Source organism: Nucisporomicrobium flavum (assembly GCF_016464385.1).
Classification (GTDB): domain Bacteria; phylum Actinomycetota; class Actinomycetes; order Mycobacteriales; family Micromonosporaceae; genus Actinoplanes; species Actinoplanes flavus_A.
Genome location: NZ_JADMLH010000020.1, coordinates 56824 through 113364, shown reverse-complemented (window position 1 = coordinate 113364; position 56541 = coordinate 56824). Strand labels below are relative to the sequence as shown.

The following is a 56541-nucleotide window of genomic DNA, read 5'->3' as shown; positions in this document are numbered from 1 at the left end:
GCTCGCGCAGCGGCTCGCCCGGCGGCTGTGCGACTGGTGCAAGGAGGCGTACGTGCCGACGGACGAGGAGCTGGAGGGCGCCCGGTGGCCGATACACGACCTCAAGATCCCGGAGGCGCTGTACCGGCCGGTGGGGTGCCGCGACTGCGCCAACACCGGCTACCGCGGCCGGATCGCCCTGCACGAGGTCATGCCGATCTCGGCCGAGATCGAGTCGCTGACGATCCGCCGCGCCTCCTCCAACGAGATCCGCGAGGTCGCCCTGGAGCAGGGCATGTACGACCTGCGCTCGGACGGCCTGGCCAAGGCGGCCGGCGGGCTGACGTCGCTGACCGAGGTCTCCCGCGTCGCCATCTGAGCACCGCAGGCCTGGGGCACAGGTCCTAAAGCCGCCCGCGGCCGTGCCGAATGGTGAGGCGTCAGAGGTTCACCAGCAGATTGCCGGGTGCAGCGGATGTACACGCTCGATCACGAAGTACCGCACCAGGCGGCGCCGCCGGAGGGCCCGGTCGCGGACGACCTGGCCGTGCTCGACCAGATGCTCATCACCCTCGTCGAGGCCCGCGGTTCCGACCTGCACCTGACGGTCGGGGCGCCGCCCATGATCCGGGTCGACGGAGGCCTGCGCCCGCTGCCCGGGTACGGCAAGCTGAACTCCGCCGACACCGCGCTGCTGGCCCGGGCCGCCGTCTCCGCCACGCAGTGGGAGCAGTTCCAGCGCGTGCAGGAGATGGACTTCGCGCACAGCATCGTGGGCGTCTCCCGGTTCCGCGGGAACCTCTACATCCAGCGCAACTCGTGCGGCGCGGTCTTCCGGGCCATCCCGCACAAGATCAAACCGCTGGACGAGCTGGGAATGCCCGAGTCGGTGTCCCGCTTCGCCCACCTGCCGCGCGGCCTGGTGCTGGTCACGGGCCCGACGGGCTCCGGCAAGACCACGACGCTCGCCTCAGTGCTGGACCTGGCCAACCGCAGCCGCGCCGCGCACATCATCACGATCGAGGACCCGATCGAGTTCCTGCACCCGCACAAGCGCAGCGTGGTGAACCAGCGCGAGGTCGGCTCGGACACCGAGAACTTCGCGCAGGCGCTCAAGCACGCGCTGCGGCAGGACCCCGACATCATCCTCGTCGGCGAGCTGCGCGACCTGGAGACCACCGCGACGGCGCTGACCGCCGCGGAGACGGGCCACCTGGTGCTGGCGACCCTGCACACGCAGAGCGCCACGCAGACCATCGACCGCGTCATCGACATCTTCCCGCCGCACCAGCAGCTGCAGATCCGCGCCCAGCTCGCGGCCAGCCTGCAGGGCGTCGTCACCCAGGCGCTCGCGCCGCGTGCCGACAACAAGGGCCGGGCGGTGGTCTGCGAGATCCTCACCGCCACGCCGGCCATCCGCAGCCTCATCCGCGAGGGCAAGTCCCACCAGATCCCGTCGTTCATGCAGGCCGGCGGCAGCGAGGGGATGCTCGCCTTCGATCAGCACCTGGCCGAGCGGGTCCGCGAGGGTGTCGTGACGATCCAGTCGGCGATGGAGATCTGCCATTCCTCGGACGAACTCAAGCGCCTGATCGGACGGGTGTGACATGCCGGCCACCAAGGTCTTCCACTACAACAGCATCGACGCCACGGGCCGCAAGACGAAGGGCACGGTCGAGGCACCGAACGAGGCCGCGGCCACGCACGTGCTGCGCCAGCGCGGCGAGGTGCCGCTCGAGCTCGTCGCCGCCGGCCAGGGCCTGAACATGGACATCAAGATCCCTGGGCTGGGCAACCGCACCAAGCTCAAGGATCTGGCGGTCTTCTCCCGGCAGTTCGCCACGATGACCGCCTCGGGCATGTCGCTGCTGCGTTCGCTGGCCATCCTCGAGGAGCAGACCACCGCGCTGTCGCTCAAGAAGGCTCTCGGCGAGGTCCGTACGGACGTCTCCGGCGGCGTGTCGCTGTCCGCGGCGATGGCCAAGCACGACCGGATCTTCCCCCGGCTCATGATCGCGATGGTCCGCGCCGGCGAGGCGGGCGGCATGATCGACCGTGCGCTCGAGCAGATCGCCGACAGCATGGAGAAGGACACCGCGCTCCGCGGCAAGATCAAGGGCGCGCTGACGTACCCGGCGATCGTGCTCGGCTTCACGTTCGTGCTGATCGCGGCGGTGCTGAAGTTCATCGTCCCGATCTTCGAGAACATGTTCAAGAACCTGGGCGGCGAGCTGCCGGGCATCACCCAGTTCCTCGTCGACACCAGCCACAACATGTACTGGATCGGCCCGCTGACGCTGGCGCTGCTGATCGGCGGGACGGTGGCGTACAAGCGCCAGATGCGGGCCAGCGAATCGTTCCGGCTCGCGGTCGACAAGGTGAAGCTGGGCATGCCGGTGTTCGGGCCGCTGTTCCGCAAGCTCGCGATGAGCCGCTTCTCCCGCAACCTGGGCCTGCTGCTGAACGTCGGCGTACCCGTCATGCAGGCCCTGGCGGTCGTCGGCGAGACCACCGGCAACGAGGTCATCAACATCGCCATGCGCGACGTGCAGTCCGCCGTCCGCGACGGCCAGCCGATGTCCTCGGCCATGCGCCACCACAAGATCTTCCCCGAGATGGTCACGCAGATGATCGAAGTCGGCGAAGAAAGCGGTCAGATCAGTCAGATGCTCGACAAAGTTGCCGATTTCTACGACAGGGAAGTCGACAGCGCCGCCGAGTCCCTGACCGCCTCGATCGAACCGATCATGGTCCTCGTCATGGGTGCCGTGGTCGGTGGAATGGTGATCTGTCTGTACCTACCGATGTTCACCATCTACCAGAACATCCAGAGCAACTGACGCCCTGGAGCAAGGCGACCGGTCTCCCGGTCGACGTCGGGCGCCCGAGCCCGGACAACACCATCCCCGCCCCACCCTGACGCCACCGAAGGAGACACCCCCAATGCAGGACATCATCAGCCGGCTGCGTGCGAAGAAGAACGACGAGGGCTTCACCCTCATCGAGCTCCTCGTCGTCGTGGTCATCATCGGCGTGCTGGTCGCCATCGCCGTGCCGGTCTACCTGAACTACCGGCAGGGCGCGGCGGACAAGTCGGCCCAGTCCGACGTCCGCGGCGCCATCAGCGCCGTCGAGCAGTTCTACACCGACAACGGCAACACGTACCCGGCCGGCTTCGTCAGCAAGCAGTCGACCGACTCGCCGGTCGCCATCGGCGGCCAGCAGATCACGCTGTCCGACAAGACCGTCATGACGCTGACGTCGACGGCCGCGGCGGCCACCTACAAGATCTGCGCCTACAACACCGGCGGCACCAGCAAGAAGTACTACGTCTACGACAGCGCCGCCGGCGGCTCGGTGTCCGGCAAGGTCTACACGACCTTCTCGATGGACACCTGCACCGGTTCCTGATCACCACCACCCCGGGTGGCGCCGCGGCGGCGGCGCCACCCGCCACGTCCGCGACGAGACCGAGGAGGGACGGCACATGCCACAGCCACTGCTGCTGGGCGTCGTCGCCCTGCTCGGTCTCGCCGTCGGCTCGTTCCTCAACGTCGTGATTCACCGGGTGCCGCGGGGCGAGTCGCTCGTACGGCCCGGCTCGCACTGCCCGTCCTGCGGGAACGAGGTCCGCAATCGGCACAACGTCCCCGTCGCCGGCTGGCTGCTGCTGCGCGGCCGGTGCGCCGACTGCAGGGCCCCGATCAGCGCCCGGTACCCGCTCGTCGAGGCCGGCACCGCCGCGCTGTTCGTGGCCGTCGCCGCCCGGTTCGGCTGGTCGTGGGAGCTGCCCGCGTACCTGTACCTGGCCGCGGTGGCCATCGCCCTCGCCGCGATCGACCTGGACGTGCTGCGCCTGCCCGACCAGATCGTCCTGCCGTCGTACGGTGTCGCAGCACTGCTGTTCCTGCCGGCCGTCATCGCCGGGCACAGCTGGGACGCCGCGCTCCGCGCGCTCCTGGCCGCCGCCTGCCTCTACGTCTTCTACCGCGGGCTCGCGCTCGTACCCCGGGGCATGGGCGGCGGCGACGTCAAGCTCGCCCCGCTGCTCGGCCTGTACCTGGGCTGGCTCGGCTGGAGCTCGGTCGCCGTCGGTGCGTTCGCGGGCTTCTTCCTCGGCGGCCTCGTCGCCGCCGTGCTGATGCTGGTCAAGGCGGCCGGGCGGGGCAGCCGCATCCCGTTCGGGCCCTACATGCTGGCGGGCTCGTTCCTGGCGGTCTTCGCCGCGGCGCCCATCAGCGACTGGTACGTCTCCCTGCTCTTCCCGACCGTCTGACCGCACCGACCGCTACCACCGAGAGAGGAAGGAACCGATGGCTGGCGTCAATCCGATCGGGCTGGACATCGGCTCGTCGTCCGTCCGTGCCGTGGAGGTACGCCGGGCCAAGGACGACTTCACCCTCACCAACTTCGGCCAGGTGCCGCTCCCGCAGGGAACGGTGCAGGCCGGGATCCTCGCCGAGCCGGTCGCGCTCACCTCGGCGCTCAAGCAGCTCTGGGCGGCCTGCAAGTTCACCACCAAGAAGGTCATGCTCGGCGTGACGAACCCGCAGCTGGTCGTCCGCGAGATGTCGGTGTCGAACCTGCCGGCCAAGGAGATGCGCAGGTCGCTGCCCTTCCAGGTCCGCGACATGCTGCCGCTGGCCGTGGAGCGTTCGCTGCTGGACTTCCGCCCGCTCGAGGAGCCGGGCACCGACCCGACCGTCCGGGGCCTGCTCATCGCGATCCCCAAGGACGCGGTGATGGAGCTGGTCCAGGCGGTCGAGAAGGCCGGCCTGCACGTCGTCAACGTCGACCTGGCCTCGTTCGCCCTGCTGCGCGCCGCCTCCCGGCTGGACGCCCAGGTCGAGGCCATCGTCGACATCGGCGCGGAGGTCACCAGCGTGGTCGTGCACGCCGACGGCGAACCGTTGATCGTGCGTACCGTGCCGCGGGGCGGGGTGGAGATCACCGAGAGCATCGCCACCCGGCTGGGCATCCCGCCGGCCGAGGCGGAGGCGCTCAAGTGCCGCTTCGGGCTGCACGGCGACGGCCGCCCGGACACCGCGACCGCGGCGGCCGACGCGGTCCGCCCGCTCATCAGCGAGCTGCGCAGCTCGTTCACCTACCTCGCCTCCGGCGAGCGGCAGAAGCAGGTGACCCGGGTGTCGCTCTGCGGCGGCAGCGCGCTCATGCCCGGCCTCGCCGAGCACGTGCAGCGGCAGCTCGGCGTCTCGGTCATGTACGCCGACAACGCCGGCCGCCTCCGCGACACCCGCAAGGCCCGGCAGCGCGGCTTCGACAGTTTCCTGCCGTCGGCGGCGGTGTCGATCGGCCTCACCCTGGGAGCGGCAGCCTGATGGCCACCACCCTCCTGCCGGTCGACCCGGCGGCGTCCCCCCAGCGGGCCACCCGGCTGCTGACGATCTCGGCGAACCTGCTGCCCGAGGAGGTCGTCCGGGCCCGCCAGATCGGCCGGATCCGGATCTGGGTGATCGTCTTCGTGCTGCTCGTGGCCGCCGCCTGCGGTGGCTGGGTCGCGTACGCCAACAACCGTAAGCAGCAGGCCGACCGGGAGCTGACCGAGGCCACCACCCAGGTGCTCGCCCTGCAACGCGACCAGCGCAAGTACGCCGACGTGGTCAAGGTGCGCTCCGACACCGAGCTGCTCAGGAAGCAACTCAAGTCCGTCATGGCCAAGGACCTCGACTGGGGCACGCTGCTCACGCTGCTGCGTACCACCGGGGAGCCGGAGAAGATCACGGTCACCGGCGTCAACGGCAAGCTGACCACCGCCAGTGACGCCGCGGAGGCCACCGGCGCCCTGCCCAGCACCAGCAAGTCGGGCTCGATCGGGCAGATCGTCGTCACCGGCACCGGCCCCGACAAGAAGGCCGTCGCGGCGTACGTGGACCTGCTCGCCCAGAAGCCGACGCTCGCCAACCCGTACGTGACCAACGTCGCGGCGACGGAGGAGGGCAACGTCACGTTCAGCCTCACCGTCGACATCACCCAGAAGGCCCTCTGCGGCCGCTTCGGGGAGCCCTGCAAGCCCAGCGGAGGCAAATGATGGCTAGCCGATACGGCAACCGGCTGTGGCTGGCCGCCGGCTTCCTGGTCGTCGTCCTGCTCGTCGCCGGGACGTACTTCGGGGTGGTCAGCACGATGTCCACCGACACCGACGCCCTGCACGACCAGACCGGCACCGCGCAGCTGCAGATGGTGGGCCTGCGCAAGCAGATCGCCAAGCTCGAGGCGGACCGGAAGAACGAGAAGCAGCTCACCGCCGCGCGGGACGCCTACCGCGACGCGCTGCCGACCGATTCCGGGGTTCCCGCGTTCCTGCGGCAACTGCAGGCGTCGGGCTCCGATGTCGGCGTCGACGTCAGCGGCCTGACCGTCGGCACCCCGTCGAAGGACGAGGCCGTGCCCGGCGTGTGGTCCATCGAGATCCAGCTGACAGCGGACGGCGAGCCGGGCGAGCTGGACGACTTCCTCGGCCAGCTGCAGGGCAGCGCCCAGAAGCGCGCGGTGCTGATCGAGTCCGCCGCCCTCGCCAACAGCGAGAGCGAGAACTCCAAGGACCTGCGCCTGAACCTCACGGTCAAGGCGTTCGTGGCGCCGCCGGTCGGCGCCGGAGCACCCACGGTCACCACGAACTGATGGGTGACGTCGAGGGCGCGATGCAGACCCCGGACGGTGCCTGGCGGGTCGAGGTGGTCCGCCGCGGCCGCACCCGCTGGTACCGCATCGTGCACGGCGAGGACGTGCTCGACTGGCTGTCCATCGCCGCCGTCGAGCGCATCCTCGACGAGGCCGGTGTGCCCCGGCACCTGCTGGTGGAGGCGGACCCGGCGGCGTAAGGCCCCGGCAATCCTCAAGTCGCGGGCCCGCCGACCGAAGAGACGGGCATGCCGACGGACCGAGCCGCTGTCGCCGTACCCCGCGCGCCCCACCGGCGCGCCGCGGGTGACGGCGGCTTCTCGCTGGTCGAGATCCTGGTCGCCATGGCGATCATCGGTACCGTGATGGGCGCCTCGGTGCCGTTCATGGTCCGTACGCTCGCCGCCAGCGACCAGCAGGCGGACCAGCAGGTCGCGATCCAGCTCGCCACCGACGGGCTGGAGCGGGTCCGGGCACTGAACCCGAAGTCGCTGCTGACCGGGCGCGGCGATCAGGCCGTCAAGGAGCAGTGGAACCTCGCTCCGGCGGTGGTGAAGTCGCGGCTCGCCACGATGCGGGCGGCGTCGGACCCGATGCTGCCGGCCGGCTCCACCGAGGGCCGGTTGGCGCCGCTGCCCACCAAGCCCGTCGGCACCGCCGTCAACGGCACCACCTACCAGACCCAGTGGTACGTCGGCCGGTGCTGGCAGGCCGTCGCCACCGGCAGCCCGTCCGTCGTCGGGGCGTGCACCGCACCCGCCGACGCCACCGTGACCCCGGCCGGCCCGGCGTTCTACCGCGTCGTGGTAGCCACCACGTGGACCAGCCGCGCCTGCACGACCGTGGACCACGTCTGCGCGTACCTGACCTCGACGATGACCAGCATCGGCATCGACCCGGTCTTCGACACCAAGCGCCCGGCGCCCACGGTCAACGACCCGGCCGCCCAGGTCAGCTACGTGGGCGACACCGTCAGCCTGCCGGTCGCCTCCGCCGGCGGCACCCTGCCGCTGACCTGGTCGGCGACCGGCCTGCCCGCGGGCCTCACGATGACCGCCGCGACCGGCCTGATCAGCGGTACGCCGACCACGGCCGGCACCTCCTCGGTCACGGTGACCGTGATCGACCGGGACAAGCGCACCGACGTCTCCAGCTTCACCTGGAAGGTCTTCGCGGTTCCGGCGCTCACCAACCCGGGCAACCAGACGAGCCGGACCGGCACCGCGGTGAGCTTCCAGCCGGTGCTGGCCGGCGGGCAGGCGCCCGTGACGTGGAACATCACCGGGCTGCCCACCGGGCTGAGCTACAACACGACGACCGGGCTCATCACCGGCACGCCGAACACCGTGCAGACGCTCACCACGACGATCACGGTGACCGACGCCGGGAAGCGCACCGCCACGGCCACGTTCTCGTGGCGCGTGCTGACCCCGGTGCAGCTGTACAACCCCGGGCCGCAGAGCATGACGAACAACTCCAACGTCGGCACGTTCACCCCGTACGCGTACGGCGGGACCGGGTCGTACACGTGGCAGGCGCAGAATCTGCCGGACGGCCTGACGATGGACCCGTCGACCGGCGAGGTCAGCGGCGTGGTCGTGCACGGCACCCGGTACGTCGTCACCGTCACGGCGACCGACACCGCCGGTGGCACCGCGACGATGACGGTGGTCTGCACCGTGACCCCGAGCTCCGGCGGCGACCTGACGATCACGTCACCCACCGGCAACCCCGACCGCAGCACGGTCCTGAACACCGCGGTCAGCTTCACCGCCGCCTCGAACGGCAACAACCCGAACACGCACACCTGGACCGCGACCGGCCTGCCGCCGGGCGTGACGATCGCCCGCAGCGCCGTCGGCCCCGGCAACACGACGACCGCCACGATCAGCGGCAAGCCGACGGCCAAGGGCACCTACAACGTGACGCTGATCGTGACCAGCAGCGCGAGCGTGGCCAAGCTGATGTTCACCTGGACCGTCACGTGACGCGGCGGAGGACCGACGACGCCGGCGCGTCCCTGGCGGAGCTGCTCGTGACCCTCGCGGTCATGTCCGTGGTGATGGTGCTCTTCACCGGCGCCATCGTGCAGATCTACCGCACGGTCAACGCCACCGAGACGCTGAGCGACTCGCAGAACGAGCTGAGCCGCGCGTTCCAGCGCTTCGACCGGGAGCTGCGCTACGCCTCGTGGATCGCCGACCCGAGCAACCAGGACGCCGCGTCCACCGGCCCCTGGTACGTCGAGTTCGCCGGGCCCGACCCGACGGCGTGCTTCCAGCTGCAGCTCATCCCCGGCGCGCAGAACAAGGGTGTGCTGCGGCTGCTGACCTGGACCCGCGGTACGCCCCCGCCACCCGGTACGCCGGGGCAGACCATCGCGTCGCAGGTCGACACGACGGCGGGCAAGCGGCCGTTCTTCGAGAAGCAGGCGTACGGCGCCACCCCGTACGCGAGCCCGAGCGCCACGCCCAGCGGCGGCGCCGTCGGCACCGGCTTCCAGAGCGTCTTCCAGCGGCTCCGGATCAAGCTGACCACCCGGTCCGGGGCCGGCACCGCGCAGATCGACACCACGTTCACCGCGCTCAACACCACCAAGGACACGCCCGCCGGCAACGGCTGCAGCGAAGGGAGGCCGACGCCGTGAGGAACCCGTTCCGCCGCCGGCGGCCGCGCGACGAGGGCTCGATGCCCATGGCGCTGCTGGTCACCATGGTCGCCATGTCGCTGACCGCGACCCTGGTGCCGGTCGTCGTCCGGCAGTTCACCACGACCCGTACCGCCGACTCGCGCACGGTCGCGCTCGACGCCGCGCAGATCGGCATCGACGTGGCGCTCGGCCAGCTGCGCGCCGCCGGCACCGCGGGTACGGCCACCGACGGCACCCCGATCATGAAGGGCGTCCTGGAGAGCCTGCCGCCCTGCACGTTCACGGGCAGCCAGGACAGCGGCGGCATGCTGAACGCGAAGAACTCGCTGCTGTACTACGGCGTGCGGGTCGCGTACTACGGCGTGCCCGACGACGCCACCGACCCCACGCCGGCGCTGCTGCCCTGTCCCCCGGTCAGCGTCCCCACGACCGCCGTCATCACCGCGACCGGCTCCGGCTCGGGCACCGCGACGCTCACCAAGGGCGCCGCCGGTACGCGCACCCTCGAGGCCACCTACACCTTCAAGACCAACAACGAGAACATCACCGGCGGCGCGGTCAAGCTCGCCGCACCGACCAGCCCGCAGCAGCTGTGCATGGACGGCGGCGCCGACGCCACGCCCGCCGCCGGCACCGCCGTGATGATGCAGTGGTGCAAGGGCGGCACCAGCGACCAGCGGTTCGCGTACACCGCGGACCTCAACCTCAAGCTGGTCGGCTCGGAGACGGGCGTGGCGCCGAACGGCATGTGCCTGGACGCCCCGCTGCCGCACAAGAGCAAGGACCCCGTCACGTTCCAGCCCTGTCTCGGCCGCAGCGCCCGGCAGCAGTGGAGCCTCAACAACAGCGGCAACTTCCAGGGCACCTCGGACGGCGTGAACCTGGACTCGTTCTGCCTCAACCTCAAGACCGCCGGCGCACCGGACGTCCTGATCATCGACGGTTGCGGCGGCACCGCGAACAAGCAGGTGTTCCGGCCGGAGGCGAAGGTCGGCGCCGGCATGGCCTCCGGGCTGACCCACCAGCTGGTGAACTACAAGCAGTTCAGCCGCTGCCTCGACGTCACCAACCACGTGGCCACGTCCGGCTACATGATCGTGTGGTTCTGCAAGCAGGACCCGAGCGGCAACGTCTCCTGGAATCAGCAGTGGTCGCTGCCGGCGATCTCGCTCGATCTGAAGAACGCGACGAAGGAACGCATCCGGACCGCCGGCTCGGGCAACCCCGGCTACTGCCTGCGGACCCCGGACGCGATCAGCGGCTACGTCACCATGAAGCCGTGCCCGGTGGCCGGCTCGGGGCCCATCCCCGAGAAGAACATGGAATGGGTCGTGTACGGCGACACCGGCAACCCGGTCACCAGCTACCGCATCGTCGACACCAACGGCTACTGCCTCACGCCCACCGACCTGACCGTCGCCACCCCGGACACCCACAGCGACGGCACCGCCAAGGTGAAGGTCGCGCCCTGCACCGGCGACGAGCTGCAGAAGTGGAACGCCCCGCCGTACTTCAACGCGCCGCTGGTGCTGACCAACACCAAGGAGAAGTAGGCGGGGCGGTCCCTCAGTGCGGCAGCGGCGGCCGGCTCCGCTGCATCTCGGCCTGTTGGTCCGGGGTCATGCTGTCCCAGGCCGCCCGGCGGCGCTCGGCCATCGCGGCGAGCTCCTCCGGGCTGAGCCGCTCGGCCATCTCCCTGCGCTGTGCGGCCATCCGTTCCAGTTCCTCCGGCGTGTACGCGTGTTCCACCGCGGTCATCCCCTCGATCAGTCGGACCAGCACCGCCGCGGACGCCCCGCCCGCGGCCTCGAACCGACCCAGCACCGCCTCGATCCGCCTGCGCAGATCCTGCGCCCGCGCGATCCGGTCGACGACCTGGTCGAGCTGGCGACGCAGGAGCTCGCGGGCGTCCGGCCCGTCCGTCCCCTCGTCGAGCAGCGCGCCGATCTCGCCCAGCGCGAACCCGAAGCCGCGCAGCGCCAGGACCCGGTGCAGCCGCCGTACGTCGCCCGCGGTGTAGCGCCGGTGCCCCGCGGAGCTGCGGCGCGACGGGCGTACCAGGCCGATCTCGTCGTAGTGGTGCAGGGTGCGCACGGTCAGGCCGGTGGCGGCGGCCAGCTCGCCGACGCCCCATGTGGTCCCGTCCGTGCTCATGGCTCGACGCTAGGTCCTCCCGTTACGTCAGGGGCAAGCGCCAGACGCCGGTCGGACCGGCGATGGTCGGGCAGGCGAGGTACGGCCCGTCCGCCTCACACCCGTACGGTGCGGTCGTGTCCAGCCAGCCGACCGTGTGCGGAGCGCCGTCGCCACCGGTGATGCTCACCCACGTACGCCCGGTGAGCTTCGTGTCGCCTCGCAACTCGACGTCGCCGACGAAGAAGGTGTGCGCCAGCGGCCGCAGCACCGCGCCGGACGCCGGATCGATCTCGGCGGTCTCCGGGTCCTCGGCCCACGTGGCGGCGACGAGCCGGCCGTCCGGGGTCAGGCCGGCCGAGCTCCATGCCGGAGCGGTCCACAGCAGGGAGCCGTCGTCCGGGTCGATGCCGTTCAGCCGGTGGCCGTCCGACATGCAGAGGATCCGGCCGCAGGCGTACACCGTGCCGAGCGCTCCACCGCGGACCTGCCATTTCGGGCTCAACGCCGGCAACCGGTACGCGGCCAGCGACACCCGCCCACCTTCCCGGCGCGACAGGTACAGCTCGTCCCCCGACACGTCCACGCTCGTGTAGTCCAGGTCGGTGTCGCTGTTGTACTCCGCGCGCAGCCGTACGCCCAGGTCACCGCTCCCGAGCACCCGCCCGTCCGCGAGGTTCAGCGTGGTGACGTGACCGTCGTAGCCGATGACGTAGAGGCGCCGCGGCGGGCCGGCGCCGACGGTGTCGTCGCGCAGTTCGGAGTAGCCGGCCAGCATACGGGTCCACAGTGGTGTGCCGGTACGCGCGTCCGCGAGCTTCAGCTCCATCCGGTCGGGTGGCACGTCCTTGCGCAACAGCACCCTGCCCCCGGTCAGCCGTACCGCGGAGGTCCCAGCCTCGGCGAGGCGCCACAGCACCGTCCCGTCGGCGGCGTCGAGGAACACCATCCGCGGGTCCGAGCCGGAGCGCGCCAGCAGCACGCCGGACTGCGGCTCCAGGCTGAGCGACTGCACGTTCTGCGGCACGGCGGTCGCCCACGCCTGGGTGCCGCCCGGCAGGTCGTACCTCCGGATCCCGGCCTCGCTGTCGGGATTCTGACCGAAGGTCGCCGTGAACAACGCGTCGGGCCCGAGCGTGAACGCCGCCGCGGCCGTACCCCCGGCGGACAGGACCCGGTCCAGGGCCGGCGCCGGCGGCACCGCGGCGGTCATCGTCAGCAGGACGGCGGCCAGCACGCCCAGGATCCGCGGGATCCGGCCCGGGACCGGCAGCCGGCGCAGCGGTGCCGGCTCGGCCGGCGCGTGCGGCGGCGCGAGGTCGAGATCGATGAGCGGTACGGCGTCCGGCACCCGTTCAGCATGCCCCGTCCAAACCCGTCACGGGTACGGTCACCACCGCGTCGTCACGGTGGGTAGGCTGCCGGTATGTCCTACACGGTTCCGCCGACCCGTACGGCCGCCGTGGTGCGTCAGCTCCGCAACGAGATAGTCACCGGTGAATTGCCGCCCGGCACCCTGATCAAGGACGCGGAGCTCGCAGCGCGCCTCGGGGTCAGCATCACGCCGGTGCGCGAGGCGATCGCCCAGCTGTCCGTGGAGGGGCTGATCGACATCGCCCCGAACCGCACGCGCCACGTCACCAAGGTGACCCACAAGAACGCCCTCGAGCTCATCGACGTCATGAGCGTGCTCGCCTGCGCCGGTTTCGAGTGGGGGGTGGAGAACCTCACCGAGACGCACATCGACCTCCTGCGCCAGCGGCAGAAGGAGTTCGTGGAAGCGCTGCGCACCGGCAACCTGCTCACGGCGGGCGCGGTCGGCGCGGACTTCAGCACGATCGTGATCCTGGCCAGCGGCAACCGGGAGCTGCAGTCCATGGTCGACCTGGTGGTCGCCCGCACGCTGCGCATCCTGGCGATGGGCGCGGACAGCGACCTCTGGGAACCCTGGACGAGGGGGTACGACGAGGTGCTGGCGCTGCTCGAACACGGCGACACCAAGGGCGCGACGGCCCGCTACCGGCAGATCTACGTGGACTACCGCGCCAAGGTGGAGCAGGAGCTCTTCCAGGAGTGACGGCCGGGCCGCCGCACGAGCGGGCGGCCCGGGCCCCCGGCCGGTCAGGACGTGGTCTGCTTCTCGTTCCAGGTGTAGTAGATGTACGTGCTGCCCGGCCCGGTCATCGTGCCGTAGACCTGCCAGAAGCTGTTGGGCGCCAGCGAGTAGCGGACGATCTTGTCGCCGGGGCGGTCGTCCACGATCACCCTGGTGGACCCGTCCGAGGCCCAGACCCGCACCTCGATGGTGAAGGTCGAGGTGTCCGGGATGTCGAGGCAGACCTCGTAGTCGTACGTCAGCCCGCCGCCGATGTTGTAGCTGTGGCCGTCCACCGCCGGCCGCTGCACGTTGGTGGGGATGTAGCTGCGCAGAACGCGGGTGTATTCACCCTTGGCGCAGTCGACCGCGGGGCTGGCCGCGGAGGCCGGGGCGGCGCCGGCGAGCGTGGCGCCGGCGGCGACAGCCGCGGCGGCGAGAACGGGAACCATGCGCTTCATGTCTCTCCTCGTCTACGGGGGGTGCCGTAAAGTGGTTGAAGCTTGAACCAGTTCTCCCATAGAAGCCGGCCTATGACAAGACCGGCGAAACTTTCCAGGGCGTCACACCTCGGACAGGCGGGGCAACAGCGGCCCGAGCAGCTCGAGGGCGGGCCGGCGTACGGCATACCGCGTGATGCCCCACCGCTCCCGGTTCCGGCGCACCGCCGCGACGATCTCGTCGGCCGAGCCGACCAGCAGGAACGGCACCTCCCGCAGCTCGGCGACGCTCATGCCGAGGTCGCGCGCGGTGCCGGCCAGCGCCGTGTCCACGTCGTCGGTGAGCTCCACCTGCTGCACGAGCGCCTCCAGCACCGGCTCGCCCCCGGCGCGGGCCAGGGCCACCTGGTCGTCGATGTCGGCGAGCCGCCACCGCACCTGGTGCTGGTGGCCGTCGGACTTCGTCGGCCCGAAGCCGGTCAGCCCGACGATGTCGGCGTGCTCGCTCGCCCAGCGCAGCAGCCGCGAGTTCGCCGTACCCACCAGTAGCGGCATCCGGTCCTGCACGGGCCGCGGCTTGTCGAGCACCGCGTTGTGCATGGTCAGCTCGGGGATGTCGACCGTCACCTTCTCGCCCGCGAGCAGCCTTCGGGTGGCCTCCATGACGGCGATGCACCGGTCGACCCGGGCCCGTACGCCGGGCCGCACCCGCCCGACCGCCTCCCACTCGACGGGCGTGTGACCGGCGCCGATGCCCAGCACCGCGCGCCCGCCGGACACCACGTCGAGGGTGGCGGCGTCGGTGGCGAGCAGCATCGGCTCCCGCACGCCGGCGTTCACCACGTACGACCCCAGCTTGATCCGGGAGGTGACCGCGGCGGCGGCCGCCAGCGCCACGAACGGAGCGGCGCACGAGCCGGGATGGTCGGCGGCGGTCAGCGTGTCGAAGCCGGCCGCCTCGGCGCGGCGGGCGGTGTCGATCCACTCGGCGGCGTCGGTGGGTTGAACCTGCAGCGAGAACTGGGCCATGCCCCCGATGATGGCTGCCTGCCCGCCCGGCCGCCGCCCTGCCCGGCCCGTTTCTGCCACCGGCAGAACCGCCACGTGGCGGGTAACGTCCGCCGCCTGGCGCTGGATCGGCCGCCGCCGGCCGGACCATCCTGATCACAGCGATCACCCGGCCGGGACCGGCCGAACCCCCGAGGAGGCCCGCATGACGCTGTCCGTGGCGGCCACACCGCCGCCGTTCGACCCCGAGCTGGGCGCCGCGCTCGCCGCCGTTGCGGAGACGAACCCACCCCCGCTGACCGCGGACCTGATCCCCGCCCTGCGCGCGGACAGCCCGATGGTCCGCGCCACCGAGGAGGAGCTGCGCCGCGACGGCAGGTTCACGGTCGAGGAACGACTCGTGCCCGGCCTCGACGGCGACCCGGACATCAGCCTGCTCATCTGCCGCCCGACCGCCCCGAAGGGGGTGCTCGGCTGCGTCTACCACACGCACGGCGGCGGCATGATCATCGGCGACAACCGGACCGGCGTCCCCGACATGCTCGACTGGGCCGAGGAGTTCGACCTGGTCGTGGTCTCGGTCGAATACCGGCTGGCCCCCGAGACGCCGCACCCCGGGCCGGTCCACGACTGCTATGCGGGCCTGCTGTGGACCGCCGGGCACGCCGACGAGCTCGGCTTCGACCCGGACCGGCTGCTGGTGGCGGGCGGGAGCGCCGGCGGCGGGCTGGCGGCCGCGCTCGCCCTGATGGCCCGGGACCGGGGCGGTCCGGCGCTCCGGGGTCAGGTGCTCATCTGCCCGATGCTCGACGACCGCAACGACACCCCGTCGGCGATCCAGATGGCGGGGCTCGGCGTCTGGGACCGTACGGCCAACGACACCGGCTGGACGGCCCTGCTCGGCGACGCGCGCGGCGGGCCGGACGTGTCGCCGTACGCGGCCCCCGCCCGCGCCACGGACCTCAGCGGCCTGCCCCCGGCGTTCATCGACGTGGGCTCGGCGGAGACGTTCCGGGACGAGGACGTGGCGTACGCGACCCGCATCTGGCAGGCCGGCGGCGTGGCGGAGCTGCACGTGTGGCCCGGTGCGTTCCACGGCTTCGACGGCATGGTGCCGCAGGCCGCGCTGTCACAGGAGGCGAAGGCCGCCCGCGTACGGTGGCTCCGCCGCCTCCTGGACGCCTAACCTCTTCCACCATGAAGGACCTGGCAGTCCGCCTCGCCGCCCTGGACGCCGACGCCGGAGCCGCGCTGCGGGTGATCGCGTACTTCGACAACCTGGTCGAGGCCCGGGCGGGCCTCACCTCGATCGTGCGCGGCGCGGCCATGCTGGCGGACTGCCCGGCCCGGCTCGTCGACGAGCAGCGCCGGGTCCGCGTCCGCGTCACCCAGCGGGGCGAGAGCGCCTGGGCGGACGGGCCGCCCGATCCGGCCTGGCTGTCGATCGCGGCCGGCCCGGCGATTCTCACCCTGGAGAAGCCGGGACCGCCGGGCCCGGTCGGCGCGATGATCCTGGAGCGTGCGGCGGGCGCGGCGAAGGCGGTCCTCGACCGCACCCGCGGCCACGCTCCGGCCCCCGACCCGGCGTCGGTCGAGCTGGTCGTGGACGCGGCGGCATCTCCGGACGTACGCCGGCAGGCAGCGCGCCGCCTCGGGCTCGACCCGGCGGGCACCGCCACGGCGGTCGCGCTGGAGACCGGCCCGCAGGTCTTCGCCGGCCCGCCACCGCCCTTCCCGGGCCGGGCGGGGATCGGTCCGGCCGTCCCGGTCCCCGAGCTCCCGTCGTCCTGGGCGGCGGCCAGAACCGCCCTGCGTTTCGCCGCGGACGGCACCGACGAGGATCCGGGGCCGACGGTCGTCCACCACGCCGACCTGGGCGCGCTGGCGCTGCTCGCGGACCTCGGCGACCAGTCGTCGCTGCCGGACGTCCGTGCCCTCGACCGCACGGCCGCGGCGGCGCCCTGGATGCCGGCGACCCTGCAGGCGGTGGCGGACGCGATCAGCCTCCGCGCGGCGGCGTCGGCCCTGCACGTCCACCACTCGACGCTGCAGGACCGCATCGCGCACGCGGAACACCTGCTGGGCTGGACCGTACGCGACCCGCACGGCCGGCTCCGGCTCCAGCTGGCTCTCGCGCTGCGCCGCCTCCACCGCCACCCCTGACCGCCGGCTCAGTCCCAGTCGTCGACCCGGACGTCCCGCGGCGAGGGAGCGCCCATACCGGTCTCCACCAGCGACTTCAGGCTCATCAGGTACGTGCCCCACTTCGTGCTGCAGTGGTGCATGAACTCCACCGGCTCCCGCCAGCCCTCATGCTTGAACAGCACGATCGTGTAGTCGCCGTCCTGGCGCAGCCGCCAGTCGATCGTGGTACCGACCCACTCCTCGGGCCCGTCGACCACCCGCCACGTCACCTGCTCGTCCGGCTTCGTCTCGACGACCTCCATGTCGAAGCCGCCGGGCGGGAAGCGGAACTGCAGGACACCCTCGCTCTCCTTCGTGTCGTCCGTCCACCACCCCCGGAGGCCGTCGACCGTCGTCAGGGCGGCGTACACCTTCTCCGGCGTCGGGGTGGAGACCCCGACGCGATGCAGAATGTCGACCATCTCGGTCCCTCGCTCTCGTCAGTCCTGCTGTTGACGCTGGATCGCCTCGGCGATCCGCTTGATCCGCTGCAACCGCGCGTCCCACGCCGACCCGACGGAGGCAAGCTGGGCCACCGCCCGCGCCAGCTGCACGTCATCGACCCGGTACCGCCGCTCCCGCCCGTCCGGCGTCCCCCGGACCAGCCCGGCCCGGTCCAGAACGCCGAGATGCTTGGCGACCGCCTGCCGCGTGACGGGCATCTGCCGGCTCAGCGAGGTCGCGGTCCCGACCCCGTCGACCAGCAACAGGTCGAGCATCCGCCGGCGCGTCGGATCCCCGATCGCCGACCACAGGTCGTCGTCCACCTCGGCGACGGCGGTCACGGCCGCACCCGCAGGCTCGACACGTACACCACGAGCCGCGGCAGGAAGTGCCCCCACCCGCTGACGTGGTCCCGGTACGTCTCCTCGAGGACGGCGGCCTCCCAGCCCATCTCCCGGAAGCCGGTCTCGGTCATCTTCAGCACCGTGCCGTCACCCGACGGCGTGAGATCGAAGGTGACCAGCAACGAGTTGCCGGAGGCGGCGACCTCGCCGGCGGGCTGCGTCCACCGGAACGAGAACAGCGTCGGGGGCCGTACGTCCACCACGGTGAACGCGACAACCTTGCCGCCGGCGTTGCAGTCCCCGAAGACGATCTCCCCGGTCGAGCCCGGGACGGCGTCGTACCGGGCGTCGTCCGGCCACCACTGCTTGAGATGGTCGGGGCTGCTGACCACCTCGAAAACGATCTCCGGCGCGGCCTCGACGTAGATCTCGCGCTCGATGGACCTGAACTCCATGACACCCTCCTGCAACCATCGGTTGCGTGTCACCGTACGACGCCATCCCGCGATGCGCAACCAGCAGTTGCGCGTTCCGGCCTCAGGAAGAGTGATCTGCCCCACTGGCCTCCGCAGACCCGGCCCGCAGCGCACGTGCTAAGTTGGTCCCGTTGCAGTTTTGATTTCCGTAGACGTTTTATGGCGCCTGGTGGGTTATTCGAAACCCGCCCAGGCGCTTTTCGTTTTTCGTGTCGTTTCGACGCGGGTTATCAACGCGGCGGCGCAAGGGTTCGCACAGTGCGTTCCCGACCAGCCTGCGAAGGAGCAGACATGACTACAGGCACCGTGAAGTGGTTCAACGCCGACAAGGGCTTCGGCTTCATCAGCCCGGACGACGGCGGCGCCGACGTCTTCGCCCACTTCTCCGCGATCGCGACGAGCGGCTACCGCAGCCTCGACGAGAACCAGAAGGTGGAGTTCGACATCACCCAGGGCCAGAAGGGCCCGCAGGCGGAGAACATCCGCCCGCTCTGATCCACGCACTGCGAACGGCGGCCCGACTGGTTCAGCGGGCCGCCGTTCGGCGTTTACCGCGCGCCTCGCTCGGAGCTGATCGGCGAGAATGAGCGCCGTCCCCCCACAGGGCTCCGTCTCACCATCACGCCGGCGTCTTCGGCCCTGGGCCGCTCGGGCACGCCGCGCGACATCCTGAAGGAAGCAACGATGACGACAACCTATTCAGGCCCCGCGAAGCTGACCCTGGTCGACGGCGCATGCATCTCCGGTATGGCCTCGCTCAGCACCAACCAGCGCGGAGGGATCAACGGCTGGGGCGGCACGTTCCGTCCCGACGAGATCACGACGGAGCTTCGCGACGCCGGCGAAGGGCTTCAGTTGGAACTGCCCTACGACCGGGTGGGGACAGTTGACGTCACGGGCATGCGCAAGCTCCTCGCCACGCAGCTGCTGGTGTCCTTGGCAGGTCGCGGCCCCGCACCATTCTGAGGGCCCGCGCAGAACCTCGCGCTCCGGTGCCGGCGTGAGCCGGCCGCACCGCCACGAGCCGTAGTCGGCGAGCGCGCGGGCTTCTCCACCTGAACGTCGCCGCCTCCCGGAACCTCCGAACTCTGCCCCGAAAAATCTATGCCTCCGCGCCTAGACTTTCTCGCCGGGCGCGGGTAACGTTCCTTCCGTTGACAGCAGAGATCGTTGGAAGACGCAGACGAATCAGACCGAGCGTCAAGCAGGGCCCGGAACGTTTCGTGGCTCGCTCGGCAGGTGCGGTGAAGACATCGCCGCACGTGGCAAGGCAAGGCAAGTGCACGACAAGACCTTGACGTAGTTCCAGGTCAGGGCAACCGCAGGCAGGGCCGATGCGTTTTCGGGGCTCAGCCTGATGCAGGAAAGATCCGCCGCACGTGTGCGGGGCCATGAAGTTTGCGTGGGGCTCCTCCACCGGCGGGGTAGCACGACCGCACCATCAGTAATGCAGCAGAGGAAAGGGAGGGAAGAACACCGTTGGATCGCCCGCCGTCGGAACGTAGTTCTCAGTTCTGAGGCGGACACCGCAGGGCCATCGATCGTGAGGTGCTCTCCGGTCACGCTGATGCGATCCTCGCACCGCAAGCCGCTGAATGCGGCGAGGTGTGGAAACGACAAACCGACGAACCTGTCGGTAGATGGTGTATCACCCGTAACCCTGGGCCCCGGCGCTTCCGCGCCGGGGCCCTCGTCATGGAGAGGTATGCATGGCCCAACCCGACGACATGCTCGACGACGACTACCCGGCCTACACAATGGGTCGCGCCGCAGAAATCGTAGGTGCCTCGCCGGACTTCCTGCGCCGCCTGGCCGCATCCGACCAGCGCCGCCTCATCGCATCCTGAGCTCCCGGCCACGTGCCGGCGACGGAGTCATGTGCCCCGGAGGGAGGCCGGTCCGGGTCAGGCGGTGACGGCGCGCAGGGCGAAGGAGATGCCGACGCAGTGAGCGGTAGATGCGGCGATGGTCAGGCTGTGGAGAACCTCATGCGAGCGGGAAGGTACCGGCATGCGGCGGCAGCACTAATGGACGGCGCCGGCCTGGCGGGCGGTCAGCCGGCCGGTGTCGTACAGCCACCGCACCGTGTCGCGGTACGTATCCACCAGCGGGCGCGGATGGACGCCCAGTTCCTCGCGGGCCGGCGAGTCGTCGAACCGGGTGTCGTAGGCATGAAGGAGAACGCCCTCGTACTCGGCGGGCAGATGCACCGGCAGCACACGTTGGGCGGCAGTCGCCATCGCGGTGAACGGAAGCATCATTCTCGCCGGCGAGATGACATGCGGCAGCCGGCGTCCGGTCACTGCCCGCAGCGTGGTGAACATGGTTTCGCCGGTGACGTGATGGCCGGGCACAACGTATCGCCGCGGTCCGGCACCCGGCGTCATCACCGCAGCGTGAAGCTTCGCCACATCCCGTACGTCCACCTGGTGGTAGCCGCCGCTGGGCCATGACGGGTAGCGCCCCCGCACAACGTTCCGCAGGCGCTGCACTTGATCACCCAGATGCGGATCGTACGGGCCGAGCACGCCACCCGGATACACGATCACTATGGGCGCGCCATCGTCCTGCAACCGGCGGGCCACCGCCTCGGATTCCGCCTTCGACCGTACATAGACTCCCCGCGCGGTCGACAACGGCGAGCCGGCGGTGACCGTTGCCCCCCGTTGGATCAGCGCAACGAAACTGGAGACATGAACCACCGGGTCACAGCCATGCTGGACGGCGGCGGTCAACACGGTCTCGGCACCGCGGACGTTGGTCTCCTTGATCTTCGCGTACGCCCGGGAGTCCAGGCTGTACACGGCCGCCGCGTGCAGGACCGCGTCGCAGCCGTCCAGCGCCCGCTCGACACAGCCCCGGTCGGTGACGTCCCCGACCACGTGATCGACCGGCTCGGCGATCCCCACCGGCCGCAACGCCGGCGCGATCCGATCCGGCGACCGGACCAGCAACCGGACCTCATGCCCCCCGCCAACCAGCGCGGCGACCGTATGGGACCCCACGAAGCCAGTGCCGCCCGTCACGAGCACACGCACCCGGACCACCTCCACGCGAGGCCGAACCGGTGGGCCCCACCCGATCAGACCCGGGCGCCTCGCAGTCGGATTGTTCACCCTTCCCTGCTGGTGTGGGGAGGTCCGCCTTCAAGATAATTTCGCCATCGCCGGCGGTGAAAGGCGCCAGGGCGCAAACAAAAACGCCCGGACGTCGGTCCGGGCGTTGCTCAAGGGTGGAGCTGAGGGGACTCGAACCCCTGACCCCCACACTGCCAGGACGGTATTCGACCATGATCGCCGAGCTGCGATCCGTCTACCAGGGCAAACGTGCGTCGATCCCTCGTGGTTCCCCGCTACTCCCCGGTGATGACCGATCTGTCTGGCACGGAACTGGCACGCCAGCGGTAGTGCTGTAGTGAACCAGCCTCCAACCGATCCAGGAGTCGCCTTGGAGTCGTACCCTGTGGACGTGAAGCGGTCTGGCGCTCGAGCGTGGTCAGAACTTGTAGTGAGCTGCTTATTGCTCACAGGAGCCCCAACCAAGGTGGCTGACGACCTCGACCTTCCCGAATCTGAGATGCCGATCGACCCCGCACACCAGATTTCGACAGGCTCCCCGAACACAGGCCCAGTCGTCGAGCCGAACTATAGGGCCGTCAACGGTTTCCTTCGCGTCCGACGCTTCGGTGGCGCCGTGACGGAGCACTATGTTGCACATCAACCTGACTTCATCGCCGAGCGGCTGATGGAGGCCAAGGAAGCAGGACAAGCGATCTTTCGGTACTGGGACATGCCCGGCCGTCGCGACGCTAAGTTGATCGAGTTTGCTACCGCAACGGTTGAGTCGGTGAGCGTTGTGCATCTAGAAGCCGACCTTGAAGCTCTATGGGATGACTCTACCTGGGCCCTCTGACTGCTTCCGTGTCAAGGAACGATCATGGTCGCCCATGCAGCAACGACATAGCCGCTGAGCTGCTGGGACAGTCCATCAGCTTCCATGGACGTCCCCCTTTAGACGTTCCGGTCGTCACTCAGTTAGTCACTCACATGCTGGCCGCGCGTTCAACCCGGCTTGCCGCTGCCGGCCCCCCGTTCACGCCGGGCACCGATCTCGCAGGAAGCCCCAGGCTGCGCTGCCCGTCGGCAACGATAGTCACTCAGCCGAGCGTTAGGCTTCCAGAATGGAAGACCTTCAGATCTCGATGAACAGCGGACGGCTCCACGTCGAGGGCTTCCCGGACGCCGTGAAGTTGGCTGTTTTATCTGACAGGGAGGCCCGCCGCTTAGCGCACCTTGCGCTTCATCGCCAAGATCTAGAATTTGCTCACCAGTGTGCCATCACACTTCGGAACAGCCCAGACCAACCTGAGGTAATTAAGCAATCTTTGCTTCGATCCTCGGTCACCACCTGGGCTAAATGCTTCGGCAACTCCCGATCGCGCTTTTCATTGTCTCTCCAAAGGATTTACTCAGCGGGAGTACAGCGAGACGTAGCGAATCACTATCTTGCCATGCGAAATAAGCATTTCATTCACGACGAGAACCCTTTTTCACAAGCTCAAGCAGGAGTCGTTGTGGCTCCTCCGGCCACAAAGCCGCAAGTTCAGAAAGTCGTATGCCTAAGTATGGTTGGGCTTATCGGAGGCGACTCGGATGTAACCAATATTGGTCTACTGATTGAGACGGCGCTGACTTGGGTTTCAGACCAGTTCGATGCCCTCGCCGACCGTATTGCGGAGCAGCTCGAGAAGGTTCCGTATTCGGAGTTGATGTCGATGCCTGATATGAGTTTCGCAGTTCCTACGGGCGATGATGCACATACCACTCGTCCCAGGTAGCGGCGAGCGGGAGGGGCGACCCCTTGACCCCCAGGCAACCGACCATGGCGGTTCACCCTGCGCGATACTCGCGTTGAGCCGCGGTTTCACTCCGCAGACATCCACGGTCGTCCGTCGGGATTTCTGGCGATTGTCACTCAGTTAGTCACTCAGCTCGGGTCCGCGTCGGCCTCGCGCTACCGCCTTGCGATTAGCCCGTCCTTCGCCCATTGCACGATCGCGACAGCCAGATTGACCAAGGCCCGTTCCTCCTCAGGGGTTGCCGGCGCCTCGGGTCTGGGAGAACCGTGTCGGTTTGGGTCCGGCCATAGCAAGGTGAGCGCAGCAACAAGGGGCTCAACGCTGTGGTCTCGATTTTGCCCGCGAATGCCTAGTTTCCATAGGTGGGGTTGGCCACGCAATTGACCGATCACGTCACCGAGGTTGGGCTTGCTTTTCCTCGGCACGACGATCGGGATGAGGACGCATTCAACAGCCTTGATGGCGTGGTCCCATGCGTCACCCGCGCTGCCGTTGCGAGTGTGAGCTGTCCGCCATGCCTCATTCAGCTCCGTGCTTGACGAGCCTGGCGTAGTCGCAGCTGACTCGAAGGCGGCTTGAGCCGTTGGGCTGGAGCGGTGCATGACGCCGTCCTCAGTCGCGGTCCATGCCGATCTACCGACGGCGAGGAAACGGTCGACGTCTTCATGCGGAGGATTCCGCCGCGTTGTACGCGTGTCCGACTTCAGCACGCCGAGGGTGACGTGGACGGCATCAAGGAGTTCTTCATCGCCCTGATTGCTGTACTGGAGGAGGTCTCTAAAAGCCCAGTCAGGACGGCCGATGTCAAGGTCTAGTCCGGCCGCGACTAGTACCGCACGCTGGAGATCGTCGCCGAATTCGCCGGCTAGCCAGGACGCCAGCCAGCCCTGAAGTCCCTGCCGGACAGGAGGCGACAAGGAGGTTCGCATGTCTTCTGGGACGGGACGTCCAACGCGCGGTGTGATCGGCTGCGCTGGCACAAGCTCTCCCTAGCTGGTAGGTCGCAGTTCGTGAGCGAGAATACGGCACGGGACCGACAACAACCTTGACCCTCGCTTGCAAATCCCCGGGCGGGTAGAGGGAGCTAGCGATGCTCTACACGTCTACCGACCCCACTGACTCCCACACTGCCAGAGGGTCCTCGGTCATGATCACCGAGCTGCGGAACGCTCACCAGCCTCAAGACCTAATCCTCGCCACGTCCCCACCGCGCCCGGCTCATCGGGCACGGTTTTGGCACGCGGACTGCCCGGCTAGCGTCAAGACGTGGGCACCCAGACCTGCCAACTGACTACAACGTCTACTAGCGATTGTTCATCCTTGATGACCTCCCATGCCGGCTGCCCGCAACCGTGTGACGACATCCAGCCGCTCGACCCATAGGCGGCCGCTTCAACCGTGATCAGATCCGGCACAGAGACCAGCGACGCAGCGACGGAGTGACCGCCAAGTGTTCGCCAGCGGACGAAGAAGCGCTGGTGAGCGCAACCGTTCATCGTCGCCGGAAAATCGGACATTATGGCCAGCCCCTGTCCGCCGAAGACCCGAACGCCGCCGCTCTCCTCGCGCAAGAATCTGTAGCCCTCAAAGTGCCTAGGCCAGGCAGGCAAGTCGGAGGGGGCGCAGACCTCGTTGACGAGACCGCCTTCCTCCTTGTCCCAAACTGAGTAGCTAGCCCCTGCCGGACGTTGCCGCCGCAGCAACCAACTGAGCCCTCCAACCACGAGCCCAGCTACAGCAATGAACATCGCCATGATGCTGCTGTACTTGTCAGCGCGGTCAAGTCCCTGCCCAGCGAGGAACCAGCCGAGGCTGCCCACGAACACGACTGCGCCGCCAGTCCCCACCCAAAACCACCGACGTGGGTGCCCAGCTCCTTGCACGTCGCTACGGTGGCTCTCGGTGCGACCCCGATCAGATTGCGATGTCACGCACTGAGCCTAGGCTTTGGTCAAGATCTGCTTATATCCGTGCCAGGCTGCAACCTCCGCATGCGGATTGGATCTTGACCCTTCTTAATTGCCTTGGCAACCTTCGGGTTGCCGACCATAGCTACTCCGACTGCCGCCCGGCTGACTACCCGCCGGTAGGTCTTCTGCTGTCAGTCCGCCGGTGCCTGCACCCCTGGTTGGTAGCTTCAGCACATCGTCCTCACAGCATGGTGGTTGCGCAGTGATCATCCAGCTGGCTGCTGTCAACCGTCACGCCGGGCCTGTGGCGACTTTCGCATCGAGAATGATCAGGGCGCTGGACCGGCCGCTGACGCCTGCGGGCTTCGCCTTGAAAGCACTCGACGGGCTGTCTAGCGGCGTGTTCGACACCGGCTACCAGCCATAGAGGAATCTCAACGAACTCGGACAGGACGGCTAGCTGCCCGTGTTTGTCGTACCCTCGTACTAGTGTTCTAAGGAGGAGTCGGAGGTTCGAAGTTGCTTGGCTCGCGCCGAGCAGGAGGGGAGATCTCACATGATCGCAAGTGATCCGCGTGTCGGATTTTGGTCATGAGACAACACGGTCCCCTAAGGCGTTTGAACACGTGCGCGCATACCGTGTCTTTATGCTGCCTCGATCGCTGGTCTTCTATCAATGGCACGCCGAGCCGATGCGTGCCCCCTTCCGTCCGTCGGAGGTCGCTACCCGTCTTGCTGCCGAGGCCGTCGGTGACCCCAAGTTCCTCGTTCTTAAGGGCAAGGAAGTGACCACCGCGGTGAGCGTTGTTGATGTGGGTGATGACAGTCGGCCCACAAGACTACAACTGCTAGCACTGCGCACCGAGGACCAACATCCGACGCAGTGGCAGCCGGGTGGCAAGATCGATATTTTGCCGGTTCTCGCTGGCCACTATCCCGCCGACGTGTCTCATGTGACGTTGTGGCCCGACGGCATCGCGGGGCAAGATCTTCACAAGAATGCCCCTCGGCCAGGACGACTTTCTTTTTTTCTCCGTAGCAAGTTGGCGCAATACGTTTCATTTGAGCCGTTATACAATCCGGACATGTTCGAGAAACTGCTGCGCATGCGGGGAAGTTTGCGTAGCGTCGAGATTGGCATTACGCGCCCCGACTATTCGAGCCGAGACGCCGGCATCCTGGAAACCTTCATGCCCGGCGCCTTTGGACCGAAGGCCCCATCGCTTCGGGTCAAGGTTGGCATAGGGCGATTTAGGCCGAAGAACGAGTATCTCGAACAGCCCCTCGAAGATGCTGCATTCGAGGCAGCAGAGAGAGCTCACGACATTGTTGACACCCTGATTATTAGCGGGTATGACCCACAGGTAGGAAAGATCGATACCATAAATCTGACGAAACAGCGCCTGAAGGTTGAAGTCGATCTTCCGCGCGACAAAGCCGTTCCTGCGCTGCCTAATGCTGATGCGACGTTCACTGAGCTGGACAAGGCTCACCGCTCTTACGTCGATCAAGGCACCTTCGCACGGGCGCTTCGGACGCAGGTTTTTCACGATTATGAATAGGGGGTGTTGTGCGTTTCCTGAGGTGGATAGATCGTAACCATTGGTTCGTTCCTGTGCTTTTCTTTGTTGGCTCGGGCTTGCTGCTAATAATTTGGTGCGCACGCTCCAGGGGCCCAATACTAATTTCCGATCTTGCTGTACCCGTTCGCCAACAGATGTATTCCTCATTGACTGGCACTTCTAGTTCGCTGCTCGGCTTCATCATGGCCGCAGTCGCGATCCTTGCAGCCTTCGGTCCACGATCGACGGGTAGCCCGAACATGCAGGAGTCCGAGAAAAAATTCGCGCGAGCACGGGGGCGAATCATCATCTCTCTTCTGGTCACTGGGGTCTTCCTGCTGGTCGTTCTGGTTACAGCATCTCTTGCCTTAGCTACGGATACCCGGGCGAATGGAAATTCCGCAATTCTTGTAATATTGGCTAGTTCGTCAATCGCCGGAGTTCTTGGCTTGCTTCTAAGCGGTTTAGGGCTTTCTCTAGCCGTGATTGAGCGAAGCCGAAAGTAAGTTCCGCTAACCGACGTACGCCGTCCCGTCGCCCTCGACCCGCCCATTGGGGAGCGGGCCGCCGCCGGCGCCCGCCGCGTCAAGACCGCCTTGACATTGGCCACCCAGGCTGGCGGGCGCCGGCGGGGGTCTGCTCGGCTTGCCCGGGTCGTGGGTGACGGGGTACGCGGCCATCCCGGAGCCGGAGCGCCCCCGCCGGAGGCGCAGTAACCGCAACCGTCCACCGGCCCGCCGCACGCGCTGCGGCCTGGCGTGGGCAGCTGCACCGGGTCGCTGAGGCCGCACCGGTCGGCCGCCGGATAGCACCGTCCACTCCAGCAACTCTGCGGTCTTCGGCAGGCCCGACCCTCCCGTTTCCACGAGTGTCGCCGAGGAGCGGTTAGCGTGCCGCCGCCCGCATCCCTGCGGGCGGCGGTGCGCTGCCCTCGGCGACGGAGTGAGCGGCCCGTTTCGGGCCGCCTTGAAGACGTACAGAAAGTTTGAACAGGATCTGCGGCCAACCTGGGGCCCTAGAAGCTATTTCCACTCTCCCGACGGGGATTTAGGCCTAGGACCATCGCGTAGTAGAGCGGCGCATCGGCCCAAGGCCGGATGCTTCCTACCTTGACGTATCCCCATCTCCTGTAAGCGGGTGAGTGCTGGCGTTGCTTCCGGCCGGACCAGCAGCGTGGCGCGTTCTTCTTGAACGTCGGTCAGCAGCGCATCGTGCATGGCCGCCGAGATGGAAGACGGCACCCAGATCGACGGCGATCCCAAGTCAGCCGCGGGCAAACGGCCCATCAGCCTTCCGGACGGCCTACGCCTCGACATCGAGACTCACCTTGAGCGGTACGCCCAGCCCGGCCCCACCGGCCGCCTCTTCGTCGGCCCGCAAGGCGGCATCCCCCTGCGCCGCAATTTCAACCGGGTCTGGCATGCCGCCCTGAACACGGCCAAGATCCCGAAGGAGACCAGTCTGCACCTCCACGACCTACGGCACACCGGGAGCACCTGGTCCGCGCAGAGCGGCGCGACACTCAAAGAGTTGATGGCACGCATCGGTCACTCCAGCACCCGGGCGGCGATGATCTACCAGCACGCGAGTCGTGACCGAGATGACGCCATCGCCACTGCGCTCAACCAGCTGATCATGGAAGCGCGCGCCAAGGTCGACGAGTGATCTGGCACGGATCTGGCACATACGAAAACACCCGGACGCTTGTCCGGGTGTTTCTCCTGGTGGAGCTGAGGGGACTCGAACCCCTGACCCCCACACTGCCAGTTCGAACTTATACGCCCTGTGACCTGCTTGTTTGCAAGTAGGCCCTGGTCAGAAGGTTTTCAGGGTGCCGGTTCTTACGCTCAGTAGGAGCCGACATGCCTCGTTGGTGTTCGCATGCGTACACCTGTTCGGCTTACCTTCCTCGGCATGGCATCTATGAAACCGCGGGGGCGGTCTTACGAGGTTCGGTGGCGCTCGGGTCGCATGGGCGCTTGGCAGACGTGCACCTTCGCGGCCGAGAAGATGGCGCGGGCGGCCAAGGATCTGGCTGAGGCGCGTCACCACAAGATCAGTGACACGGACGTATACGCCGCGCTGCTGGGCATCGACAAGGTGGACGACGAGCCGGACGACGAGCAGAGCGGGGAGGCGGAGCGCAGCCCGACGCTCGCCGCGTGGGTCGAGGAGTGGCTGACGTTGAAGGTTGACGTAGCGGACAGCACTCACAAGGAGTACGCCCGCATGATGCGGAGCCGGGTTGTGCCCGTCCTCGGCAATCTACGGGTGGAGGAGATCACCCGCGACGAGAACATCAATCCGTGGAAGGTGAGTCTGTCGGCGGATCTGATGCCAGCCGGCGTCCAGAAGCATTGGGCTGTGCTGAGCATGGTGATGAGAGATGCGGTCCCCCGGTTCCGGCCTGACAATCCGCTCGACCGGCTGCCCGGGCACCGGAGCAACGGCTTGCCGAAGGTCTACCGGTACAACGCGTCTTTCCTGGCGACCGAGGAGGCGAGTCTGCTTGTCGCTGCTTGCCCGGATGCAATCCGCGATCTCGTTCAGGTGGCGTTGGGAACGGGTATGCGGATGGGTGAGATATTTGGCTTGAGGGTGGGCTCGTTGGAGCTGCGCGGTGATCGGCCGGTGGTTTATGTCGAACAGACGTTGCGGCGTGGTGGCACTTTCGCGGAGCCGAAGTCGGAGCGATCGAGGCGGTCGATTTTGCTGCCGAAGACGGTCGCTGCGTTGCTGGCTGAGCGGATCAAGGGCAAGCGCCGCGGCGACTTGGTCTTTACGGCGCCGGGGGGTAAGCCGTGGGACGCGAACAATTTCCGGTCGCGGTATTGGAACAAGGCAGTTGCAGCGGCACAGCGGTGCGCCGCTCATCCGCCGATCCCGGCCAAGGTTGGTAACGGCACGAAGGTGCGGCGCGTCAATGATTTGGCCGTGTCGTCGTGCGAATGCAAGACGCGGCTGCACCAGCGGCCTCGGTTCCATGACCTGCGGCACTCGCACGTGGCGTACTTGATCGATGCCGGGTGGGATTTCTTCGTCATCCAGCACCACATCGGGCATGCTTCGATCAAGACGACGTTTGATGTCTACGGTCATCGACTCACGCGCGGCGATAAGGCGCGGCTCAAGGCGCTTGATGAGCGTCTCCCCGATGGAAAAGTTGCGGACATGCGTGAGGCGAAGAAGGGTCGCAAGAAGGGCAAGAAGTTGAAGGGCGATGTCTCGCCGTTCATTGAGGGTTTGGGCGAGGCTGCTTGACGGCCCTCGGGCGAGGTGATGTCGGCGTTGTTGCGTGCGAGTTGGTCGGGGATCAGTGAGAACCGGCTCGCGCGCGGCTCACTCGACGCTTCGTTGATATTGACGTGCCTGACCGCACCCGCGGTTCCATAATGGAGGTATGTCCATGAGCGATAAGCCGCTCCCGCAGCAGCGATCTCACGAATCGGTGTGCTTGCGGTGCCGCCGTCTTGATCAGTTGGTGAGTGTGCCGGCTGCGGTGCGTGCCGGTCACTCCACAGGCGTGGTCCGTGGCAGTGTAGTTGGCCGGTTCGGCTACGACGTGCCCGTCAGCGGTCGAGTGGTCCAGGTCAGCGCGTTGGCTCGTGCCTTGGCCGCGCCGAGGCGACCGCGTGCGGGCACCGGGCCGGCCATCACGATTGCCGGCTCTGTCCTGCTGGCCCTGTGGAATCTTCAGCTGGCGGTGCTGGATTCGGGTGACGGTACGGCTTGGTTCGGGCTGGTGTTCTTCGTCGCCGTGGCGGTAGGCAGCGGATGGGTTCTGCGGTCGCGGCAGCGTCGCCTTCGGGTGATGGGTCCGCTGATAGACGACGCGATCGGGCTCTGGCGTCGGTCGTGGTACTGCCGGCGATGCGGCGTCGTCAGCCTGTACGGGCCTGGTGCGCCGAGGGCCGTGGCGGCGAGCGGTCTTGCCTCTGCGCTGCTCCTGGCGGCTCAACAGCACCGTCAGCATGGAATGCAGTCCGTGCGGCCGCGGTCCGCGGATGTATTGCGGTAGCGCGCACTTTCGGCAGCGCGTTCCGCGGATTCGGCTGCTGTTGGGTAGAGAGGTCTCGCCTTGCCGGCCGTCCGCTTCCGTACTGGCGACCTGGTCGGTGCTTATGGCGGCTCGCAGAATGTCCGCCCGTTACTACTATGGTGGAGCTGATACGACAACGACCGAACACGTCTTACAAACGGGAGTGTTGATTATATGGCGAAGCAAGTTATTACCGTCTTGACGGATGATCTCGACGGCGGTGACGCTGATCGCACCGTCGAGTTCGGCCTGGACGGGGTGAACTACACCATCGATCTGTCGGAGAAGAACGTCGGCAAGCTGCGTAAGGTTCTCGACCCCTACCTTGAGAAGGCCACCCGGGTTGGCCGGGGGTCGGCAGCTGGCCGTATCACGTCCCGCGGTGCCGCGGCCCCGTCCGGCAGGTCCAGCCGTGATCAGAACCAGGCGATTCGGGAGTGGGCGAAGAAGAACGGTCACGAGGTCTCTGAGCGTGGCCGGATTCCGAGCTCAGTGGTCGAGGCGTTTCACGCCCACCGCTGAGCCTTCGGGCGGGACTGCCTCGTCCGAGCGGATAGAGCTGGGCGCCGTTGCGAATTCCCCGGAGGGCGGAACTCGCAACGGCGTCTGCGCGACAGTCGTTACCGTTGGCTTCAGCTCGGTCGCGGCGGAGAGCCGGCGGCGTGGGGCGGTTTCGCCAGCACGTCGCGTTGGGCGACACGCAGCTCATCAGCGGCTCGGTCTGATCCTCGGGGTGCAACCCGGTCGATGACGCCCCAGGCGTCGGTCACCGCTTGTTCTAGTTCATTTATTCGCGCCGCATGTTGACGGCGTACCGCGTCTCGAACCTGTTCGATACGGCGCATCCAGCCGGCTGCCGCATGTTCCGTATCGACCCTTGGCGCCGCAGCTGGCTCGTCGCTGGGCACAGCAGTTGCCGGGACGATCGCGGCTACGGGACGCCCTTGATCGGTGATCACTGCAACTTGGCCGGTCAAGGAGGCCAAGCGTACGAGCTGGGTGAATCGGTTCCGCGCCTCGAGCAGCGACAGTTCGATGCGGCGGCGCGGCATCGGAGCGGCGGGTTCAGCCATGCCTCCATAGTGACGGGAGGCTATGACATTTTTGCTGCTCCGCACACATGGCCTGGCTACTGGCGTCTCGGTCATGTCCGTCTGGACCCAGCGTGCTGGCTGGCAACCGCATCGGCTATCTGAGCCACACTCCCAGAGAGTCCGCTGGGGTTTGACCGCTGATCCGGCCCAGCAGGTCGACCGCCTGCTGCTCGGTCAGGGTGCATATGTAGTCGGCCGCCGCCCGCCGCAACGCTTCGAGCTCGTCTTGCTCTTTGGCGGCCGCTCTGAACATTTCGTCAAGCAGGTCGGGGCAGCCGCTCCGCTGTTTAGCGAGTCGGTCGGTTAGTGATTCGACGAGCTCTTCGTGCAGGCGCATGACAGTCTTTTTCTGGCCAGCCTCTGCCGCGCGGATGCTGGGATTGCTGACTACGTAGTAGTTGGTGATGTGCTTGAGGACTTCAGCGACATACTGTCTATGGGGATTGACCTCGACGTAGGGCGGACCATCTACTTCGCTGCAGGCGTGGTCGAGGTCCGTGATCAAGTCGCTGATCAAGCTATGCAGCTTCGCGCGATGCTGGCGTGTCCCGTCGTACGGTTTAAACCCTTCGAACAAGCTTCGGACTCTCTGGCATGCCCTGTCGTACTCATCGGGATTGAAGCCGTTCTTGCCAGCAAGACGACCCTTTCCATCGATGCAAAACTCATCCCACTGGCTGGCCAGGGTCTCGAGCTGCACGATCCCCGCGTGGATGAAGTCCTCGAGATCGTGTGTGGCGAAGGAGATGTCGTCCGCCCAGTCCATGACGATCGCATTGGGTGTCCGAACCCCGGCTACACCCTTGGCCGGCACCGAGCCGAGCGCGAACTGGAAGTCCTCCAGCTCGGTTTCGTAGGCGCCCCACTTCTTGCCCTTGCTGCGGTCGGTCAGGTCGGGCGGCGTGTTCGGCGGGGTCAGCTGCGGGTATTTCAGCACCGCGCCGAGGGTCGCCTTGGTGAGGTCCAGGCCGGGAGAGTTAAAGTCACGGGTCGAGAGCTTTGTGACGATCCGGAAGGATTGTGCGTTGCCCTCGAACCCGCCGCAGTCCTCCAGCGCGCTTGCGAGTGCTTCCTCGGCGGCGTGGCCGAAGGGCGGATGGCCCATGTCGTGAATGAGGCCGGCGGTTTCCACGACGTCGGGCATGAGACCGGCCTCGTCGAGATTGGAGTCCTCTTGGTCCAGTAGCCGCTCGGCGATACGCCGGCCCATCTGGGCAACTTTCAGACTATGGGTCAGTCGATTATGTATGAGGTGCCGCTCGTGTGCGGCCCCGACCTGCGTGACACCGGCAAGCCGTCGGAACTCGGCCGAATATAGAACACGGTCGCGGTCTTTTTCCCCCGGGCTCCGATAGTCGCTCGGTTCATTGTCCCGGCCACCGACCCTGCGACGGGAACGATCCTTTGCGCGTTCTGCCCCGATATCACGCTTCATGTGAGCATCAATCCCCGTGGAGGCCGGTCGATACACGGATCGAGCGGCGTGGTCTATTGCTTGCTACCTATCAGCCTGCCGTCGTTGTCGCCATATACGAGTTCGCCCTGTCGCACCATCGCGGACACTGCTTGCCACAAAGCCTCTCGACGTATCGTGGTGGTGGGGCGTAGTCGTTCCACCAGTTCGTGGCGGTGCAGCGGCGCCTCCTGACTGGTCACGAAGTTCCGCATGTCGGCCAAGGCGAGGAAGTGCGCTGTCTCGTCACTCATTCGGACAGTGAGGGCTATCTCGTCGTCCACTGTGAAGTGGAGCCGTCCGCTGACGAGAAGATAATGCCATCCGAGGAGCACCGAGTCCGGTGGAATCGAGAACCTCTCGGCGACGGCGGCGACCAGGGCGGAGGGCATCATCGGCCCGGTTTCGGCGAGAACGTCGGTAATAGCCCTCATCGCGTGTTGCTGTTGGCATTCGGTGATTCTCATGGAGCTTCCTGTGTCGTTCTTCCGGGGGCGGACGAGCGACGGTAACAGCCGTTCACCGGAGGCCGAATCCGCGTAACGGCCGAGTTCAGGGTGACCTTGCACCCATCGACCGGTGGAATCAGTCAATGGTGACTAAAGCGATACGGCGCCCATCCGGTCACGAATCCGGAAGACTGTGCCCACGGAAACGGTCGGCGAGCCGGACTGACACGACGGGTCTCTCGTTACGGCCACACCTGCCCAGGCGGTGATATATCGGGTTCGCGCGGTGCCGAGCCCTTACTTTGCCGACGGGCTCGCCGGACGGGTAACGCAGCTGCAATCGACTACGCAGGTACATGCACCGAGAGACTCATGATCGGCGGAGGGCAGATCGCGCTCACTCACCTGCGGCGCTGCTTCCTACAAGCTCCTAACAGGTTCTCTGAATAGTCCAGTTAGTCAAGCCGCGTCAGCAGATTAGGACGTAGGCGAAAGTGACGAAGCAGTCATGGAATGTGGAGGCGTCTTTCCCAGCGCACGGACAGGCGGCGGAGCTGGTGGAGTAGGGCGAGGGCTTGCTCGACAACATAGCGGAGCTTGCTCGGGCCCTTGATCCCGGTGATCTTGGCCTTGAGATAGAGGGTTCGGCGCCGCGTTCGCGGCAGGCATGCCGGAACGCTTCTCGGCTGTTTGCATTGTCGGCCAGGAGGCTGGTTAATCGGCGGCGTGGTCGTCCGGTCCGGCCAGCGATCGGTGGGTAGCCATCGAGCAGGTCCAGTGCCCGGCTGATGGCAGGCGCGTTCGCGCCGGAGGTGTGTACGTAGACCGGAGTGCCGTTGCCGTCACGGATCAGATGGTGCTTGGAACCCGGCTTGCCGCGCTGGGCTACTGCCGGTGTTGTTTTGTCCGGCCGGCCGGGTCCGTGGTGGTCGTCAGCACGGTGGGACGGCCGGGTCGAACCAGGGCGTGCGGAGCAGTGACCCGCTGGTTGCGCCGTTGTTGTAGAAGGCGTCCGCCGACGCGTAGAACTGGTGGTTCCACGGTGGGGAGGCGATCCGGTACCAGTTCGTGTTGCCGTTGCTGACGGCGAATCCGGTCAGGCGGCAGGCGACCTGGACGGTGGTGAACGACGCGATGGTCGCTCCCTCGATGCCGCCCGCGTTGGCTGGGTTGGTCCAGGTGTGCGTCGCGCCGCCCACGGTCTCGGACCACGTCGCGGGCGCCGGCTCGGGTGCGGGGTCCGGCTTTTGCTCCTTTTGGTGCGGTGCCGGCTCCTGCCGCGGCGGCGCGGCCTTGGGCGGATCGGTCGTCGTGGGCGGGTTCGGTTCGGCGGTTGGTTTCACCGGGGCCGCTTCCAGCTCGAACGTGAACTGTCCTGGCCGGTCGGTACCTGAGGCGGAGAATAGGTCCGGTAGCTGCGGAAACGTCGAGGTGATCACTCCGACCGGGCCGATGATTTTACCCAGGAAGCGCAGTCGGTGCGCGGCTTTCGCCAGGCCATTCTCGGAGGACTCGGCGTAGGCGGCCTCGCCGTAGAGGTCCATGGCTTGGGCGAAGGCGACGTCCGGGTTCTTGAGGTTTTCCAGGGCCTCCTCCACGAAGCAGCGAAAGAACTCGACGGCGTTTTCTTCGGAAACGGACGGTTTCAGGGCGAGGATGGGTGCGGTGCACTCGAGCACGATCGGCAACACGGTGGCTAAGTCGTTCTTCGGATCCAGGCCGAGGATGCTGAATCCGACGCTGATCGCGGAGCTGTAGGGGTCGAGGTAGGCCTGGAAGACCTTGGTCTCGGACCGGGCCGGCCGGCGGAAGCCCGCGGTGAACCAGCTGCCGCCGGTCAGCAGCACCTGATTTCGGTCGTGGCCGGTCGCGTTAGCGATGAAGGTACGCGCTACGTCGGGGACCTGGTCTACCCAAACGTAGTCAGCGCCGTCGGGCACCGACACCCACTGGGCGAAGCGGCGGTTGGACTGCACCTGGAGTTCGGCCCGATCGCGGTTCGTGATCGAGCAGAGGTGGACCTGGGTGGTGCCCCTATCCACCCGGCTCCAGTCTGGTGCACCGCCCGCGCAGAGGCGGGCATCCGTGCGCTGGGTGGCCATGTCGGCCAGCGAGTCACCGAGCTCGCGCACCCAGTCCGGGATAGGGATCCAGCCCAATAGATTTGGCGAGAACTCGTCGGTCGACAGGTAGGGGACACCGTCGGCGGCGCGGCTCAGTCGCTTGACCTCCCAGTCGCCGCCCGCCGGTTTGTGCATCACGATCGGGACGGCGTCGCGGGGCACCCGGTTGCGGGTGGCGGGGTCGTCGAACCGTACGGTGATCGGCGCGCGCAGCGCGGTCTGGTCGAACGACACGTCCACGCCGACGCCGCCCAGCAGGACCGCCGAGTCCGGAGCCTGTTCTGCGGCCAGTGTTCGCACCACGATCCGCCCGGCCGCGGTGAAAGATCCGCTCTTCGCATTGAGATGCCCCACCCCGGGGACGGCGACCAAGAGAGGGCGATCCGGTGCGACGGCGACCGTGATTGCCTCCCCGTCGGTGCGGACCGACGGCTCCCGGGCGGGCGGCGCTTTCGGGGTCGTTCCACCGGGATTTTCGGTCACTAACCACGCCGCGACGCTGCCACCGGCCAGCAGAACACTAGCCGCGACCAAGGCGGCCATCAGCGGCTTACCGCGCCATTGGACCATTTCGCAATTATGCCGCATCAACGCTGAATGACGACCCAAGCGCACTCTTGATGACGGCGGCGGTGCAGGCCCTGCCCGGCGTTCGCGCCCGGACCCGGGCACGCCGCCGCCCGAAACGTTTTTGAGGCCGATTCCTACGCGGCGGTCAGCGCCATGCGGAGCCGGGTGAAGTCGTCACCGGTGAAAAGCAGTCGCGGCCGGTTCTACGCTGTACGTATGAGCTACCTGTTCGATCTCGCGTTCACGCGGCTGGATCGGGCCCTGAGCCGGCGGCGGGAGTTCGCGGACGCGTGGGCGGCTTACATCGCCCCGCACCCGTGGAACGCAGAGCTCTCCGCCATGTCCGCCGACACCTTCGAGATCCGGGTGCGAACTGACACTCCCGCCCCTGCGTCGTTGGGCCTAGCCTTCAGCGACTGGCTTGCCGCGCTCAGGGCGGCGTTGGACAATGGTCTCTACGCCTGGGTGGCCGCGGAGACGGGACAGGACCCGCCGCCGGACGCTGGCAAGCTTCAGTTCCCGATCGCCACAACGCCCGCCGATTTCCGCAATCAGAGTCGGCGACTCGCGAACGCGCCCACATACATCGTCGCCGCACTGGAGAAGGCTCAGCCCTACCAGTCTCCTTATGGTCCAGAAAGCAACCTGCTGTACTGGCTGCACGAGCTGGCGAGAGTGGACCGGCATCGACGGCTGCACCTCGGCCTCGGGCGGGTCTCGGGACATCGCGTTCAAGTCGGCGTTCCGCTGGGCACCACCGTTACGTTCGACACGAGCATTCAGCCATACGCACCGGTCAACGAGACTTTGACCATTGCGCGATTTACTACCAGCCAGCCGCTGTCCGCGTCGGACATCATGTTTAACCCCGGTGTGTCCATCGATCCGGAGATCCAAGAGTGGGCAAGCTTTGAGCTGGACGGCCAGAGAGTGTCGCTGCACGAACGCATGTTCAGGACGGAGATCCACATGCGTAATCACCTTGAGAATATGGCATTCTTCGTGAACGTCACACCGCCCGGCGGGTTCAGGACCTTCGACCCCGAAGACCCATCTGATGACTCTGTAGCCGCGGCGGTGATATCGGCAGACCAGTAGGCGTCAGCTTCGACCATTAGCGCCTCCAATCGCGAAGCGAAATCTGCGTCGTGTTCCTCGCGGTTCGGATGGCTTCCCCACCGCATGTTTCCAGCTGCGCTACGGATTACTCGTCGCGAGCAACCGATGTCCGTTGCCGGAACCCTCTGCGGTGCAATGCCCCGCAGCCCCCCGTCCAGACCTTGCCGATTTGGCGTACCTGGCTCTGTACCGGCTCCCGACGCCGTAGGGCCGGGCGCCGACCACCTGGTCAGGGTATGTAGGCGGTCACCGGGAGTTCGGCCGTGTCGATCTCGCAAGGTAGATACCACGTGCCGTGCTCTTTGTGCTCGGCGGTAAAAGCAAGACGAACAGTGCTTCCGCATTGCCGTAGCCAGTCGGCTTGGCTCGTGCTTCCCATCCACCTGCCGGGGGCCGTGTGCTCGAGTTGGAACAGCAACTCTTCGGCGATTGGCAACTCCGCGCCATACACCGTTGTCCGCCCAGCTCTATCGGCCGGCGTATCTCCATACGGCCCGGTGCCAGGCGTGAAACGGTACGGCCCCCATATGTGGGCCTTGATGTCTTGTGTCGTCGGCCCGCCCATGACGGGCCGATGAGCGTCACCTCGTCGGTAGAGGTCATCCCTGATCGTGACGGTCAATTTGTCAAGCCGAGAGAGTCCTGGCGGAGCGATGATCATAACTCGAAGACGTAGATTCTCGCTGCTACCGCCTTCATGCCAGCGCTCGACCGTCACGCGGAATCGAGGGCACAGCTCGCTGTGGCGACGCTGGCTCTCAATGGCCAGCAGCTTGGTTGCTGCCTCGTTCGCCTCGCTCGCGGACGCGCGCGACTCGCCTGCCGCCGCGCGAGCTTGCTTCGCGGCGTAAGCTGCGATTGCCGCTGCCACCACGGTGCCTATCGCTTCCAGGGCGTCCCAGGCGGCCAACAGTTCCTACCGATCGCTCGAACGGGTATCTGTCCTCGCAGTAACGGTTGCACCAGAGCGCAAGCGGAACACGTCGACACGCCGCCGCTCCACCGCGATCGTCAGCCTCGGACTCGTCCGCATCAGGCGGCCCCTTCCGCGACACCGCTGTCCCTGATCCGGACCGTCAGGCCGAGACGCCCGGCGCGATCACCGCCGAGGCGGGCATCAGACGGAACGGGGTTCGGAGGGGCTGCTCGGCTACCACGGTTTACCGCGAATTGCCGCACGATGTAGATGTGCATGTCTCCACGAACGACTGGACTTTTCGCCTCGTTGCGCCTGTGTAACCGGCAGATCCTGGACTTCCTGCTGGCCGCGATGTGCCGCCTGACGGAGTGCTCGACGGGACCGTCATCCCCGCAAGGGCGAAGAAGTGCGATCGGTCTCGGCGTTGCCGCTGGTAACTTGCTGCTTGTGAGCCGGCTCGGCGGTAGCGAGGTATTCGGAGGGGCGGCCAGTGACATCGGACAGTCCGGGATACGCGACGCTTCGGTTAACCATGAGGCCACCACGAGTCGCGATCATCTTCGACGGTGGAGAGAACTGGCAATACTGGGCACGGCTTGCTCTCTACGCCAGCACGAGGGTCTGGGGCGGACGAGGGTTCATCCTCGTTCCGCACGTGGCGGGCGAGGTAAGCCCCGCCATGCTGCGCGCCGTCCGCGCCTACGACCCGGACCACGTCGTCACGCTGCAGGCAACGCTGAGCACGGTGGAGGAGGTACGGCCAGGCCTGATCAGCATTCTTTCCACTAACGGAGGGGGCGACTCGCGCAGCGGAACTGACCGCGCCGCCTTCATCGACGAGCACCGCGAGGACCCCGTCGATCTGCCCGGAGCTGAGGCAGCGCGGCAGCGGGTTGTCGAGGCATGCACCCCGCACCGCCGCCGCATGTCGATCGGCCAGGAACACGACGAAGCATCCTGGGCCGAGATAACGACTTGCTCGATCGACGGGACCATCGAGACCCTCACGAAAGCCACAGATCTAAACGACAGCTCATACGGCGCGGCATTCGACACCCCTGCACATCCCTGGGGAGTGTGTCTCAGCCCGCCAGCAGATTGGGGAGGCGTTCTCGGCGTCGCCGTGGCGGCGCAGTGCGGCGTCGTGGAACTGCCACGCCATGGTTTTGATCCGGACCTCGAGGACGACGACTTCCGCTCGCTGACATGGTGGCTCGTCGAGGCGGGCCTGCCAGCCCACGTCCGAGGGATGGGCAAGCCAACCAGTCAGATCATCTGGCAGACCGGAGCGGCGCTGGGCTTCGATCCGGGCGAGCTCGATGTGGCATTTCAACTCACGATGCGCGGCCTGACCACGATGTCTCGCGCAAACGCCTACCCGCCGCACGCCATCGTCTCGGTCGGTGACACGGCCGAGGACTTCGCCCTTGCCTACGCCCATCAACGCGTTTATGGCCTCGGCGTGTGGCTGCCGTCGAGCTGGCTTTCTCGCGATAGCACCATCACAACGTGGGCCCTGCGTTCCCGGCTGGAGGCAGCCGCCAGGCAGGGCCTCGAAACGACGGTGACCTCGTCGTCGCTCACGGACCCGGAGATCGGCGAGGTGGTCGAGAAGATCAGCCGGCCGGTGAGTCACCCCGCGGGGAGGATCGAGCGCGGCTCCCCACGCTGGTCGACCAAACAGGTGCAATATCTCGCCATCACCGCGGACTTCTACCGTGACTTCGCCATCCCGATCACCCGCAACGACGCCGGCGACGTTGCGATGGTCGTTCCCTGCCCGGCCCCAGTCATCACCGAGCCCAGCCTGGTCAATGCCGCATCCCGCTTCCCCAACCGCGACCAGCCTGGTGCCGGCTCACTGCTCTGGCAGATCGATGCGGCGCTGGTCGAGTCCGAAACCCCAGCCGGTCGCGGGCTGGAAGGCCGCAACCTGGTCCTCTCGGACGTCCCGCTGTTCGAGACAACTGTGCGCGACGGCCGCGACGGCATCACCTTCGTTTCCGAGCCATCCGGCTTGCTGTCGTCTGGCATGCCGCTGACCACCCGCCTCGCCCGGCCGCGACTGTGCTCCCCCGGCTTGGCGACTTGGGCGAATCTCATGGCCGGCCAACAGAACCGCACGATGGTCCTCTCCCCGGCCGGGCGACGCGTCGAGATCGTCCGGCGCTTGTGGGGGGACCGGGCCGCGGTGGCGGAGACTCTCGCAGGCCCAATTTTCCCGGTATTGCGGCGATTTCTAGCGGTGCGTAAGCCCGCGGAGATCGAGCTCCCCGAGGAGGAGGGCGTGGTACTGCCGACGGGCGCCGGGGACGTCCGTCACGAGCCCTACCTGACGCTTCAAGGAATCCGCCGGGCCGCCGGCGACAGACTGAACGACCAAGAGGTACGCCGGCAGACCGACGAACTCCTGCAACGCAGCGTCCTGCGACGAGGGCTCCTCCTGCTCTGCGAGCAGTGCGGCAGAGCAGGATTTGTCTCCATCGACGATCTTCGGCAAGTCAATGAATGCCCTCGCTGTCAGGCGCGCAACGATCTCGTCCAGCCACGCTGGAAGAAGCCGGCGGACGAACCAACGTGGTATTACGACCTTCACGCGGTCGTCCGAGATCTCATCGCTCAGAATGGCGATGTGCCGCTGCTGCTATCGCACCACCTCCGGACGACCTCGCGAAGCTACGCCGATGTGGCCGAGCTGGAGCTTCTTGGGGCCGGCAAGCGGCTGGCCGAGGTTGACCTCCTGGCCTACGCCGACGGCCAGCTCATCACCGCCGAGGCGAAACGGCCCGGGACCATGGGATCCAGCACCGAACTCACGAGTGGCGCTCGCAAACGCGTGCTCGTCGCGGAACAACTGCAGGCGGACCAGATCGTGCTCGCCACCGCGGCCGCGCAGTGGGCCGAAACCACTGTCAAAGCGATGTGCCACGCAATGAGATCGCAGAGCTGGTCCCGGGTCGTTCCCCGGCTACGGCTCATCTCCGGCCTCAGCACCGCAAAGATCGCCGATCTGTCGGCGGACACGAACACCGGTGAGACTTCGACGTGGCGCTGACGAAAGCCTAGAACACCCGTTCTCAAGGCATCTGCCGGAAGACGCTCAACGAGGCAGCGGCGCCACCCGGAAGCGCACACCAGCGTCCCAAGATTTCAAGCAAATGGTCGACACGGGCCATTGCCGCAGCTCGCGGATCATCTTCGTGCTCGCACAAGGTCCAGACTTTCGACCTGTTCCGAACCGTTGCGCGTCATGGCGCCACCGCTCGGCAGCAACGCTCAACGCTGGATCCGCATCGAGGACCTTTTGCACCTCAGCATGCGCTTCGGCTCAGGTAAAGCCGCCAGCGCCGAGACCTGCAACTTTCGCTTGCAACTGCTGATGCTGTTCGACGTCCAGTGCTGGCACAACCCCGGCACCCCGGTACGGAACCCCCGCAACATCGTCCGCCGCGCCGACCACCGGTACGCCGGCTGGTGCGAGTTCCGTCTTCCGATGTTCTTGCCACTGCTCGCACATCAGGTGAGCGAACTGCAGGGTCTTCGTGCTTCCGGCCAGATGCCGCCAGTCCAGGAGTTCCTGGTCGACCGGCGGACCTTCGGCTCCCCGCGCGCCAGCAGAGGGTGGAACGGCCTCAGACAGGATCGACACGCGCCGCGGCCGGTGTGAGATCTGCAGATCGGGCTACGGCTGGCCAGCTTGCAAGACGAGCTGGATCGCAGCCTGCCGTCTGATGTCGGTGAGCGAACTGATTAGGTGCACGATGATCAATACAGCTTCATCGACTGGGTGTTGTTTCGACAGGCGACGCCAGACATCCTTGAATATCGCCCGGAGTACCTCGTCGGCTGCCTCTGGCATGAGCTTTTGCAGAGCGCTTTCGATCGCTTGGAGGTGTTCGGGACGCGCCCAGGGTTCACAGATCAGAGCGGTGGCTACTCCGATGAGGTTTGTGCGGCGGTGTTCTTCCGGGGAGGCGTCGTGTAGCCCGCGAAGTGATAGCTGGATCCAGGCTGGTGTGGCGTCCGGCGGCGCTTGCCGAAGTGCTGCGCGAAGGACTGCCGCTGCTTGTTCGGGGTGGGTCCAGGCGGCTGGTCGACTGAGAATGGTCGTGACGGGACCGGGTTGCCATTGTCCTTCTGCGGCGACGTCGGTAAGTAGCTGCAGGTCAAAGGGTAGGTCGACGGCGTACTCGACCGTGAGGGTATGCAGTGCTCGTCGGCGGGCGCCGTCGGCGAGGTGACCGCCTTCCACCGATGCGTCGAGGAGCGAGGCGGTGCCGAAGGTGCGTACGCCGTGGGCGTGGGCGAGTCGGCGTAGGCCGAGGTCGTCGCACCAGAAGGCGATGTCTTGGGATTTGGCTGCGTCGGTGTTGATCAGCCACGTGGGTGCCGGGTCACCGAAGAGTGTGGGGAGGTGCAGCAGTGTGGAGTGGCCGACGCGCCGCAAGTGGCGTGCGTGGGTGAGCATCGCTTTGATCTGTTGGCGTTGGCGTTGGCGTATGTCGTCGTCGGTCTCGGTGGCGAAGAGGCGGTCTTGGTCGGGGTCGAATCCCAGGGTTCCGGCGGACGGCAGGTTGAAGTAGTCGTCGGCGGAGAGGATGTCTTCGAGGCCGGCGGCGGTGGTGAGTCCTCGGCCGAGCAGCTGCAGCAGTGTGGTTGCTACATCTGGTATGAGTGCCAACGTGAATAGGGCGCTGGCGTCGAGGAGGCAGTCGTGGTCTATGGCGTCTCGTGCGTGTTGAGTCTCTATGAGCAGGTCTTGCTGGATTGGTGAGGCGATCCTGTTGTACCCGAGTGGCCGGTACGGGAATATCGCCGCATAGGGCTTGCCTACCAGTGGCGACAGCATGCCTATTGGCAGCAGATCGTTGATGATGGCATTGCGGATTGTTTGGTAGCTGGCTGCTTGCGCGCGCAGCATCGCCTCCATGTCGGCGGGCACGACATTGTCATCGAAGGTGTATGTGGTGATGCGGTTGCTGGCGGGATACCGCTCGAAGAACGTGGTCCAGGCATCAGACACTTCCAGGCTCATCGGCTCCGGCAGGTCAGTGCGGTCGATGCGGGTGTTGATGGCGTTCATCGCGGCCAGGTGCAGAGCTTCGTCATCGGGGAAGGCGCGTAGCTGTGCCAGGGCAGTTCTGGCGACTTCGGCAGCGTCGCCGAACCTGCGGATGAGGTCGAGCAGGAACAGCGCGCGTTGTGGGGTGGTGGGCTGGGGCAGCCCATGACGTTGCAGGGTCTGCAGGGCAGCCTGTGGATCACCGTCACGGAATTGGCAGAGGGCTAGGTTCCAACGGGCGTCGTCGTCTTCGTCGTCGAGTTCGAGCAGCGAGCGGCACGCGGCGATGGCGCTGGTCCAGTCATGGAGGGCAATTTCGATGTCGACCAGCCGGCGCAGGGCAGTCGCTCGGCCGGGCCAGAGGCTTCCTGCTTCGGCAATCGTTTGTCGGGCGACCTCCTTGGCGCTGACCCAGTCCCCGTCCTGCATGTAGCAGTCGGTAGCCATCAGCAATAGCCGGGGGTCTTCCCAACGTTGGGTGGCGTCCACGAGCACTTGAGCTGCACGAGGCAGGTCCCCAATGGCTCGGATGAGTTCGGCGCGTCGGATAGATGCCAACGGCGATTTGTGCTCCAGCCCGCGTAGCCGGTTGTCAGCTTCGGGTCCGTCGAGCAGGAAGATCTCCCGAGTTTGGTCGATATCCGCCATGGCGTCGGGATACTTTTCTCTCATCGCTTCGGCGCAAGGGTGGGAGGCGCCGGAGAGGGCTAGGTATCTCAACGCGTGGAGGCGTTGCCCGTCGGTGGTGGCTGCGTCGGCCACCCGCTTCCATGCTTCGATGGCTGATTCGGGAGGGCGGGGTTGGCCATCGAGTGACGGCCCGGCCAGGATTTCGGCGCTGACCTGTAGCTTGACGAATTCGTCCCCGGACTCGGCCGCTAGCTGCTCTGCCTGCACGGGTCGCCCAGTCACCGCGGCTGCGATGGCGGCGAGGGAGAGTACGCGAGCATCGGCCGCTTCAGCCGGCGTTGCCTCACCGTCGAGTGGGGGACGCGTGATGGTCCATACCGCGGCAGGGTCATCCCCGACAAACATGGCCTCAGCTGCGGCGGCGACCGCCTCTGCGCTGTCGCCTCGCCACGAACGGCGCATGTTTCGTGCGTGGAGGGCCAGTTCGCGGGCGCGGGCGGCATCTTTCCACCGGCTGTCTCCTCCCCCTGTCTGTGATCGCTGCATGAGCAGCCGTGCGAGGGTGAGGAGGTTGCCCGACCAGAGGGTGCGATCGGCTATCGAGTCGAGGGCAGTGACGGCGTCATTGAGTCGCTCGAGGTTTGCGAATACGACCGACGCAACTAATGCTGCTGCGTCACGTTCCCAGTCCGTCGTGGGCCGAAATTGGGCGAGAACCGAAGCGGCTTCCTCCCACTGGCCAGCGTGATTGAGTCGTGCCGCGGCGGTCAGAGGATAGCTGGGATCGATCTGGTCGGCTTCGTCGAGCAAAGCGAGTGCGGTGGTTTCATCCTCTGCGGCGCCAGCAATTTGATGGGCGCGGAATAGCCAGAACAAGCGTGGAGTGACACCAAGATCGAGCGCGGCACGGATGAACCGGAGCGCGGCCTTCGGCTGCCCGTATGCCAGCAGGATCTCCGCTACGCAGAGCTGACCGTCTGCCGACAGCGCATCAGCGCCAGCGGGAGGTGCTACGGCCCATTCCCGCGCCATCAGGAAGGGGTCGGTCGCGTCTCGGGTGAAACCGACAATGACCTGCCAGGTGCTCTGGTGGTCGATATCGCCCTCGATGATTTGCCGGGCGAGAGGTGGCAGCCGTTTGAGTATGCGGTCGTCGTTCTCCATCTGGCTGATCTCGATACGGCCAAGCTGATCGTGCAGCCCCTCGGCCGTACCTGCCAGCTCGTCGCCGGTGGCTGGTTGCGGCCCGGCCTCGCCGAGAAAGTGGCCAGCAGCCCACAGGGCGAACATCACCATGGTGAGCGCAAGCGAGGCCCAGACCGGGTGGTCTTGCACCCATGACAGCCACGGCGGCAGCTTGATCACATCACTGGCAAGGTTGCCCGTGATGGACAGTGACGTGCCAACCAGAGATGTCAGCAGCGCCACCGTGAGTGTCGGAAGGAAGGAAGCGCGTCGCCGGCCAGCCAATTGATCCAAACCCCATCGAAGTGAAAGGTGCAGAAGAACTCGCAATGTCACTCATGCCACGGCACCGGTGCAGGGATCCTTAGATGTTGTTGCATCCCCGGCTGCCCGGTGACACGCAGGCTATCGGAGGGGTACGACATACCTCAGGAATCTGCCGCCGGTAGGCGGCGACGACGGCTGACTCCGGATACACATCACTGATGTAGCGACCAGTATTCCGCCGACTTCGACACCGTCGTGCTTCACCTATGCCCGCCGGGCACCGTCTCGTCAGTCACCTCGACATGATCGCCGCTACGGATGCTTATCGGCCGGGTCTTCGCCAGTCAGTGGTGTCGGCCGCGGCTGCGGTGCACGACGGGGGCGGCGATGACCAGCAGCGTTGCAAGGCCTGGGAGGATGAGCAGGGCGTTGCGGAGGCCGATGTGCATGGCGGCGCCGCCGATGATGGCCGGGCCGGTGACGTAGCCGAGGTAGCCCAGTGCGGCCACTCGCGATAGCGCGGTGCCGGGGCGTGCCGGGTCGAGCCCTCCGGCGGTGGAGTAGAGCAGGGGGACGACGCAGGACAGTCCGGCGCCGAGGCAGGCGAACCCGGCGATCGCGGTGACCGGGGTGCCGCCGATGAGGCCGAGGGCGAGGCCGCCTCCGCCGATCAGGCCGCAGCCTCGCAGCAGAGCGGCGGGAGCGACGGCATTGGTGAGGCGGTCACCGATGAGCCGACCGGTGGTCATGCTCGCGGCGAAGGCCGCGTACGCGGTGGCGGCCATGGCGGGGGTCGCTCCGAGGCGGGTGAGGTAGGTGCTGGCCCAGTCAGCCGCGGCGCCTTCGCTGATCAACGCGCTGAAGGCGAGCAGGCCGAGCAACAGTATCCGGGTCCGCGGCCGGCGCTGCACCGGTGCGACCGCGGCTGTCGACTCCTGGCTGTTGAGGCTTGAGACCGGCGCGGGCTTGAGATGGTGGATTGCCCCTCCGGCCGCGGCGGTGGACGCGACGGCGACGGCGGCGAAGGTGTCGGCGACGCTGAGGCCGATGTGGGCGAAGGCGGCGGATAGCAGGGCGCCGGCGGCGCCGCCGATGCTGAACAGTGCGTGGAAGGAGGTCATGATCGGCCGTCCGTACGCGTTCTGGCATGAGACTGCCGCCGCGTTCATCGCGACGTTGAGCGTGCCGTGCAGGATGCCGAAGGTGAGCAGGGCGGCGGCCAGCGTCGTCCACGTGGGGGCGTGCCCGGCGAGAAGGAGCGCGCCGCCGAGGGCCAGCGATGGCAGGACCATGACTGTGGTGCTGCCGTGCCGGTCGATGAGCCGGCCGGCGGTGCGCATGCCGAGCAAGCCGCCGACGGCGAGGATGAGCAGGCAGATGCTCAGTTTGCTGTCGGCCATCTTGATGTTGTGCTGGATGGTGGGGATCCGTGCGGTCCACGTGCCGATGCTCATGCCGGCGATGCCGAACATCAGGCTGATCGCAAGTCGGTAGCGGCGCAGTCCATCGGTGACGTCAGTGGTCGTACTGGGCTGGGGATGCAGGGCGGTGGTCATGGAAGGTCTCCGCGAAGGTTCAGGGCGGCGCGGCGGCAGCAGTAAGGCCTCGTGTGCGGTGCCGGCTCGAGGGCGCGGTGATGCCGGCGGCATCACCGCGCCCTGTGTTCAACCACCGGTGAGCTGGACCGTCACATGCAGGCCATCGCCGGCGCAGCGCCCGGAGCCTGTGTACGGCCCCAGCCTCGGTCCGAGAGGCTGTTGTAGCCGCCGCGGCCGGCCGGGACGGTGATCGGGTCGTCGACCGGTCCTCGGCCGTCGGTTGCTGGCTCGACCGCGCCTGCCCACGGCGGTGTGCCGTCCCGCATGCTGACCCATGCCGGGGAGGTCTCGATGAATCCGGCGGCGGTGATGGGCACCGCACCCGGCTGGGAGGTGGCTTTACAGGGTGCGGCGTTGGCGGTGGCCGGTCCGAGGATGAACGCGGCGGCCAGGGCGAGCGGCGCGGCGGCGCCCAGGATGATGCGAGTTTTCATGGCTGGTCCTTTCGAGTGTGGGTGGTACAGAAGGCGGATGGCGCTGCGATCGGTCGTTTTTGGGGTTCTCCCTCCTTCGTGATCTTGTGGGCGGTGGAACGGGCCGTAGTGTCCTTGTCGACCGCCCGTCTGGGGCCCGGCTCCGCTGGCCTCTGGTGGTGTTGAGAGCTGGCCGGACGCTGGTGCCAGCGGGTGTCAGATGCCTGGTGCTCCGCTGATTTCGTCGGCTGGCGGTGGCTGGACGCTCACGTCTTGGCCGAATTTGGCGTAGGTGAGCTCCAGCGGGTAGGTGGTGCCGTTGCGTCGGGGAATGTCGAGGTGGTAGCGGATGAGGCGACCCTGCTCGTCGAGGTCGGCGGTGAATGCCACGGTGGGTGCCAGCGACGTGTTCGCGCTGGTGGCGGGAGTGGGCAGGCTGAGTGCGTCGACAACCGCGTCGGTGGTCAACGAGCCGGTGAAGCGGGTCTCGCCGGTGCGCTGGACGCCGGTTGCTCGGGTGAGGGGGCCGGCCATGGTGGCGCCGTCGAAGCTGGCGGCCAGGGCAGGTGCGTCGGCTTGGTTGATCCGCCGCCATGGTCTGGTCGCGTTGCGGGGCGCGCTTGCGGCTTCGCTCTTGCGGTAGACGGTGCCGCCCAGGATGCGCCATTCGTTGATCGAGGTGGCGCCGTTGCGTGTGGTGGTGACCGTGAAAGCGCCGGTCTTCTTGTTTGCGTCCATGGCGCCGACCACGACGGCGGTAGTTGTATCGATCTTGACGGTCATGGTCATCGTGAACGAGTCGGCATTGAGCCGGTTCGCCGCGGCGGCGAGCGCGGTCGCGGGGGCCTTGGCTGAGGAGCTTCGGGGGTGCGGAGCGGGTTTGGTGCCGGTCGTGCAGGCGGTCAGTGTCAGGGCGGCGGTCAGAAGGCTGACGATCGCCGTGGAGATGGTCCGTCGTCGCATGGTGACGTGGTCCTCCGTGGGGTTCTGATCTGGTCTTGCCCGGGCAGCGGGATGCGTCGGCGGGTGCTTGGCTGCCGGTCCGGTGGCCGACGCGACGACGTGGCGGCGCGTTCTCCGCGCCTGTGTGTGGTGTCCGGTGAGCCGCTGCTGTGAGCTGTGCCGGCGCCGGTCGCGAGGGCGGCGGACTGGTTGAGGCTGCCGCGCTGATCGGGTTGGCCGGCTGACTCGCAGGACGGTGAGCTTGGGGCGAGGGGGCGTTGTGCCCGTCAGGCGCCTGGGCTCGGGTTGCCGGCGATGTCGAACTCGCCGTCTTTGACGCCGGCGACGAACGCGTCCCATTCGGCGGCGGTGAACAGCAGCGTCGCGTCGTGCGGGTTCTTGCTGTCGCGTACGGCGACGCCGCCGGCGCCCTGGAGGGCGACTTCGACGCAGTTGCTGCCACCGTTGCCGTTGCTGTAGCTGGATTTGCGGAACTCGGCGGTGTCCAGGTGATGTCGCATCAGGATTCCTTTCCGGGTGAGCGTCGCTGGATGACGCGGGCGTGGTGGGCGGTGGCGCCGAAGAACTCGACGGACAGCGCGGTCGCGGCGTCGGGGTCGAAGCCACGGCAGGAGAAAACGTTGATGTAGGCGTCGCCGGTGGCTTCGACGGCGTGGACGTTGATGTTGGAGGTGGTGATGAGCTGGATGACGGTCCAGCCGTAGAGGTCGCCCTCGCCGAAGTGGGCGATTGTCGGCTCACCCCAGCGGGTCATGCCGATCGCGTCGGCGAGGGTGACCGTCCAGGCTTTCAGCAGTGCGGCGCTGGTGATCACGTCCGGGTTGCAGCCGGACAGATCGAGCAGCAGTTCCATGCCGAACCCGTCGACGCCGCGCCCGTCGGGCTCGGCGCCCGGGCCGGGATGCTGGGTGGTGGTGGTCATGGCCGGGGCCCATCGACGGTGCCGAAGCGGTAGAAGATGAAGGTCTGCTGGTCGGCCACTTCCATGCGCGTGGTGGGGTCGAGCCGGCTCAGCAGTGCGAGCGTCGCGTCGGGCAGGCGCCGGGTGATGAGGTTGTGGGTGCAGAAGTCCATGACGGCCATGCCGTTGTTGCTGCGGATGAGGTCGTACATGTCGGTGACCAGGTCGCGGAAGGCGTGCAGCTGGCCTGGACGGGCACCGACGAAGCCGCAGTACCAGATCGCCTGCCTTTTGTGGGAGTGCGGCCAGCGGCGGGCGAAGTACGGCGGTGAAATGAGCGGCCAGGCGGCCAAGTTGTTGGTCAGGGTGGCCATCCCGATCAACCGGCCGGCCCTGTCGTGGGCGTAGAACTTCCGGACCTCGTCGTTGTGGTAGACGGACTGGAATTCTTCGTAGGTCATGAGGTGTCGCTGCGCGGCCAAGCCGTTGATCTCGGCGAAGGTCTCTTCGTACAGCTTCCAGGCCTGTTCGATCGGAGGGGCGCCCGTAGTGTGCGCGACCGCTGTCATGACGACCGCCCGGCCACACGGCGCTCGCGCAGGTGCAGCTGTCCGCCGTCGGTACACGACAGGCCATACGCGAACGCGCCGTCGCTGGTGGTACCGGCGGGATCCTTTCGCCGGAGCAGATGCCGACGGGTATCGGTCGACACCTGGGGACTGTCTCGACGATGAACGCCGCGGACGCCGAAGCCGTGGGGACTGGCTCCGAACCGAGATGTTGGCATGCCGAATCCTTCTTTGTTCTCGTGGGCTTAAGCCGATGTGGATTACCGAGAGTTGGCAGGAATCGCAGAGTTGGTCGTTACAGCCGGGAGGCGCGGCGGCAGCGGATAAGTGCTCGAGTGCGGCTCTGCTCCAAGGCGCGGTGATGGCTGGCGGCATCACCGCGCCTCTGCGTTCAGCCGACGGTGGCGCAGGCCGTTCCGAAGCTGGTGTGCCCGTTGACGCTGCCGGGCTTGGTCGAGCCGTTGCTCCACCAGAACTTCGAGCAGATCTTCGTGCCCCTGGCGTAGTTGCGGTTGACGTTCCAGGTGCCGGTGGTGACCTCGGCGCCGAAGACCGACTTGGAGCAGTAGTCCTTGTCCCTGCCGCCGTTGGAGTCGGCGTAGTGCTTGCCGTTGATCAGCACCTGGCTGTGGCCGTACCGGCACGTTTTCGAGTACAGGGCGACGCGGCTCTTGATCGAGTTGACGTGCAGCTTGCTTCCGTTGACCGCCACGCAGCTGGCGTAGGCGTCGCCCTTGCACTTGTCCGCGCTGGCCAGCGCAGGCGTGGCCACGGTGAACGCCAGGCCCAGCGCCGCGGCGGCAACAGCGGCTACACGAGCGAGGGTGTTGTTCATGGCTACCTCATTCCGGGAAAAGGGTGAGCCCCAGACCGCGGCACGAGCAAAGATCGGTGACGCCGTCACCTGACTCGGCCGCGACCGCGCCGACGGATGTCCACTGCCTTGCCTGAGCCGCGCCTTCGGATGCGGTGTGGGTCAAGACGGATGCCGGGGCTGGGTGTCGGTCGCTTCCTTGACGACCCTGCCCGCTCGGATCTCAGCGATATAGCTGTCCGTAGCTGTCCGGGGCTGTCCTGCGGCCCAGTGGTCCCACCCGTCTCGGCACAGCGGGATCGGGGACTCGAGACCGATCGGCAGGCCCGGTCAGGCATCCAAGGCCTCACTGACGTTGCTAACTGACGGATGCGCCGACGCGGCGTCACGCTCCGAACGTGCACGGCTGTTACCGTCGGTGCCACGGCGTTAACACGCACGCCCCCTCCGGCCTCATCGCCCGCGCCTTGAAGCCACACGGAGCAAGGCCCTGGTGCCACGCGTTTCCTTCTGCTGTCCGAAGGACCCTCACATCGGCCGCGCGGGGCTCAACCGAGGGTTCTTCCGGGGACTCGGAGGACATCGTGAGCCGTAACCAGACCGCTGTTTCCCGCTCGCAGGTAGCTGGCGAGACCTACCGTGTCGCCCAGCAGCGCATCGCCGACGCTCACGTGAGCGTCGTGGCATTCCTGAACGACGACAACTACGGCAACGCAGACACCCTGCCGTTCATCCGCCCAATCGCCGCGGCGCTGGCACAAGCCGGACGCCGGGTCCTGCTCGTTACCGACAGCGGCATCACCGCCCAGGTCGCGTTCAGGCCCCTGTGGGAGCGGCTCGTGCCCGGTCAGGTGCAGCAGATCACCCGCAACGTCGACCTGCTGATGATTCCCGCGGACATCGACTTCGACGAGTTTCAGACCCTGGAGCTCCTGCAGCGGCATCGCGACAGCGGCGCATACACGCACCTGCTGATCGACTCCGGCAACGAGGACAACCCCACACCCGCCTACCAGGTCGGCGTCGCCTTCTCGGACGTCACGCTCGTCTGCCTGAAGTACAACCGGCTGCCCGCCCACCCACAGGAGCAGCAAGTCGAGGAATGGGTCACCGCCCGGGCCACGCAGCTCCCCGCGCCGCCGGCCGGGCGAGCTGACCTGGCCCGGTGGGTTCACGACCAAGTCGGTCTACTTCGGCGCCAGCTGGCCCCGGCGGGGGTGCAAGGCCGAGCATTGTTCGGGCCGCAGGTGTGGGACGCCGCGTACGAACGTGCGCTGGGCTGGCACGCGTTCGCGGCCTGGACCGCCGTCCACAAGAACGACGAGTGGTCATACCCGCTGTGGGTGAACCTGGGACGGCCGCTGCTCGACGAGCCCGGCAGCATCGCCTACCTGCATGAAGTCGCCGACTCGGTGCAGGAAGTCCTCGGCGATCGCGACTACCTGGGCCTGCCCGAACGTGCGCATCGCACCGCAGTGCTCGGCTACGACATCGACGGCGACAGCCAGCACTGGACACCTATCGCGCGCCGGCTGTCCGCCGCCAGCCGCGTCACGCTGCTGCACACCGCGATTCCCTACTTCCCCGACGAGGGCACACCGTTTGACCGGACCGAGGCTGGTCGGCGGATTTATCGGCAAGTGGCGATCAACCTCGACCAGATCACCGGCCATCGACGCCCGTCCCCGCGCTGATAAGTGGTGACGAACGTGCGATCAACCCACCGCACGGTTTCGAACAAGTCCCAGCCGGCGGGCCTCACAGCCGGCGGAGTCCGAGCTGGAAGCCGCCGTGTCGCGATCGCCGACCTGGGGGGACCTCCGACCATGTTCGACGTCGCATCGATGCCGGACCGTACGCTTCCGTCACCGTTGGCCGCGTTAATCGCCCCGCAGTTCAGATTGCGTCCGCAGCGTCGGGCTGCTGGTCGGTGGTGCTCGACGCCAATCGCGTTAACTCCAGTCCGCCATTTTGCTGGACGTGACGAGCACACACTGAGCGACGAACCGGACGAGGTGAAGGTCGTGCCGCAGACGCTTGACCTCAGGCCCGAACGGACGCAGCGGCTCGGCCTCGGCGTGGTTTTCCTTACCGTGCACGATGCGGCAGCGTAGGTCGTAGATCCGGTCGGCGATCTGGCGGACGAGACTCACCTGGACGTCACCCGCAACGACCACCCGTACACCTGCGATCCAACTCGCGTCGCGTAACGCCTTCGCTGCTGCGGGCCGCTGGTCGAGGAACTGGGCAACCATGGCGTCGTCGAGGCAGGCGGCCACTGCCACGCGGACCTGTTCCCGCTCAGTGGCCCGGTTACGCCCGCCCGGCAGAACGACGCCGATGAGCCGATCGACGGCCATCTCGTCATGGTGATCGAATTCTGGGTCAGCCAGCATGTTACTGACACTCTTGATCATCGTGGCCCTGCTGAACGCCGCCATGTAGTGCTCGATGACCTGGTAGTAGCCGAGATACTCCAGTACGGGCAGCTGGAACGGCACCGTGCGAGCGTAGAGATACAGCGCTGCCGCGTTGCGCCCGTATCGCGACGCAGGCAGTCGAGGCGGTGAAGGGCTGATCGACTCTTGGTCGTACTCGTGCTCGACCAGATCGTCGTTGAGGGTCCGCTGGAGCGTGCCGGCCAAGCCGTAGTTGCGGTCGAGCTCGATGAATACCGCTGCGGCCATGTCCTCAAGCAGCTCATGCGCCTCGTCGTGGGATTGCGCCGACACTCCGCGGATCACCAGAGTCTGACCGGTGCTAGTAGACCTGCCTCGCAAGGCGCCGACTTCGGACGATGCCTGAGATTGCAGCTCGACCGTCAGGCCGGCCATGGGGCCAACAAGGGTGAGGGTACTCGGCCCTGGCAGGTGGCCGGGCAGTTGGAACGCCAGGCGCAAATTGGTAGCGCCGTTGCTGACGGGCTCGACATCCTCCGGTGGTCCCACGAGAACGCCAGGGATCTTGCTCAGGCTGGTTCCGCGGAGGGTGACCGCCGCAATGATGCGTTTCTCGCCGGGATCGAAAATCGCCTCATAGCCGCGCAGCGCCGTCCACCGCTCGAACGGGAATCGCAGCAGCACAGCGGCTTCCTCGCCGCTGCTGAGGTCAACGCTGCGAATGGTTGGCCCCGATTGCAGGTCTACACGCATTCCCCACGGCCCTGCGCCTCGGCCTGTCGCCGGGTCCCGAAATTGGGTCCACCAGGCGTTAAGACCGGCCGCCTGCGCGCGCTGCCCGACCTGTTCCAGCCGGGCGTCGCGCTCGGACGACAACTGGCCGATCCCTTGCGTCGTGCTCGTGTTGCCGTGCCGTTCTGACATACCAGCAGGATTGCATGCCATCGATGATCATCAACCGGCGTGTCTCTGTGTATTCGTTAGTCGGCAGACGAGCGTCCCGCCACCGGCGATCCTGGTCCGGGCCACGCATGGCCCGGTCTTGACGACACCGCCTCGGACATCGGTCCGGAGTGTTTCCAACGCCGCTCATCCGGCTCGAGACCTCCGTATCGCGCCGCGGCAGCGAAGAACCCTCGATCGGGTGAATACCGACGCATTGACCGGCTCTGCTGTGCCCGACAGCATCGAACGATGAGATCTGAGTCGTTCCTCGCCCTCGGCTACGACGTACCGATCGCCGCCGAGGACGCCTTGACGACGCTGCTAGACGCGGCGCGCAGCCAGGCGCTGATGCCCGACTCCGATCGTGCCGGCCGAAACTTGCTCGACCCCGCCGATGTCGAAGACCGCACGGTGCACCTGACCCAGATTGAGCTGCACGTGCAAGCGCTCAGCGGCCAACATGACGGCCACTGCATCGTGGCCTCGCGGCTCTACACCGCTGACGTCGATGACCTGCAGGAAATCGACCGCGACGACCTCGCCCCCGGCGACGACCGCCAGCGACTCACCTGGGCCCTGACGACCCTCGGCCTTGCCTCAATGGCCGAAGATGAACCCCGCTGGAGGCTTGGCATAAGCCTTCAACCTTCGGCTCCACCCCTCTAATACCAAGCAACCGCAGGTCAGAGGCAGGCCAGCAGATCGAAGCAGTGCGGATTCTCGGCCTCATTCCGCCCGCCGAGACCGGCGACCGGAACCCGGCTGCAGCCAGCAAGATCCTCAGCTCGCGCGAGCGTAGGTCGGCGTGTTGATGGCCGGACTCGAACGAGTTAACCGGCGCCCTCTTGGGAGTCGTCGAAGTTCGGCGGTTACTCGTCAAATGCCCGGTGCGTAGCGATCCACTGCTCGACCTGGTCGGCGAGCCACACCCGACCTTGGGCCAGGTCAGCGACCGGCCGCGGGAAAGTGCCGCGGCGAGTGAGCTGGTCCACGCGTTGACGGCTCACTCCGCCGCAGAGGATGCAAATCTCTTGAATACCAACTAGCCGGAGAGCTGAACCACGCATCCCCGCAGTCTAGGCATACGACTATAGTCGCACGAAAGGGCACCGTCGCTTTCGCCGGTATCGAAATGACGAGACGACGACGCGAGACTCCGATAGGCCGGAACTCCGAGCGCAGGAGCGCGGCAGTGCCTTAGTCAGCACTCACGCGCCCCCGCCGGAACCTTCTTATCGAACATGTGTACGATATCGTCGGATCATGGGTGACGCAGAGCAGGACTGGCGGGCACCTGGCGGCCTGCTGTGGGAGTCGTGGCTGCTCGTGTGCGTGATCAGCGGTGACCGTGTCATGACCGGGCAGGTGATCGTCAAGCGCCTGATGGACGGCCGCTGGTGCGTCCAGACGATCGAAGCACCACGGCGGCTGCATCTGCGGCACTTTGTGACGTTCGACGACACTGAGCACGCCGGCCGCGCGCTGCGCGACCTGTACGAGCAGGGCCAGACCGCCGGCACCTGGTCTGAGAGCCGCTTCGGCCATCAGAGCATCCTCGCGATGACGGCCGACAGCAAGCCTCATTGGTAAGCAGAAGCCGGAGGAAGGAACGGCCCTCCCACGAGTCGAACCGGGCTCGAGGTCCCGTCGCCCGAGCCGTCAGGCGGCGCCCCACTCGTCACCGCACAGGACGAGGTCAGAGGGTCGCAGATCCGCTCGAATGCGTTGCAGTGCCGCCGCGTGCCGGAGTCGCTGGAATGGTCCATCGGCGGCGTGATCGACGAGCACTTCAGCGACGAGAGTTGGCTCCACCTGCCGGTAAGGTACGGGCTCTCGGCTGTTGAAGTCGGCGAGCCACCCCGCCGGGAGCGGGCACGGCCACGGGTGGCTGTCACCGCGGAAGACAGGCGGTCGAAGACCGGAGAGTTCAGTCCTCATTGCCGCCCGGATGCGGTGGGTGCGCCCGACAACCCGGAGTATGCCCCGCTGGTCGTAGCGTCCGAGCAGCAGGCTGATGGGGCGGTCGAGGGAGCCGGTGACGCCGCCGATGATGTATTCCTCGGTGTGCTTGGCTTTGGTCTTCTGCCACACAGCTTGGCCGGGAACGTATTGCCCGGCGGGGCTTTTCGAGACGAGGCCTTCCACGCCGGCCGGCTGCCAGTCGGTCAGCCAGGACAGGGCGGTGGCCCGGTTGCTGGTCTGCGGGCACAACGTCAAGGTCGGTGGCGCGGCGCCAAGCAGTCGTTGCAGGCGCCGCCGGCGGCCGGCCAGCGGCAGCAAGAGCAGTTCCTTGCCGCGGGCGCC

At 67.0% G+C, this 56541-nt stretch carries 54 protein-coding genes and 2 pseudogenes (2 of these 56 cut by a window edge); 31 read left to right on the top strand and 25 right to left on the bottom strand.

All coding sequences use genetic code 11. From position 1 onward, the window contains the following. The 12 genes from IT780_RS34365 to IT780_RS43310 all read left to right on the top strand — a co-directional run. Positions 1-358: the 3' end of a GspE/PulE family protein gene (locus tag IT780_RS34365; RefSeq protein WP_199516004.1), read on the top strand. It extends 1310 nt beyond the left edge of the window; 358 of the gene's 1668 nt are visible here — the last part of the coding sequence; its start codon lies beyond the left edge, outside the window; the stop codon is at positions 356-358. A gap of 96 nt (positions 359-454) precedes the next feature. Next, positions 455-1585, top strand: a complete 1131-nt coding sequence (locus IT780_RS34360) for a type IV pilus twitching motility protein PilT (RefSeq protein ID WP_233413957.1) — start codon at positions 455-457, stop codon at positions 1583-1585. A 1-nt stretch (position 1586) separates the two neighbouring features. Then, on the top strand, positions 1587-2819 hold the full coding sequence (locus tag IT780_RS34355) for a type II secretion system F family protein (protein WP_199516003.1): 1233 nt from the start codon (positions 1587-1589) through the stop codon (positions 2817-2819). A gap of 103 nt (positions 2820-2922) precedes the next feature. Then, complete coding sequence (locus IT780_RS34350) at positions 2923-3390, top strand: type II secretion system protein (RefSeq protein WP_199516002.1); 468 nt, start codon at positions 2923-2925, stop codon at positions 3388-3390. Between the two features lie 76 nt (positions 3391-3466). Then, a complete protein-coding gene (locus IT780_RS34345) occupies positions 3467-4255 on the top strand; it encodes a prepilin peptidase (protein ID WP_199516001.1) in 789 nt (262 codons plus the stop codon). Between the two features lie 37 nt (positions 4256-4292). Beyond that, positions 4293-5318, top strand: coding sequence for a type IV pilus assembly protein PilM (gene pilM / locus IT780_RS34340; protein ID WP_199516000.1), 1026 nt, complete (start codon positions 4293-4295; stop codon positions 5316-5318). After that, positions 5318-6028, top strand: a complete 711-nt coding sequence (locus IT780_RS34335; RefSeq protein WP_199515999.1) for a PilN domain-containing protein — start codon at positions 5318-5320, stop codon at positions 6026-6028. The genes pilM and IT780_RS34335 overlap by 1 nt, the downstream gene beginning before the upstream one ends. Further along, positions 6028-6621: a type 4a pilus biogenesis protein PilO gene (locus IT780_RS34330; RefSeq protein ID WP_199515998.1), complete on the top strand. Its 594-nt coding sequence runs from the start codon at positions 6028-6030 to the stop codon at positions 6619-6621. The genes IT780_RS34335 and IT780_RS34330 overlap by 1 nt, the downstream gene beginning before the upstream one ends. Then, positions 6621-6821: a hypothetical protein gene (locus tag IT780_RS34325; RefSeq protein ID WP_199515997.1), complete on the top strand. Its 201-nt coding sequence runs from the start codon at positions 6621-6623 to the stop codon at positions 6819-6821. Before IT780_RS34330 ends, IT780_RS34325 begins: the two co-directional genes overlap by 1 nt. Positions 6822-6869: 48 nt before the next feature. Continuing rightward, on the top strand, positions 6870-8609 hold the full coding sequence (locus IT780_RS34320; protein WP_199515996.1) for a putative Ig domain-containing protein: 1740 nt from the start codon (positions 6870-6872) through the stop codon (positions 8607-8609). Continuing rightward, a complete protein-coding gene (locus tag IT780_RS34315; protein WP_199515995.1) occupies positions 8606-9268 on the top strand; it encodes a hypothetical protein in 663 nt (220 codons plus the stop codon). The genes IT780_RS34320 and IT780_RS34315 overlap by 4 nt, the downstream gene beginning before the upstream one ends. After that, positions 9265-10824: an RICIN domain-containing protein gene (locus tag IT780_RS43310; protein ID WP_199515994.1), complete on the top strand. Its 1560-nt coding sequence runs from the start codon at positions 9265-9267 to the stop codon at positions 10822-10824. Before IT780_RS34315 ends, IT780_RS43310 begins: the two co-directional genes overlap by 4 nt. Before the next feature lie 13 nt (positions 10825-10837). Here IT780_RS43310 and IT780_RS34305 read toward each other — a convergent pair whose 3' ends face one another. Continuing rightward, a complete protein-coding gene (locus tag IT780_RS34305) occupies positions 10838-11425 on the bottom strand; it encodes a MerR family transcriptional regulator (RefSeq protein WP_199515993.1) in 588 nt (195 codons plus the stop codon). A 22-nt stretch (positions 11426-11447) separates the two neighbouring features. After that, positions 11448-12755: an outer membrane protein assembly factor BamB family protein gene (locus tag IT780_RS34300; protein ID WP_199515992.1), complete on the bottom strand. Its 1308-nt coding sequence runs from the start codon at positions 12753-12755 to the stop codon at positions 11448-11450. A 75-nt stretch (positions 12756-12830) separates the two neighbouring features. On the opposite strand from IT780_RS34300, the gene IT780_RS34295 reads away from it, so the two are divergent. Further along, complete coding sequence (locus IT780_RS34295; protein ID WP_199515991.1) at positions 12831-13481, top strand: GntR family transcriptional regulator; 651 nt, start codon at positions 12831-12833, stop codon at positions 13479-13481. A gap of 44 nt (positions 13482-13525) precedes the next feature. Here IT780_RS34295 and IT780_RS34290 read toward each other — a convergent pair whose 3' ends face one another. Both IT780_RS34290 and IT780_RS34285 read right to left on the bottom strand, forming a co-directional pair. Further along, positions 13526-13960, bottom strand: a complete 435-nt coding sequence (locus IT780_RS34290; RefSeq protein ID WP_199515990.1) for a hypothetical protein — start codon at positions 13958-13960, stop codon at positions 13526-13528. Between the two features lie 102 nt (positions 13961-14062). Next, positions 14063-14968, bottom strand: a complete 906-nt coding sequence (locus IT780_RS34285; protein ID WP_199515989.1) for an LLM class flavin-dependent oxidoreductase — start codon at positions 14966-14968, stop codon at positions 14063-14065. A gap of 184 nt (positions 14969-15152) precedes the next feature. Here IT780_RS34285 and IT780_RS34280 point away from each other — a divergent pair, with 184 nt between their 5' ends. Beyond that, complete coding sequence (locus tag IT780_RS34280; RefSeq protein ID WP_199515988.1) at positions 15153-16133, top strand: alpha/beta hydrolase; 981 nt, start codon at positions 15153-15155, stop codon at positions 16131-16133. 11 nt (positions 16134-16144) lie between these two features. After that, positions 16145-17110 (top strand): helix-turn-helix domain-containing protein, encoded by a 966-nt coding sequence (locus tag IT780_RS34275; RefSeq protein WP_199515987.1) that lies wholly within the window; start codon positions 16145-16147, stop codon positions 17108-17110. Between the two features lie 8 nt (positions 17111-17118). Here IT780_RS34275 and IT780_RS34270 read toward each other — a convergent pair whose 3' ends face one another. From IT780_RS34270 to IT780_RS34260, 3 genes are read right to left on the bottom strand one after another with little or no spacing between them, the layout of a single operon-like run. Then, the gene (locus IT780_RS34270; RefSeq protein WP_199515986.1) at positions 17119-17553 is read right to left on the bottom strand and encodes an SRPBCC family protein; all 435 of its coding nucleotides are present in this window, start codon (positions 17551-17553) and stop codon (positions 17119-17121) included. 18 nt (positions 17554-17571) lie between these two features. Beyond that, positions 17572-17916, bottom strand: a complete 345-nt coding sequence (locus IT780_RS34265) for an ArsR/SmtB family transcription factor (protein WP_199515985.1) — start codon at positions 17914-17916, stop codon at positions 17572-17574. Beyond that, on the bottom strand, positions 17913-18374 hold the full coding sequence (locus IT780_RS34260; protein WP_199515984.1) for an SRPBCC family protein: 462 nt from the start codon (positions 18372-18374) through the stop codon (positions 17913-17915). The genes IT780_RS34265 and IT780_RS34260 overlap by 4 nt, the downstream gene beginning before the upstream one ends. A gap of 312 nt (positions 18375-18686) precedes the next feature. On the opposite strand from IT780_RS34260, the gene cspE reads away from it, so the two are divergent. The 3 genes and pseudogenes from cspE to IT780_RS34245 all read left to right on the top strand — a co-directional run. After that, entirely contained in the window at positions 18687-18890 is a 204-nt protein-coding gene (cspE, locus tag IT780_RS34255; protein WP_199515983.1) for a transcription antiterminator/RNA stability regulator CspE, read from the top strand. Positions 18891-19079: 189 nt separating this feature from the next. Further along, positions 19080-19361, top strand: a complete 282-nt coding sequence (locus tag IT780_RS34250) for a hypothetical protein (protein WP_199515982.1) — start codon at positions 19080-19082, stop codon at positions 19359-19361. Positions 19362-20104: 743 nt separating this feature from the next. Beyond that, positions 20105-20233, top strand: a pseudogene (locus IT780_RS34245) (MerR family DNA-binding transcriptional regulator); the annotation flags it as partial. A 186-nt stretch (positions 20234-20419) separates the two neighbouring features. Here the strand turns inward: IT780_RS34245 and IT780_RS34240 are convergent. Continuing rightward, complete coding sequence (locus IT780_RS34240; RefSeq protein ID WP_199515981.1) at positions 20420-21433, bottom strand: NAD-dependent epimerase/dehydratase family protein; 1014 nt, start codon at positions 21431-21433, stop codon at positions 20420-20422. A 505-nt stretch (positions 21434-21938) separates the two neighbouring features. Here IT780_RS34240 and IT780_RS34235 point away from each other — a divergent pair. Both IT780_RS34235 and IT780_RS34230 read left to right on the top strand, forming a co-directional pair. Then, on the top strand, positions 21939-22307 hold the full coding sequence (locus IT780_RS34235) for a hypothetical protein (RefSeq protein WP_199515980.1): 369 nt from the start codon (positions 21939-21941) through the stop codon (positions 22305-22307). A gap of 268 nt (positions 22308-22575) precedes the next feature. Continuing rightward, entirely contained in the window at positions 22576-23232 is a 657-nt protein-coding gene (locus IT780_RS34230; RefSeq protein ID WP_199515979.1) for a hypothetical protein, read from the top strand. A 1280-nt stretch (positions 23233-24512) separates the two neighbouring features. On the opposite strand, the gene IT780_RS34225 is transcribed toward IT780_RS34230, so the two are convergent. Then, complete coding sequence (locus IT780_RS34225; protein ID WP_199515978.1) at positions 24513-25073, bottom strand: hypothetical protein; 561 nt, start codon at positions 25071-25073, stop codon at positions 24513-24515. 352 nt (positions 25074-25425) lie between these two features. Here IT780_RS34225 and IT780_RS34220 point away from each other — a divergent pair, with 352 nt between their 5' ends. From IT780_RS34220 to IT780_RS34200, 5 genes are all read left to right on the top strand, one after another. Continuing rightward, a complete protein-coding gene (locus tag IT780_RS34220) occupies positions 25426-25590 on the top strand; it encodes a hypothetical protein (protein WP_199515977.1) in 165 nt (54 codons plus the stop codon). 220 nt (positions 25591-25810) lie between these two features. Next, entirely contained in the window at positions 25811-26725 is a 915-nt protein-coding gene (locus tag IT780_RS34215) for a hypothetical protein (protein WP_199515976.1), read from the top strand. 1215 nt (positions 26726-27940) lie between these two features. Continuing rightward, entirely contained in the window at positions 27941-28390 is a 450-nt protein-coding gene (locus IT780_RS34210) for a tyrosine-type recombinase/integrase (protein WP_199515975.1), read from the top strand. 306 nt (positions 28391-28696) lie between these two features. Beyond that, positions 28697-29986, top strand: coding sequence for a tyrosine-type recombinase/integrase (locus tag IT780_RS34205; protein WP_199515974.1), 1290 nt, complete (start codon positions 28697-28699; stop codon positions 29984-29986). A 952-nt stretch (positions 29987-30938) separates the two neighbouring features. Continuing rightward, on the top strand, positions 30939-31286 hold the full coding sequence (locus tag IT780_RS34200) for a histone-like nucleoid-structuring protein Lsr2 (protein WP_199515973.1): 348 nt from the start codon (positions 30939-30941) through the stop codon (positions 31284-31286). A gap of 110 nt (positions 31287-31396) precedes the next feature. Here IT780_RS34200 and IT780_RS34195 read toward each other — a convergent pair whose 3' ends face one another. The 5 genes and pseudogenes from IT780_RS34195 to IT780_RS34180 all read right to left on the bottom strand — a co-directional run bounded on the left by IT780_RS34195 (position 31397) and on the right by IT780_RS34180 (position 36453). Then, complete coding sequence (locus IT780_RS34195; protein WP_199515972.1) at positions 31397-31837, bottom strand: type II toxin-antitoxin system prevent-host-death family antitoxin; 441 nt, start codon at positions 31835-31837, stop codon at positions 31397-31399. A gap of 115 nt (positions 31838-31952) precedes the next feature. Then, positions 31953-33293, bottom strand: a complete 1341-nt coding sequence (locus IT780_RS34190) for a deoxyguanosinetriphosphate triphosphohydrolase family protein (protein ID WP_199515971.1) — start codon at positions 33291-33293, stop codon at positions 31953-31955. Between the two features lie 53 nt (positions 33294-33346). Next, positions 33347-33778 carry a hypothetical protein gene (locus IT780_RS34185; protein WP_199515970.1) on the bottom strand — a complete coding sequence of 144 codons (432 nt, stop codon included), beginning with the start codon at positions 33776-33778 and terminating at the stop codon, positions 33347-33349. Between the two features lie 451 nt (positions 33779-34229). Then, positions 34230-34652 (bottom strand): annotated as a pseudogene (locus tag IT780_RS43555) (hypothetical protein); the annotation flags it as partial. Positions 34653-34692: 40 nt separating this feature from the next. Beyond that, entirely contained in the window at positions 34693-36453 is a 1761-nt protein-coding gene (locus tag IT780_RS34180; protein ID WP_199515969.1) for a hypothetical protein, read from the bottom strand. Between the two features lie 216 nt (positions 36454-36669). Between IT780_RS34180 and IT780_RS34175 the strand changes: the two genes are divergently transcribed. Continuing rightward, positions 36670-37551 (top strand): hypothetical protein, encoded by an 882-nt coding sequence (locus tag IT780_RS34175; RefSeq protein ID WP_199515968.1) that lies wholly within the window; start codon positions 36670-36672, stop codon positions 37549-37551. A 250-nt stretch (positions 37552-37801) separates the two neighbouring features. Here IT780_RS34175 and IT780_RS34170 read toward each other — a convergent pair whose 3' ends face one another. Continuing rightward, complete coding sequence (locus tag IT780_RS34170; protein ID WP_199515967.1) at positions 37802-38482, bottom strand: hypothetical protein; 681 nt, start codon at positions 38480-38482, stop codon at positions 37802-37804. A 688-nt stretch (positions 38483-39170) separates the two neighbouring features. Here IT780_RS34170 and IT780_RS34165 point away from each other — a divergent pair. After that, positions 39171-41546, top strand: a complete 2376-nt coding sequence (locus tag IT780_RS34165; protein ID WP_199515966.1) for a hypothetical protein — start codon at positions 39171-39173, stop codon at positions 41544-41546. A gap of 195 nt (positions 41547-41741) precedes the next feature. After that, positions 41742-42158: a hypothetical protein gene (locus IT780_RS34160; RefSeq protein WP_199515965.1), complete on the top strand. Its 417-nt coding sequence runs from the start codon at positions 41742-41744 to the stop codon at positions 42156-42158. A 15-nt stretch (positions 42159-42173) separates the two neighbouring features. Here the strand turns inward: IT780_RS34160 and IT780_RS34155 are convergent, their stop codons facing one another. The 8 genes from IT780_RS34155 to IT780_RS34120 form a co-directional block, all read right to left on the bottom strand. Further along, positions 42174-45611 (bottom strand): tetratricopeptide repeat protein, encoded by a 3438-nt coding sequence (locus IT780_RS34155; protein WP_199515964.1) that lies wholly within the window; start codon positions 45609-45611, stop codon positions 42174-42176. Between the two features lie 368 nt (positions 45612-45979). Next, positions 45980-47191, bottom strand: coding sequence for an MFS transporter (locus IT780_RS34150; protein ID WP_199515963.1), 1212 nt, complete (start codon positions 47189-47191; stop codon positions 45980-45982). 131 nt (positions 47192-47322) lie between these two features. Continuing rightward, positions 47323-47667: a hypothetical protein gene (locus IT780_RS34145; protein ID WP_199515962.1), complete on the bottom strand. Its 345-nt coding sequence runs from the start codon at positions 47665-47667 to the stop codon at positions 47323-47325. A gap of 195 nt (positions 47668-47862) precedes the next feature. Next, a complete protein-coding gene (locus IT780_RS34140) occupies positions 47863-48609 on the bottom strand; it encodes a hypothetical protein (RefSeq protein WP_199515961.1) in 747 nt (248 codons plus the stop codon). Positions 48610-48875: 266 nt separating this feature from the next. Beyond that, entirely contained in the window at positions 48876-49109 is a 234-nt protein-coding gene (locus IT780_RS34135) for a DUF397 domain-containing protein (RefSeq protein ID WP_199515960.1), read from the bottom strand. Continuing rightward, positions 49109-49531, bottom strand: a complete 423-nt coding sequence (speD, locus tag IT780_RS34130; RefSeq protein ID WP_199515959.1) for an S-adenosylmethionine decarboxylase — start codon at positions 49529-49531, stop codon at positions 49109-49111. The genes IT780_RS34135 and speD overlap by 1 nt, the downstream gene beginning before the upstream one ends. Then, positions 49528-50079, bottom strand: a complete 552-nt coding sequence (locus IT780_RS34125; RefSeq protein ID WP_199515958.1) for a hypothetical protein — start codon at positions 50077-50079, stop codon at positions 49528-49530. Before IT780_RS34125 ends, speD begins: the two co-directional genes overlap by 4 nt. A gap of 391 nt (positions 50080-50470) precedes the next feature. After that, positions 50471-50914: a hypothetical protein gene (locus IT780_RS34120; RefSeq protein WP_199515957.1), complete on the bottom strand. Its 444-nt coding sequence runs from the start codon at positions 50912-50914 to the stop codon at positions 50471-50473. A 563-nt stretch (positions 50915-51477) separates the two neighbouring features. Here IT780_RS34120 and IT780_RS34115 point away from each other — a divergent pair. Beyond that, entirely contained in the window at positions 51478-52587 is a 1110-nt protein-coding gene (locus IT780_RS34115) for a hypothetical protein (protein WP_199515956.1), read from the top strand. 258 nt (positions 52588-52845) lie between these two features. Here IT780_RS34115 and IT780_RS34110 read toward each other — a convergent pair whose 3' ends face one another. Continuing rightward, entirely contained in the window at positions 52846-54216 is a 1371-nt protein-coding gene (locus tag IT780_RS34110; protein WP_199515955.1) for a hypothetical protein, read from the bottom strand. Positions 54217-54486: 270 nt separating this feature from the next. On the opposite strand from IT780_RS34110, the gene IT780_RS34105 reads away from it, so the two are divergent. Together IT780_RS34105 and IT780_RS34095 are read left to right on the top strand one after the other, a co-directional pair. Beyond that, complete coding sequence (locus tag IT780_RS34105) at positions 54487-54903, top strand: hypothetical protein (protein WP_199515954.1); 417 nt, start codon at positions 54487-54489, stop codon at positions 54901-54903. 597 nt (positions 54904-55500) lie between these two features. Next, entirely contained in the window at positions 55501-55827 is a 327-nt protein-coding gene (locus tag IT780_RS34095; RefSeq protein WP_199515952.1) for a hypothetical protein, read from the top strand. A 69-nt stretch (positions 55828-55896) separates the two neighbouring features. Here IT780_RS34095 and IT780_RS34090 read toward each other — a convergent pair whose 3' ends face one another. Then, on the bottom strand, positions 55897-56541 hold the 3' portion of the coding sequence (locus IT780_RS34090) for an ATP-dependent DNA ligase (protein ID WP_199515951.1). It continues 375 nt past the right edge of the window; only the last 645 of its 1020 coding nucleotides appear in the window; its start codon lies beyond the right edge, outside the window; its stop codon occupies positions 55897-55899.

Excerpts from the sequence above, each read along its gene's own strand:
- IT780_RS34160 (WP_199515965.1), top strand. The coding sequence starts at position 41,742 with ATGGCGCCACCGCTCGGCAGCAACGCTCAACGCTGGATCCGCATCGAG.
- IT780_RS34205 (WP_199515974.1), top strand. The coding sequence starts at position 28,697 with ATGGGCGCTTGGCAGACGTGCACCTTCGCGGCCGAGAAGATGGCGCGG.
- IT780_RS34140 (WP_199515961.1), bottom strand. The coding sequence starts at position 48,609 with ATGCGACGACGGACCATCTCCACGGCGATCGTCAGCCTTCTGACCGCC.
- IT780_RS34175 (WP_199515968.1), top strand. The coding sequence starts at position 36,670 with ATGAGCTACCTGTTCGATCTCGCGTTCACGCGGCTGGATCGGGCCCTG.
- pilM (WP_199516000.1), top strand. The coding sequence starts at position 4,293 with ATGGCTGGCGTCAATCCGATCGGGCTGGACATCGGCTCGTCGTCCGTC.
- IT780_RS34095 (WP_199515952.1), top strand. The coding sequence starts at position 55,501 with ATGGGTGACGCAGAGCAGGACTGGCGGGCACCTGGCGGCCTGCTGTGG.
- IT780_RS34330 (WP_199515998.1), top strand. The coding sequence starts at position 6,028 with ATGGCTAGCCGATACGGCAACCGGCTGTGGCTGGCCGCCGGCTTCCTG.
- IT780_RS34135 (WP_199515960.1), bottom strand. The coding sequence starts at position 49,109 with ATGCGACATCACCTGGACACCGCCGAGTTCCGCAAATCCAGCTACAGC.
- IT780_RS34320 (WP_199515996.1), top strand. The coding sequence starts at position 6,870 with ATGCCGACGGACCGAGCCGCTGTCGCCGTACCCCGCGCGCCCCACCGG.
- IT780_RS34355 (WP_199516003.1), top strand. The coding sequence starts at position 1,587 with ATGCCGGCCACCAAGGTCTTCCACTACAACAGCATCGACGCCACGGGC.
- IT780_RS34360 (WP_233413957.1), top strand. The coding sequence starts at position 455 with ATGTACACGCTCGATCACGAAGTACCGCACCAGGCGGCGCCGCCGGAG.
- IT780_RS34195 (WP_199515972.1), bottom strand. The coding sequence starts at position 31,837 with ATGGCTGAACCCGCCGCTCCGATGCCGCGCCGCCGCATCGAACTGTCG.
- IT780_RS34125 (WP_199515958.1), bottom strand. The coding sequence starts at position 50,079 with ATGACAGCGGTCGCGCACACTACGGGCGCCCCTCCGATCGAACAGGCC.
- IT780_RS34150 (WP_199515963.1), bottom strand. The coding sequence starts at position 47,191 with ATGACCACCGCCCTGCATCCCCAGCCCAGTACGACCACTGACGTCACC.
- IT780_RS34210 (WP_199515975.1), top strand. The coding sequence starts at position 27,941 with ATGGCCGCCGAGATGGAAGACGGCACCCAGATCGACGGCGATCCCAAG.
- IT780_RS34165 (WP_199515966.1), top strand. The coding sequence starts at position 39,171 with ATGCTGCGCGCCGTCCGCGCCTACGACCCGGACCACGTCGTCACGCTG.
- IT780_RS34305 (WP_199515993.1), bottom strand. The coding sequence starts at position 11,425 with ATGAGCACGGACGGGACCACATGGGGCGTCGGCGAGCTGGCCGCCGCC.
- IT780_RS34260 (WP_199515984.1), bottom strand. The coding sequence starts at position 18,374 with ATGGAGTTCAGGTCCATCGAGCGCGAGATCTACGTCGAGGCCGCGCCG.
- speD (WP_199515959.1), bottom strand. The coding sequence starts at position 49,531 with ATGACCACCACCACCCAGCATCCCGGCCCGGGCGCCGAGCCCGACGGG.
- IT780_RS34325 (WP_199515997.1), top strand. The coding sequence starts at position 6,621 with ATGGGTGACGTCGAGGGCGCGATGCAGACCCCGGACGGTGCCTGGCGG.
- IT780_RS34110 (WP_199515955.1), bottom strand. The coding sequence starts at position 54,216 with ATGTCAGAACGGCACGGCAACACGAGCACGACGCAAGGGATCGGCCAG.
- IT780_RS34345 (WP_199516001.1), top strand. The coding sequence starts at position 3,467 with ATGCCACAGCCACTGCTGCTGGGCGTCGTCGCCCTGCTCGGTCTCGCC.
- IT780_RS34105 (WP_199515954.1), top strand. The coding sequence starts at position 54,487 with ATGAGATCTGAGTCGTTCCTCGCCCTCGGCTACGACGTACCGATCGCC.
- IT780_RS34290 (WP_199515990.1), bottom strand. The coding sequence starts at position 13,960 with ATGAAGCGCATGGTTCCCGTTCTCGCCGCCGCGGCTGTCGCCGCCGGC.
- IT780_RS34215 (WP_199515976.1), top strand. The coding sequence starts at position 25,811 with ATGCTGCCTCGATCGCTGGTCTTCTATCAATGGCACGCCGAGCCGATG.
- IT780_RS34230 (WP_199515979.1), top strand. The coding sequence starts at position 22,576 with ATGGAAGACCTTCAGATCTCGATGAACAGCGGACGGCTCCACGTCGAG.
- IT780_RS34120 (WP_199515957.1), bottom strand. The coding sequence starts at position 50,914 with ATGAACAACACCCTCGCTCGTGTAGCCGCTGTTGCCGCCGCGGCGCTG.
- IT780_RS34185 (WP_199515970.1), bottom strand. The coding sequence starts at position 33,778 with ATGAGAATCACCGAATGCCAACAGCAACACGCGATGAGGGCTATTACC.
- IT780_RS34295 (WP_199515991.1), top strand. The coding sequence starts at position 12,831 with ATGTCCTACACGGTTCCGCCGACCCGTACGGCCGCCGTGGTGCGTCAG.
- IT780_RS34200 (WP_199515973.1), top strand. The coding sequence starts at position 30,939 with ATGGCGAAGCAAGTTATTACCGTCTTGACGGATGATCTCGACGGCGGT.
- IT780_RS34285 (WP_199515989.1), bottom strand. The coding sequence starts at position 14,968 with ATGGCCCAGTTCTCGCTGCAGGTTCAACCCACCGACGCCGCCGAGTGG.
- IT780_RS34280 (WP_199515988.1), top strand. The coding sequence starts at position 15,153 with ATGACGCTGTCCGTGGCGGCCACACCGCCGCCGTTCGACCCCGAGCTG.
- IT780_RS34350 (WP_199516002.1), top strand. The coding sequence starts at position 2,923 with ATGCAGGACATCATCAGCCGGCTGCGTGCGAAGAAGAACGACGAGGGC.
- IT780_RS34180 (WP_199515969.1), bottom strand. The coding sequence starts at position 36,453 with ATGGTCCAATGGCGCGGTAAGCCGCTGATGGCCGCCTTGGTCGCGGCT.
- cspE (WP_199515983.1), top strand. The coding sequence starts at position 18,687 with ATGACTACAGGCACCGTGAAGTGGTTCAACGCCGACAAGGGCTTCGGC.
- IT780_RS34270 (WP_199515986.1), bottom strand. The coding sequence starts at position 17,553 with ATGGTCGACATTCTGCATCGCGTCGGGGTCTCCACCCCGACGCCGGAG.
- IT780_RS34275 (WP_199515987.1), top strand. The coding sequence starts at position 16,145 with ATGAAGGACCTGGCAGTCCGCCTCGCCGCCCTGGACGCCGACGCCGGA.
- IT780_RS34190 (WP_199515971.1), bottom strand. The coding sequence starts at position 33,293 with ATGAAGCGTGATATCGGGGCAGAACGCGCAAAGGATCGTTCCCGTCGC.
- IT780_RS34335 (WP_199515999.1), top strand. The coding sequence starts at position 5,318 with ATGGCCACCACCCTCCTGCCGGTCGACCCGGCGGCGTCCCCCCAGCGG.
- IT780_RS34145 (WP_199515962.1), bottom strand. The coding sequence starts at position 47,667 with ATGAAAACTCGCATCATCCTGGGCGCCGCCGCGCCGCTCGCCCTGGCC.
- IT780_RS34250 (WP_199515982.1), top strand. The coding sequence starts at position 19,080 with ATGACGACAACCTATTCAGGCCCCGCGAAGCTGACCCTGGTCGACGGC.